At 59.4% G+C, this 56,073-nt stretch carries 58 protein-coding genes and 1 pseudogene (2 of these 59 running past the window's edge); 39 read left to right on the top strand and 20 right to left on the bottom strand.

The annotated features are described in order from the left end of the window. Positions 1-100: the 5' end (the start) of an IclR family transcriptional regulator gene (locus tag DTW90_RS17355; RefSeq protein ID WP_188079963.1), read on the bottom strand. It extends 764 nt beyond the left edge of the window; the window shows 100 of its 864 coding nt (coding positions 1-100); the start codon lies at positions 98-100; its stop codon lies beyond the left edge, outside the window. Positions 101-356: 256 nt separating this feature from the next. Here DTW90_RS17355 and DTW90_RS17350 point away from each other — a divergent pair, with 256 nt between their 5' ends. Together DTW90_RS17350 and DTW90_RS17345 are read left to right on the top strand one after the other, a co-directional pair. Further along, positions 357-791 (top strand): VOC family protein, encoded by a 435-nt coding sequence (locus DTW90_RS17350; RefSeq protein ID WP_132522919.1) that lies wholly within the window; start codon positions 357-359, stop codon positions 789-791. A 3-nt stretch (positions 792-794) separates the two neighbouring features. After that, positions 795-1,238 carry a VOC family protein gene (locus tag DTW90_RS17345; protein ID WP_149339764.1) on the top strand — a complete coding sequence of 148 codons (444 nt, stop codon included), beginning with the start codon at positions 795-797 and terminating at the stop codon, positions 1,236-1,238. Positions 1,239-1,321: 83 nt separating this feature from the next. On the opposite strand, the gene DTW90_RS17340 is transcribed toward DTW90_RS17345, so the two are convergent. The 6 genes from DTW90_RS17340 to DTW90_RS17315 all read right to left on the bottom strand — a co-directional run bounded on the left by DTW90_RS17340 (position 1,322) and on the right by DTW90_RS17315 (position 7,688). Continuing rightward, positions 1,322-2,569: an ABC transporter substrate-binding protein gene (locus tag DTW90_RS17340; RefSeq protein WP_149339762.1), complete on the bottom strand. Its 1,248-nt coding sequence runs from the start codon at positions 2,567-2,569 to the stop codon at positions 1,322-1,324. Positions 2,570-2,610: 41 nt separating this feature from the next. Beyond that, on the bottom strand, positions 2,611-3,714 hold the full coding sequence (locus DTW90_RS17335) for an ABC transporter ATP-binding protein (RefSeq protein WP_149339760.1): 1,104 nt from the start codon (positions 3,712-3,714) through the stop codon (positions 2,611-2,613). A 4-nt stretch (positions 3,715-3,718) separates the two neighbouring features. Then, positions 3,719-4,627 (bottom strand): carbohydrate ABC transporter permease, encoded by a 909-nt coding sequence (locus tag DTW90_RS17330; RefSeq protein ID WP_132522927.1) that lies wholly within the window; start codon positions 4,625-4,627, stop codon positions 3,719-3,721. Beyond that, the gene (locus tag DTW90_RS17325) at positions 4,624-5,499 is read right to left on the bottom strand and encodes a sugar ABC transporter permease (RefSeq protein ID WP_132522929.1); all 876 of its coding nucleotides are present in this window, start codon (positions 5,497-5,499) and stop codon (positions 4,624-4,626) included. The genes DTW90_RS17330 and DTW90_RS17325 overlap by 4 nt, the downstream gene beginning before the upstream one ends. Before the next feature lie 185 nt (positions 5,500-5,684). Continuing rightward, on the bottom strand, positions 5,685-6,881 hold the full coding sequence (locus tag DTW90_RS17320; RefSeq protein ID WP_149339758.1) for a mandelate racemase/muconate lactonizing enzyme family protein: 1,197 nt from the start codon (positions 6,879-6,881) through the stop codon (positions 5,685-5,687). 24 nt (positions 6,882-6,905) lie between these two features. Then, complete coding sequence (locus DTW90_RS17315; protein WP_149339756.1) at positions 6,906-7,688, bottom strand: IclR family transcriptional regulator; 783 nt, start codon at positions 7,686-7,688, stop codon at positions 6,906-6,908. A gap of 165 nt (positions 7,689-7,853) precedes the next feature. On the opposite strand from DTW90_RS17315, the gene DTW90_RS17310 reads away from it, so the two are divergent. From DTW90_RS17310 to DTW90_RS17225, 18 genes are all read left to right on the top strand, one after another. Then, positions 7,854-8,549 (top strand): dimethylmenaquinone methyltransferase, encoded by a 696-nt coding sequence (locus tag DTW90_RS17310; RefSeq protein ID WP_132522935.1) that lies wholly within the window; start codon positions 7,854-7,856, stop codon positions 8,547-8,549. A 27-nt stretch (positions 8,550-8,576) separates the two neighbouring features. Then, positions 8,577-9,746, top strand: coding sequence for a mandelate racemase/muconate lactonizing enzyme family protein (locus DTW90_RS17305; RefSeq protein ID WP_149339754.1), 1,170 nt, complete (start codon positions 8,577-8,579; stop codon positions 9,744-9,746). Between the two features lie 207 nt (positions 9,747-9,953). Then, positions 9,954-11,165, top strand: coding sequence for a sugar ABC transporter substrate-binding protein (locus tag DTW90_RS17300; RefSeq protein ID WP_149339752.1), 1,212 nt, complete (start codon positions 9,954-9,956; stop codon positions 11,163-11,165). A gap of 54 nt (positions 11,166-11,219) precedes the next feature. Then, positions 11,220-12,077: a sugar ABC transporter permease gene (locus tag DTW90_RS17295; RefSeq protein ID WP_132522941.1), complete on the top strand. Its 858-nt coding sequence runs from the start codon at positions 11,220-11,222 to the stop codon at positions 12,075-12,077. Beyond that, positions 12,074-12,907, top strand: a complete 834-nt coding sequence (locus tag DTW90_RS17290) for a carbohydrate ABC transporter permease (RefSeq protein WP_132522943.1) — start codon at positions 12,074-12,076, stop codon at positions 12,905-12,907. The genes DTW90_RS17295 and DTW90_RS17290 overlap by 4 nt, the downstream gene beginning before the upstream one ends. Positions 12,908-12,926: 19 nt before the next feature. Then, complete coding sequence (locus DTW90_RS17285) at positions 12,927-13,727, top strand: aldo/keto reductase (protein WP_281407578.1); 801 nt, start codon at positions 12,927-12,929, stop codon at positions 13,725-13,727. 120 nt (positions 13,728-13,847) lie between these two features. Beyond that, positions 13,848-14,138, top strand: coding sequence for a hypothetical protein (locus DTW90_RS17280; protein WP_188079962.1), 291 nt, complete (start codon positions 13,848-13,850; stop codon positions 14,136-14,138). 343 nt (positions 14,139-14,481) lie between these two features. Beyond that, entirely contained in the window at positions 14,482-15,207 is a 726-nt protein-coding gene (locus DTW90_RS17275; protein WP_207910540.1) for a GntR family transcriptional regulator, read from the top strand. Positions 15,208-15,230: 23 nt separating this feature from the next. Then, positions 15,231-16,067 (top strand): transporter substrate-binding domain-containing protein, encoded by an 837-nt coding sequence (locus DTW90_RS17270; RefSeq protein WP_207910541.1) that lies wholly within the window; start codon positions 15,231-15,233, stop codon positions 16,065-16,067. A 94-nt stretch (positions 16,068-16,161) separates the two neighbouring features. Then, positions 16,162-16,827, top strand: a complete 666-nt coding sequence (locus DTW90_RS17265; RefSeq protein ID WP_132522949.1) for an amino acid ABC transporter permease — start codon at positions 16,162-16,164, stop codon at positions 16,825-16,827. Next, complete coding sequence (locus DTW90_RS17260) at positions 16,824-17,483, top strand: amino acid ABC transporter permease (protein WP_132522951.1); 660 nt, start codon at positions 16,824-16,826, stop codon at positions 17,481-17,483. Before DTW90_RS17265 ends, DTW90_RS17260 begins: the two co-directional genes overlap by 4 nt. Next, on the top strand, positions 17,480-18,262 hold the full coding sequence (locus DTW90_RS17255; RefSeq protein WP_132522953.1) for an amino acid ABC transporter ATP-binding protein: 783 nt from the start codon (positions 17,480-17,482) through the stop codon (positions 18,260-18,262). The genes DTW90_RS17260 and DTW90_RS17255 overlap by 4 nt, the downstream gene beginning before the upstream one ends. A 47-nt stretch (positions 18,263-18,309) precedes the next feature. After that, positions 18,310-19,506, top strand: a complete 1,197-nt coding sequence (gene uxuA / locus DTW90_RS17250; protein ID WP_132522955.1) for a mannonate dehydratase — start codon at positions 18,310-18,312, stop codon at positions 19,504-19,506. Positions 19,507-19,508: 2 nt separating this feature from the next. After that, positions 19,509-20,930 carry a mannitol dehydrogenase family protein gene (locus tag DTW90_RS17245; protein ID WP_149339748.1) on the top strand — a complete coding sequence of 474 codons (1,422 nt, stop codon included), beginning with the start codon at positions 19,509-19,511 and terminating at the stop codon, positions 20,928-20,930. A 46-nt stretch (positions 20,931-20,976) separates the two neighbouring features. After that, positions 20,977-21,831 carry a sugar phosphate isomerase/epimerase family protein gene (locus DTW90_RS17240; RefSeq protein ID WP_149339746.1) on the top strand — a complete coding sequence of 285 codons (855 nt, stop codon included), beginning with the start codon at positions 20,977-20,979 and terminating at the stop codon, positions 21,829-21,831. 139 nt (positions 21,832-21,970) lie between these two features. Beyond that, positions 21,971-22,807, top strand: coding sequence for an EamA family transporter (locus DTW90_RS17235; protein ID WP_132522961.1), 837 nt, complete (start codon positions 21,971-21,973; stop codon positions 22,805-22,807). Positions 22,808-23,174: 367 nt separating this feature from the next. Beyond that, the gene (locus DTW90_RS17230) at positions 23,175-24,620 is read left to right on the top strand and encodes an MFS transporter (RefSeq protein WP_210251415.1); all 1,446 of its coding nucleotides are present in this window, start codon (positions 23,175-23,177) and stop codon (positions 24,618-24,620) included. Next, positions 24,617-25,450 carry an SMP-30/gluconolactonase/LRE family protein gene (locus tag DTW90_RS17225; protein ID WP_149339744.1) on the top strand — a complete coding sequence of 278 codons (834 nt, stop codon included), beginning with the start codon at positions 24,617-24,619 and terminating at the stop codon, positions 25,448-25,450. The genes DTW90_RS17230 and DTW90_RS17225 overlap by 4 nt, the downstream gene beginning before the upstream one ends. Positions 25,451-25,459: 9 nt before the next feature. Here DTW90_RS17225 and DTW90_RS17220 read toward each other — a convergent pair whose 3' ends face one another. After that, positions 25,460-26,152 (bottom strand): GntR family transcriptional regulator, encoded by a 693-nt coding sequence (locus DTW90_RS17220; protein WP_149339742.1) that lies wholly within the window; start codon positions 26,150-26,152, stop codon positions 25,460-25,462. 154 nt (positions 26,153-26,306) lie between these two features. Here DTW90_RS17220 and araD point away from each other — a divergent pair, with 154 nt between their 5' ends. Both araD and DTW90_RS17210 read left to right on the top strand, forming a co-directional pair. Beyond that, positions 26,307-28,043, top strand: coding sequence for an L-arabinonate dehydratase (gene araD / locus DTW90_RS17215; RefSeq protein WP_165927822.1), 1,737 nt, complete (start codon positions 26,307-26,309; stop codon positions 28,041-28,043). 17 nt (positions 28,044-28,060) lie between these two features. Next, positions 28,061-28,786: a ribonuclease activity regulator RraA gene (locus tag DTW90_RS17210; protein ID WP_149339740.1), complete on the top strand. Its 726-nt coding sequence runs from the start codon at positions 28,061-28,063 to the stop codon at positions 28,784-28,786. Between the two features lie 68 nt (positions 28,787-28,854). Here DTW90_RS17210 and DTW90_RS37145 read toward each other — a convergent pair whose 3' ends face one another. After that, the gene (locus DTW90_RS37145; protein ID WP_188079972.1) at positions 28,855-29,010 is read right to left on the bottom strand and encodes a hypothetical protein; all 156 of its coding nucleotides are present in this window, start codon (positions 29,008-29,010) and stop codon (positions 28,855-28,857) included. Here DTW90_RS37145 and DTW90_RS38150 point away from each other — a divergent pair. Together DTW90_RS38150 and DTW90_RS38040 are read left to right on the top strand one after the other, a co-directional pair. Beyond that, a complete protein-coding gene (locus DTW90_RS38150; protein ID WP_207910544.1) occupies positions 28,955-29,092 on the top strand; it encodes an NAD(P)-dependent oxidoreductase in 138 nt (45 codons plus the stop codon). The two genes, DTW90_RS37145 and DTW90_RS38150, sit on opposite strands and share 56 nt — an antisense overlap. A 140-nt stretch (positions 29,093-29,232) precedes the next feature. Then, a complete protein-coding gene (locus DTW90_RS38040; protein ID WP_281407574.1) occupies positions 29,233-29,550 on the top strand; it encodes an NAD(P)-dependent oxidoreductase in 318 nt (105 codons plus the stop codon). Between the two features lie 98 nt (positions 29,551-29,648). Here the strand turns inward: DTW90_RS38040 and DTW90_RS17200 are convergent, their stop codons facing one another. Beyond that, complete coding sequence (locus DTW90_RS17200) at positions 29,649-29,936, bottom strand: DUF2934 domain-containing protein (protein ID WP_132523327.1); 288 nt, start codon at positions 29,934-29,936, stop codon at positions 29,649-29,651. Between the two features lie 120 nt (positions 29,937-30,056). Between DTW90_RS17200 and DTW90_RS37610 the strand changes: the two genes are divergently transcribed. Continuing rightward, on the top strand, positions 30,057-30,311 hold the full coding sequence (locus DTW90_RS37610; RefSeq protein ID WP_348642641.1) for a DUF6074 family protein: 255 nt from the start codon (positions 30,057-30,059) through the stop codon (positions 30,309-30,311). 93 nt (positions 30,312-30,404) lie between these two features. Here the strand turns inward: DTW90_RS37610 and DTW90_RS17190 are convergent, their stop codons facing one another. The 5 genes from DTW90_RS17190 to repA form a co-directional block, all read right to left on the bottom strand. Then, positions 30,405-32,063 carry a phosphoethanolamine--lipid A transferase gene (locus tag DTW90_RS17190; RefSeq protein ID WP_188079961.1) on the bottom strand — a complete coding sequence of 553 codons (1,659 nt, stop codon included), beginning with the start codon at positions 32,061-32,063 and terminating at the stop codon, positions 30,405-30,407. Positions 32,064-32,344: 281 nt separating this feature from the next. Next, positions 32,345-33,106, bottom strand: coding sequence for a phosphatase PAP2 family protein (locus DTW90_RS17185; protein ID WP_149339738.1), 762 nt, complete (start codon positions 33,104-33,106; stop codon positions 32,345-32,347). A gap of 325 nt (positions 33,107-33,431) precedes the next feature. After that, positions 33,432-34,793 (bottom strand): plasmid replication protein RepC, encoded by a 1,362-nt coding sequence (gene repC, locus DTW90_RS17180; protein ID WP_149339902.1) that lies wholly within the window; start codon positions 34,791-34,793, stop codon positions 33,432-33,434. Between the two features lie 152 nt (positions 34,794-34,945). Further along, positions 34,946-35,941, bottom strand: a complete 996-nt coding sequence (gene repB, locus DTW90_RS17175) for a plasmid partitioning protein RepB (RefSeq protein ID WP_149339736.1) — start codon at positions 35,939-35,941, stop codon at positions 34,946-34,948. After that, complete coding sequence (gene repA / locus DTW90_RS17170; protein WP_132522975.1) at positions 35,938-37,137, bottom strand: plasmid partitioning protein RepA; 1,200 nt, start codon at positions 37,135-37,137, stop codon at positions 35,938-35,940. Before repA ends, repB begins: the two co-directional genes overlap by 4 nt. Positions 37,138-37,340: 203 nt before the next feature. Here repA and cobF point away from each other — a divergent pair, with 203 nt between their 5' ends. The 5 genes from cobF (at position 37,341) to DTW90_RS17145 (ending at position 41,726) form a co-directional block, all read left to right on the top strand. Beyond that, positions 37,341-38,111, top strand: coding sequence for a precorrin-6A synthase (deacetylating) (cobF, locus tag DTW90_RS17165; RefSeq protein ID WP_132522977.1), 771 nt, complete (start codon positions 37,341-37,343; stop codon positions 38,109-38,111). A gap of 69 nt (positions 38,112-38,180) precedes the next feature. Beyond that, positions 38,181-39,596 carry a precorrin-3B synthase gene (cobG, locus tag DTW90_RS17160; protein WP_245512680.1) on the top strand — a complete coding sequence of 472 codons (1,416 nt, stop codon included), beginning with the start codon at positions 38,181-38,183 and terminating at the stop codon, positions 39,594-39,596. A 2-nt stretch (positions 39,597-39,598) separates the two neighbouring features. Continuing rightward, the gene (locus DTW90_RS17155) at positions 39,599-40,231 is read left to right on the top strand and encodes a precorrin-8X methylmutase (protein ID WP_132522979.1); all 633 of its coding nucleotides are present in this window, start codon (positions 39,599-39,601) and stop codon (positions 40,229-40,231) included. Next, a complete protein-coding gene (locus tag DTW90_RS17150) occupies positions 40,228-40,965 on the top strand; it encodes a precorrin-2 C(20)-methyltransferase (protein WP_149339734.1) in 738 nt (245 codons plus the stop codon). The genes DTW90_RS17155 and DTW90_RS17150 overlap by 4 nt, the downstream gene beginning before the upstream one ends. Then, positions 40,962-41,726 carry a precorrin-3B C(17)-methyltransferase gene (locus DTW90_RS17145; protein ID WP_132522983.1) on the top strand — a complete coding sequence of 255 codons (765 nt, stop codon included), beginning with the start codon at positions 40,962-40,964 and terminating at the stop codon, positions 41,724-41,726. Before DTW90_RS17150 ends, DTW90_RS17145 begins: the two co-directional genes overlap by 4 nt. Here the strand turns inward: DTW90_RS17145 and DTW90_RS17140 are convergent. Then, entirely contained in the window at positions 41,690-42,460 is a 771-nt protein-coding gene (locus DTW90_RS17140) for a cobalt-precorrin-6A reductase (protein WP_132522985.1), read from the bottom strand. The genes DTW90_RS17145 and DTW90_RS17140 overlap by 37 nt on opposite strands. Between DTW90_RS17140 and cbiE the strand changes: the two genes are divergently transcribed. Together cbiE and cobM are read left to right on the top strand one after the other, a co-directional pair. Further along, a complete protein-coding gene (gene cbiE / locus DTW90_RS17135; protein WP_246664962.1) occupies positions 42,459-43,685 on the top strand; it encodes a precorrin-6y C5,15-methyltransferase (decarboxylating) subunit CbiE in 1,227 nt (408 codons plus the stop codon). The two genes, DTW90_RS17140 and cbiE, sit on opposite strands and share 2 nt — an antisense overlap. A gap of 19 nt (positions 43,686-43,704) precedes the next feature. Then, positions 43,705-44,463, top strand: a complete 759-nt coding sequence (cobM, locus tag DTW90_RS17130; RefSeq protein ID WP_132522989.1) for a precorrin-4 C(11)-methyltransferase — start codon at positions 43,705-43,707, stop codon at positions 44,461-44,463. Positions 44,464-44,806: 343 nt separating this feature from the next. Here the strand turns inward: cobM and DTW90_RS17125 are convergent, their stop codons facing one another. Then, positions 44,807-45,619: a TIM barrel protein gene (locus DTW90_RS17125; RefSeq protein WP_149339730.1), complete on the bottom strand. Its 813-nt coding sequence runs from the start codon at positions 45,617-45,619 to the stop codon at positions 44,807-44,809. A 174-nt stretch (positions 45,620-45,793) separates the two neighbouring features. Continuing rightward, a complete protein-coding gene (locus DTW90_RS17120; protein WP_132522993.1) occupies positions 45,794-46,822 on the bottom strand; it encodes a LacI family DNA-binding transcriptional regulator in 1,029 nt (342 codons plus the stop codon). 150 nt (positions 46,823-46,972) lie between these two features. Here DTW90_RS17120 and DTW90_RS17115 point away from each other — a divergent pair, with 150 nt between their 5' ends. From DTW90_RS17115 to DTW90_RS17090, 6 genes and pseudogenes are all read left to right on the top strand, one after another. Then, positions 46,973-48,061, top strand: a complete 1,089-nt coding sequence (locus DTW90_RS17115; protein WP_132522995.1) for a fatty acid desaturase family protein — start codon at positions 46,973-46,975, stop codon at positions 48,059-48,061. Between the two features lie 33 nt (positions 48,062-48,094). Further along, positions 48,095-48,409, top strand: coding sequence for a MocE family 2Fe-2S type ferredoxin (locus DTW90_RS17110; protein WP_132522997.1), 315 nt, complete (start codon positions 48,095-48,097; stop codon positions 48,407-48,409). Between the two features lie 10 nt (positions 48,410-48,419). Next, positions 48,420-49,646 (top strand): FAD-dependent oxidoreductase, encoded by a 1,227-nt coding sequence (locus DTW90_RS17105; protein ID WP_132522999.1) that lies wholly within the window; start codon positions 48,420-48,422, stop codon positions 49,644-49,646. A gap of 29 nt (positions 49,647-49,675) precedes the next feature. Beyond that, positions 49,676-50,478: pseudogene (locus DTW90_RS17100) on the top strand (3-methyl-2-oxobutanoate hydroxymethyltransferase). Between the two features lie 218 nt (positions 50,479-50,696). After that, entirely contained in the window at positions 50,697-51,143 is a 447-nt protein-coding gene (locus tag DTW90_RS17095) for an SRPBCC family protein (RefSeq protein ID WP_132523001.1), read from the top strand. A gap of 123 nt (positions 51,144-51,266) precedes the next feature. Next, positions 51,267-52,313, top strand: a complete 1,047-nt coding sequence (locus tag DTW90_RS17090; RefSeq protein WP_132523003.1) for an adenylate/guanylate cyclase domain-containing protein — start codon at positions 51,267-51,269, stop codon at positions 52,311-52,313. A gap of 75 nt (positions 52,314-52,388) precedes the next feature. On the opposite strand, the gene DTW90_RS17085 is transcribed toward DTW90_RS17090, so the two are convergent. Then, positions 52,389-53,924: an MFS transporter gene (locus DTW90_RS17085; RefSeq protein WP_132523005.1), complete on the bottom strand. Its 1,536-nt coding sequence runs from the start codon at positions 53,922-53,924 to the stop codon at positions 52,389-52,391. A 180-nt stretch (positions 53,925-54,104) separates the two neighbouring features. On the opposite strand from DTW90_RS17085, the gene DTW90_RS17080 reads away from it, so the two are divergent. Then, the gene (locus tag DTW90_RS17080; RefSeq protein WP_132523007.1) at positions 54,105-55,070 is read left to right on the top strand and encodes a LysR family transcriptional regulator; all 966 of its coding nucleotides are present in this window, start codon (positions 54,105-54,107) and stop codon (positions 55,068-55,070) included. Between the two features lie 676 nt (positions 55,071-55,746). Here DTW90_RS17080 and DTW90_RS17075 read toward each other — a convergent pair. Further along, positions 55,747-56,073, bottom strand: the 3' portion of a protein-coding gene (locus DTW90_RS17075) for a glycerophosphodiester phosphodiesterase family protein (RefSeq protein ID WP_149339729.1). Its footprint extends 477 nt past the window's final position; only the last 327 of its 804 coding nucleotides appear in the window; the start codon falls outside the window, past its right edge; its stop codon occupies positions 55,747-55,749.

The raw sequence follows: 56,073 nt of genomic DNA, 5'->3' as shown, positions 1-56,073 counted from the left end.
CGCCCTCGGGCGTGCGTTCCAGAAGCGCGAAGACCTCCACCATCTGCTCGATGACAGGGATGCGATATTTCTGGGAGGCGTCTTCACTGATCTCGTTCATTCGGAACCCTGGTTGGCCTGATCGGGCGATGCTTTGCATTCAATAAGCAATGCTTTGTTTTCGCGCAATCGCGGCTCGTTTCGGTTGACTCCAGCATCAAAATTTCGATAAATTCATAAATGAACCTGTATCAGTTCAAATGTAAACAAGGCGACGAATTGTCCGATCTGATCGGTGGTCGCCTTGGCGCGGCGGAGGAGTGTCGCGTTTCCCGGGGAGCAGGGCCTACAGAGGAATTCAACGAGGAGGATGTGAAATGAAGAATGTGAAAGCGATCGGACATATTGCGGTCAGCGTAAAAGACATCGAGCGTTCGATGGATTTCTACGTCAACAAGCTCGGCTTCGAGGAGATGTTCAGGCTGGAGCGTGACGGCCGTCTCTGGATCGTCTATCTGCGCATCACCGATACGCAGTTCATCGAGCTCTTCCCCGACGGCGTTGGCGACAGCGCGCCGCCCTTTGCCAATGTCGGTTATAACCACCTCTGCCTCGAGGTCGATGATATCGATGCCGCGATTGCCGAAATTACGGCGCGCGGCGTGACGCTGACGGCGGAGAAGAAGCTTGGCGTCGACCACAATTACCAGGCCTGGATCGCCGATCCCGAGGGCAATCGCATCGAGCTCATGCAGCTCGGCGCAGATGCCATGCAGACGGCCGCGATCCGCCGGATCAAGGGACAGGCCTGAGCCATGGATCTGTTCAGACATCTCGGGCATATCGCCCTGCGCGTGAACGATCTTAACAAGTCGCTGGCCTTCTACCAGAAGCTCGGCTTTCGCGAGATGACGCGCCTGCTCAACGATCAGGGGGAGGCGTGGATCGTCTACCTCCGGATCAACGACGACCAATATCTGGAACTCTTCCCGAAGGGCGTGAAGCGGCCGGAGACCGGCCCGGATGTGATTGGCATCTTTCATATTTGCCTCACGGTCGAAGATATTGACAAAACGTTCGAGGAGCTTGCGAAGGTCGGCATTCATCCCAGCCAGCCGCGCCCGACGAAAATCGGCATCGATGGCAACCGGGGCGGCTGGATCGAAGACCCCGACGGCACCCAGATCGAGGTCATGGAAATGGCGCCGGACTGCATCCAGTTGAACGCGATCGAGAGACTCCGCGCAGAAACCGTCTGACTGGATGCGAACGGTTACTATGAACAAGGAGGCCGCCTCGATAGGGCGGCCTTCTGCTGATGACGGCCAGCAAGACTCTACGATCAGAAGATCTGATCGTAGGCATCCTGCATCGCATGGATGAAGTCGTCATCCGTGCGCTTCGGGTCGCTCCAGTACTTGTCGGCCTCTTCCCAGATCGTCCGGTACCAATCGGCATCCGCGGTGTTGAAGGGGTTAGAGACCTGCTTGTTTGGGTCCTTCAGCGTATCCAGCACCAGCTTGTTGCAGGCATCCAGATTGGTCGTATCGGCGTCGGTCCGAACAGGGCTTGCGCCCTTCTTCAACACGAAGTCCGCATTCAGCTTCGGATCGACATCGAGCCTGGCGAAGTCTTCCTGCGCCTTGGCGGTATCGGCATTGCCGGTGTTGAGGAAGCCCCAGGCATCGACAGTCACGACGACCGCCTTGGTGCCGGGAATGTTCATGCAATCGAAATCGGTGCCGAGCTTCTTGTTGGCCGCCAGGAATTCGCCCTTCATCCAGTCGCCGTGGATCTGCAGCAGCGCCTTGCCCGTGATGACGAGGTTGGTCGTGTCGTTCCACTGCCGATTCGGCGAGCCCGGATCGGTGTGGTCGGCGATCTGGCGGAAGCGTTTCAGCGCGGCCCGCATTTCCGGCGTGTCGATCACGCTCTTGTCAGGCTTTTCGCCGTAGAAGCGATCATAGATCTGCGGGCCATCCTCGGCCGCGATCAGCGCCTGCAGCAGATAGGCCTTCTGGAACTGGTCGCCGCCCTGGGCGATCGGGATGTAGCCGGCCGCCTTCACCTTGTCGAAGGCAGCGAAAAGATCGTCGAGCGACTTCCAGGATTTCGGATCGACGCCGACGGCGTCGGCGACATGCTTGTTGTAATAAATCATGCCATCGATATGCACCGTCGCCGGCGCCTTCATGATCTCGCCATCGACGGTGATGTTCTTCAAGACGGAGGGCGGAAAGTTCTTCGTGGCGCCGATGCTGTCGAACAGCTTGGTCAGCGGCACGCCGAGGTTCTGCTTGTTCAGATCGCGATAGATACCTGGGTCGGAATTCATGAAGATCGCGGGCGGATTGCCGCCGGTGATCATGTTCATCAGGCTGACATTGGCGCCGGAATCGTGGGCGATGGAGAGATCCTTCCATTGGTGCCCATCTTTCGCCCAGGCGTCGCGCAACACGCCGAGTGCTGCGATTTCCGACGGTTTCGACCAGGTATGATAGACGACGACTTCATCGGCGCGCGCGGTGCCGGCAAGCGCGGTGGCCGCGAGCAGCAGGGATGCCCCCGCCAGAGATTTCCATTTCCTCATGCGTCATTCCTCCCGTTGAAATTCTGGCATTTGGACTTCGGCTAAAGCCGCTGGCCCGTGGGCGCATCGAACACATTCAGCTTGTCTAGCGGCAGATAGACCGGCAGCGTTTGGCACCCGCGATAGCGGTTGGCATCACGACCATCGATGCGCACGGCGATGCCCTGGCCGGACATGGTCAGGAAAGCGAAGGCATCGGGGCCGGATTTCTCAAAATATTCGACCGGGCAATCGAAGCGGATGGTCTCGCCCGCATCGCCGCGCTCTTCGGTCAGCAATTCCTCGGCGCGGAAGCCGAGCTTCACCGAGCCGCCCTCGGCCGACTTGCCCTTCCACTTATAATGCCCAAGGCCAATCTCGACATTGCTCTTGTCGTCCACGGCGACAAGAGCGCTTCCATTTCTCTTGACCGTACAATCGAGCACGTTCATCGCCGGCGAGCCGACGAAATCGGCGACGAAGAGGTTGGCGGGCTCATTGTAGATCTCATCCGGCGTACCGAACTGCTGGATGACACCTTTGTTCATCACGGCAATCTTCGTCGCCATTGTCATCGCCTCGACCTGGTCGTGGGTTACGTAGACGACGGTGTTCTTCAGCTGGTTGTGCAGCTTCTTGATCTCTATGCGCATCTCGTTTCGCAGCTTGGCGTCGAGATTGGAGAGCGGCTCGTCGAATAGGCAGACGCCATATTGCTTGACGAGCGCGCGGCCGATCGCGACGCGTTGGCGCTGACCGCCGGAGAGCTGGGAAGGCTTGCGATCGAGCAGATGCTCGATCTGCAGAAGCTTCGCCGCCCAGGCGATGCGCTGGTCTGCTTCCGCCTTGGTGATGCCGCGCGAGGACAGGCCGAAATTCATGTTTCCGCGCACAGTCTTGGTCGGATAGAGCGCGTAAGACTGGAACACCATGGCAAGGCCACGGTCCTTCGGATCAAGATAGCTGACGTCGCGATCGCCGATCAGGATCTCGCCGCCATCGATTTCGAGCAGGCCGGCCAGCAGATTGAGCAGGGTCGTCTTGCCGCAGCCGGATGGCCCGAGCAGCACGAGAAAATCGCCGTCGCCGATGCTGAGGTTCAGGTTCTCGATGACGGTCAGCGCGCCGAACTTCTTGACGATATTGTTGAATGCGATCGATGGCATGCTTTCATCCCTTGATGGCGCCGGCCGTAATGCCCTGCACGAAGAACTTGCCGAGAACGAAATAGATGACGAGCGGCGGCAGCGCGGTCAAAAGCGCCGAGGCCATGTCGACGGCATAGTTCTTGGCGCCAGTCGTCGTGACCGTGATGTTGTTGAGCACGACCGTCATCGGTTGCGTGTCCTGCGCGCCGAAGGTCAGGCCTACGAGGAAGTCGTTCCAGATGCCTGTGATCATCAGGATCAGCACGACGATCATGATGTTGCCGGACATGGGCAGCACGATCTCGAAGAAGATGCGCCAGAAGGAACCGGAATCGATCATCGCCGCCGCAATGATCTGCGGCGGCATTCCGCGGAAATAATTTCGGAAGATCAGGGTCAAGAAGGGCAGCGACAGCACGCTATGAATGACCGCGATACCGAATGTCGTGCCGTAGATATGCAGCGTGCCCGCGATCTTGATCAGCGGATACATGATGATCTGGAAGGGCACGAAGGCGCAGATGAAGAGCACGAACAGGAAGCCGTTCGCCCATTTGACGTTCCAGAGCGCCAGCCCGTAGCCGGTGATGATCGACAACGAGATGGTCAGCACGAGGCTTGGCGCAAGAATATAGAGTGAATTGACGAAGCCGACGCGCACGCCGCTGCAGTTCATGCCCGAGCAGGCCTGCGTCCAGGCATAGACCCAGGCATCCACTGTCCATGGATGCGGCCATGAAAAGATCTGGCCTTCGCGGATCTGGTCCATTGTCTTGAAGGATGTGACGACGATGACGTAGAGCGGCACCGCGAAGAAGGCGGCCGCCATCAGCAGGAAAACGAAGATCACGACGCGATGCGGTCGGATGAGCGGGCGGCGGCGAGCCTTCGTCCGACTTGCGGAGTGCGATGTCACGGGAATGGCCGTCATGTCGCTTTCCTCTGCCGGATGGCCGTTATGATGACGAGCGGCAGGAACAGGACGAGCGTCGTCAGCAGCATGACGGTCGCGCCGGCCGAGGCGAAGCCGAGATTCTGCTTCTGCCAATAGGCGTCGATAACGAAATAAGCGGGCATGATCGAAGCGCCGCCGGGACCGGCATTGGTCATGGCGACGATGATGTCATAGGCCTTCACGACGCCGATGCAGAGCAGGATGATGCAGGTCAGGAAGGTGAGTTTCATCATCGGGATGATCACCTCGATATAGAGCCGCCAGAAGGGCACGCCATCGAGCCGTGCTGCCTGCCAGATCTCGGAATTGATGGATTTCAGCCCCGACAGCATCAGCGCCATGAAGAAGCCCGTCGATTGCCAGACGGCGGCGAGAATGACGCCGAACATGACCGTGTCCTGGCTGGCAAGCCAGTTGAACGAGGCGCTCTGCCAACCGATGGAGTGGAGCACGTTCTCAACGCCGAGGCCGGGATTGAACAGCCAGCGCCAGACGAGGCCTGTCACGATCAGCGAGACTGCCAGCGGATAGAGGAAGACCGTGCGGAAGATGCCCTCGCCATGCACTTCCTTGTCGATGAGCGCCGCAAGGATGAAGCCGACGACGATGGAGAGCAGGCTGCCGAGCGCGAAGATCACCAGGTTCTGCAGCGACAGGAGCCAGGAGGCATCGTGAAACAACCTCCAATATTGCTTCCAGCCGACCAATTCATAGTCCGGAAAGCGCCGGCTTGCCGTAAACGAAAGATAGACGGTCCAACCGATGGACCCAATGAAAAAGACAAGCGTCAGCAAGGCCGCGGGCGCAACGGCCAGATGCGGGGTGACGCGGCTCCATCGGATTCCCATGAGCCTCCTCCTTTGGCCGCAAGCGCTTCACTCCTCTGAAACACCGGCAACCAGTTTTCATATGAACTTCCTCTTGTTCATAACGGACCAACTATAGGAATCGAAAGCCGGCGATGTCAATCGGATTTCGGCCTCGTTTTCCGGTTGCGCCGGTTTGACGAGTGGCTACCGCCGAAGCATTCGCTTCAGTCGAAGAAACCGAGATCGTCGTCGGTGAGGTAGCGTTTCGCCTTCTCAGGGACGAGGTCGACGCCCATGCCTGGCCGCTCGATGATATCGACGAAGCCATTCTTCACGATCGTCTGCGGCAGGCCTTCGACGATGTCGTACCACCAGTCGGGATCGCCGGTCGTGTATTCGAAGGCGATGAAATTGTTCGGCAGCGTGGCGCAGACCTGGATCAGCGCGCCGAGACCAAGGAGACCGTTCGCCGTGCCATGCGGCGCCATCAGGATCGAATGCAGGTCGGCATATTCCGCGATCCATTTCAACTCGGCGATCCCGCCGACATCGGCCGGATCCGGGCCAACGATATTGACCGCATGGGTCTCGATCAGCTCCTTGAAATTCTGCCGCAGATAGATCTGTTCGCCGGTGTGGATCGGTATGGTGCTGACGCGCGTCAGTTCGCGATAGACGCCGGCATTGACCCAGGGCGTATAGTCGCCGGTCAGCAGATCCTCGAGCCACATCAGATGATGGGGCTCAAGGATCCGCGCCAGGCGAATGGCATCGGGCAGCATCCAACCGGGGCCGCAATCGAGAGCGAGCCCGATGGCATCGCCGGCCACCTCCTTCATCGCCGCCACGCAGTCCACGAGATGTCGCAGGCCCTTTTCGGTGATCGGACCGCGATCGAGTGCGCCATGGAAAGGGCTGCTCGATGGCTCGCCGTAGTAGAAGCCCGGCACCTCGCGCTTCATCGAGGAATGAAAGCCGATCGGCTGCTTGATGATGGAAAAGCCCTCCGGCAGGGCCATCATCTTCTTCAGGTCGTCGGCATAATCCTCCGGCCGATGGCCGGCCATCGGGAAGCGGATCGCGCCGTTATAGACGCGAATGCGATCGCGCACCTTGCCGCCCAGCAGCTTGTAGACCGGCACGCCGGCGACTTTGCCTGCCACATCCCAGAGCGCCATTTCGATGACGCTGACGGCGGAACCCCAGGGCTTGAAGCCGCCGCGCTGGCGGATCTTCAGCATGACGCGCTCGACATCGGTAGGATCTTCGCCGATCAGCGCATCGCGGAATGCAAGGATATGGCTCTTCAGATAGGGTTTCCAGGTTTCCGCCTGGCCATAGCCGGAAATACCCTCGTCGGTGACGACACGCACGATCGGGCTCTTGCCGATGACGGCGCATTTCAGATCAACGATCTTCATTCCTCGTCCTCCCTGAAACCTGTTCTAGATCGGCATCGCCTCGCTGATGGCACGGGCGGTATCGATCGCCGCGATGCGGATCTCCTCCATGCGCGCGGGCTTCGCCCCCGCCAGGAACGGCACGCTAACGGCAGCGACCATCCGTCCCGAGCGATCGAAGACGGGTGCGGCGAAGGCATGGATGCTCGGCGCATTCTCACCGCGATCCTGCGCCCAGCCGGCGCGTTTGATGCGGCCAAGTTCCGCCGCCAGCTTCCTGGGATCGGTGATCGACTTGGCGGTATAGGCGATCAGCGGCTTGGCAAGCCAGATGGCCAGTTCGTCGGCGGAGAGATGCGCCAGCAGCAGCTTGCTCGCCGCTCCGGCATGGATCGGCATCCGCTGGCCGGGCGCGACGGTCAGCGCATATTCGCGCCGGCCCTGCGAGACCGCGATGACGAGAATGCCTTCGTGATCGATGACCGAAAGCTTCGTACCTTCGCCGAGATCGGCCGAGAGCTTATCGAGAAAGGGCTGCGCGAGGCTCGCAAGGTCGATATCGCTGACGCCGGCAACGACATGGGCGGCGAGTGCCAGAAGCCGGCGGCCGAGATGATAGGCGCCAGCATCGTCCCGGCGCACCATGTCATGCTCATGTAGCGTGTTGAGGATGCGGTAGACGGTCGTGCGCGGCAGCGAGAGCTGCGCCGTCAGCTCGCGGATCGTCGCGCCGTTCGGCCGGCGCTCGATCTGGCCGAGCACGTCCATCATCCGCTCGATAACAGGGATCGTGTGCTTGGCCGCACCGGTTTCGCTCGCGTCGTCCATTGCGCATCATTGCCGCAGGCAAGCTCCGGATGGAGATTGACAAGGTTCTCGCCATCCCATTACCATGCAATCTTGAACAGAGGAAGTTCAAATATGGATTGACCGATGGAGGTCGGGTAATCCGGGAGCGTGCCTTGCGGCGCGTTCCGCCTGAGGAGGCAAGCCATGGACGAGCATGCGCGGGAGATCGCCGGCAAGGCCGAGCGGTTCAAGAAACTCTATACGGCCGCTGTCTACGACATCATGGACGAGATGGGTCTGCCCAATCAGTGCATGGATCTCGGCATCAGAGGGCTCGACCGCTCGATGCGGATTGCCGGCCCGGCTTTTACGGTCGCTGTCACAGCCGATATGCGTACGGACGCCGAATATGATCTCGAAGAGGTCAAGACCTTCACCTTCTTTCGTCGCATGTATCCCGGCTGCGTGGTGCTGATATCGGCAGCGGGCGAGCGAAACGCCGGCCATTGGGGCGAGTTGATGAGCACGGCCTCCAAGGCACGCGGGGCGACCGGCGTCGTGGTCGATGGCGGCATTCGCGATGGCAATATCCTGATAGGCATGGAGGACTGGCCGGTCTTTACCCGTTATCTTTCGCCGATCGAGTCCCGCGGCCGCACGCGCATCAGCGGTGTCGAGGTTCCGATCGCCGTGACGGGCACGCTGACAGCGCAGATCCGCATCAATCCCGGCGACTGGCTGTTCGGCGACATGGATGGCGTCGTCGTCATTCCCGCCGACAAGGTGGACACCGTCCTTGCCAAGGCGGAGGAGATGACGACGATCGAGAACCGCTCGCGCAACGAGATCCGCGCCGGCGGCGATGTCGCCGACATCTATGCGAAATATGGGCGGCTTTGAGCTCGGGATAGCCGGCTGGGAGGAAGCATGAAGATCACGGCACAGAAAGTCTTCGTCGCCAATGTCTCGCGCACCAACTTCGTCTTCGTGAAGTTCTATACGGACGAAGGTTATGAGGGCGTGGGCGAAGCGACGCTCGAATGGAAGACGCTGACGATCGTCTCCGCGCTGGAAGAGCTGGAGCGCGTCCTCATTGGCCGCGATCCCTTTGCCGTCGATGCGATCGTCGAGCAGCTGCACCGCGATTCCTATTGGCGCACGGGTGCTGTCTTCCGTACCGCGCTGGGGGCGATCGAGGCTGCGTTGCTCGACATCAAGGGCAAGGCGCTCGGCGTCCCCGTCTTCGAGCTTCTTGGCGGCAAGTATCGCGACCGTGTCGCCTGTTACGCCAATCACTGGTTCTTCGGCGCGGTCACCCCGGAGCAATATGCGGACAATGCCCGCAAGGCGGTCGCCATGGGTTATCGCGCGCTGAAATGGGATCCCTTCGATGTCGCCGATCTCGAAATGGATCGGAAGCAGCGGCGCCAGACGATCGATATCGTCGCGGCGGTGCGAGATGCGGTCGGCCCCGATGTCGACTTGATGCTCGACGTTCACGGCCGGCTGAACGTGCCGACGGCGATTGCCATGTGCCGTGAACTCGCCCCCTATGATCTGCGCTGGATCGAGGAGCCGACGCCGCCTGAAAGCATCGATGCGCTGGTCGACGTCCGCGCCGCAAGCCCGGTGCCGATCGCGGCCGGAGAGCGCTGGTTCGAGCCTGGGAAATTCCTGGAGGCGCTGAGCAAGAAGGCCGTCGATATCCTTCAGCCTGACGTCTCCCATGCCGGCGGGCTCGGTGAGACGAAGCGCATCTCGCATATGGCGCATCATCATCTGATCCCGGTCGCGCCGCACAATCCCGTCGGACCGGTCATGAACGCGATGACGCTGCACATGTCGGTGGCGATCCCGAATTTCTCCGTCTTCGAAACCGTTTCCGTCGATGTGCCCTGGCGCAAGGAACTGGTGCGCGAGACGCTGCAATTCGAGGATGGCGCGATCCTTGCGCCCACCGCGCCGGGGCTCGGCGTGGAACTCATCGAGGAGGCCTGCGCCCGCTATCCCTACGAGCCCTATAACGTGCCGCTTTTCGACGGCAGCATGAATACGAGCGGCGTTGCCGCGGGCGCTGCGACCTTCCCCCGCGATTGACACCACGGGGCACTGCGCCAAGTTCTATGAGAAATTGCATTATTCAAATGTGAATAAGACGATTGAAGCAGACGGAGATTGGATGTCGCGATCAACGGAGGTCGCATCCTCCGGGGCGGAAAGAGCAGCCGCTCGATCCCTGCGCAAGACAGTGGTGAATTGAGGAGACAGGCGCGGCGCTGAGACCGCGCGACGGAGGAGCAAGCGATGGAGGGTTTGAGGATAGCGGCTGCCACGGTCTCGGCATTTGCATTGATGGCTGGCAGCGCCTTTGCCGGCGAGGTGGTTTGGTGGACGCCCAATTGGGGCCAGGCGCGCGCCGAGAAATTGGCCGCCGATTTCCAGAAGGCCAATCCCGGCATCACCATCAAGATGGAAGTGACGACCTCGAACGGCCTGCCGCAGCGCATCCTGACGGCGCTGCAATCGGGCGCCGCTCCCGATGTCATTGAGGTGCAGCATCCCTGGGTACAAGGCTATGCCCAATCCGATCTCGTCCAGCCGCTCGACGACGTCATCCAGGACAAGGACGATTACAACAAGGCGTCGATCAACTACGACACCTATGATGGCAAACTCTACGGCATTCCCTATCGCATCGAATGCGTCGGCGTTCTCTATAATCTCGCCGACTTCACTGGCGCAGGCCTCGATCCCGCCAATCCGCCGCAGACCTGGGATCAATGGATGGATGCCGCCAAGAAGATGACGACGGGCGGCAAGTTCGGCATGGCGATCACCGGGGGCGGCGAGGTCGGCAACACGATCACGCGCCTGCTGCCGCTGATCTGGATGAACGGCGGCGACATCATCAGCGGCGATGGCAAGAGCGCCGTCGTCAATTCGCCGGAAGCAGTGGCCGCGGTCAAATTCTATACGGATTTCTACAAGAACAAGTATTCACCGGACTCGACCCTGCAGAATGACGGCATCGCTAACCGGCAGCTCTTCATTGCCGGCAAGGTCTCCATGTACCAGACCGGGCAATACGATATCGCGCCCATCATGCAGGCAAAGGCCGACCTGAAGCTCGGCGCGATGGCGACGCCTCATCCGGATGGCAAGCAGACGGCGGGCGTCATAGGCGGCTGGAGCTACGTTATCCCCAAGGATGCGAAGAACCCGGACGATGCCAAGAAATTCATCCAGTTTCTGAATACGTCGGACAATCAGGGCTTCTTCACCGACACTTTCCCCGCAAGGGCATCTTCGCTGAAGCTGCCGCGTTTCCAGGACCCGATGTTGAAACAATTCGCGGCGATGCTGCCCTATGGCCGCCCGGCGCCGAATACGCCGCACTGGGTGGAGATCTCGCAGGCCGTTTTCGATGGCGTGCAGCGGATCCTTTCGGGCGATCAGGACCCCAAGGCGGCGATGGACCAGGCAAACGAGGAGATCCAGGCCCTGCTCGACAGCTGAGCCGGCATCGAACGGCGCCCGTATCCGCAGCCATCTGACAGGAAAGGTCGATCCATGGGTCGCCAGTCAACCGGTCTTCTGTTCGTTCTTCCTGCGATGATCGTGCTGGCGATGCTGATCGCCTATCCCATTGCCTATACCGTCTTCCTCAGCGCGACCGATGCGCATGGGGCGCTGACGACGCGCAATTTCGTCAATGTGCTGCGCCCGCCGGTAACGCGGCAGGCCTTCGTCAATCTCATCTATTTCGTCGGCGGCTCGATCGTCTTTCAGGTCACGCTCGGAACGGCGGCAGCGATTCTGCTCAACCAGCATTTCACCGGCCGGGCGCTGCTGCGCTCCATCACGCTGATCCCCTGGGTCGTCCCCGGCATCGTCGCCGCGACCACCTGGGCATGGATGTTCCACACCGAGTTCGGCATCATCAACTATATGATGACCGGCGCGGGCATCCTTCCCGCTCCGATCAGCTGGCTCACCAATGGCAACACGGTCATGCCCGTCCTGATCGCCATCAATGTCTGGAAGCTCTTCCCCTTCGTCGCGATCATGGTGCTGGCCGGGCTACAGGCGATTCCGAAGGAACTCTATGAAGCCGCGAAGGTCGATGGGGCCGGGTTCTGGGAGGAAGTCTGGTACGTGACGCTGCCGCAGGTGCGCTCCGTCATCGTCGCGGTGACCTTGCTTCTCGTCATCTGGGGGCTGAATTCCATCACGCTGATCTATGCGATCACCAAGGGCGGCCCGGCCAACAAGACGCTGATCACCCCGATCCAGATTTTTCGCCTCGCCTTCGAAAGCTTCCAGTTCAACCAGGCGGCAGCGCTTTCGGTAATCTTCTTCGTGGTCGCCGGGATATTGGTGGCGATCTATCTGAAAGTGTCCTCGGCCACTCCGGGAGAGGCGCGATGAGACGAAGAAGCGGCCTCGGCTCCCTGGCGATCGCGCTCTCGTCCATCGTGCTGGCCTTGGTCTGCCTGTTTCCCTTCGCCTGGATGGCGCTGTCCTCGATCAAAACACTGCCCGAACTCTATACCGTGCCGCCGCACTGGCTGCCCTCGGTGCCGACGATCGGCAACTACGTCAACGTCATCTTCAACTCGAATATTCCGCGCTATTTCCTGAACAGCGTCATCATCTCGGTCGGTTCGACAGGGCTCGCCCTGATCCTGGCGATCTTCGCCTCCTATGGCTTCGCCCGCTTCGATTTCCGCGGCAAACGTCTGCTGCAGTCGCTTGTCCTGATCGGGCAATTGCTGCCGACCGCGGCGATCATCGTGCCGCTGTTCATCACGCTGCGCTATCTGCACCTGGTCAACACCTATTGGGGGCTGATCCTTGTCTACATGATCATCACCCTGCCGCTCAGCGTCTGGATGCTGACCAGCTATTTCAAGGCGCTTCCCGTCGAGCTTGAAGAAGCGGCGACGATCGACGGCGCCTCCCGGCTCGGCATTCTGTTCCGCATTACGCTGCCGTTGTCGACGCCGGGGCTCGTTGCCGTCATCGTCTATGCCTTCGTCACGACCTGGAACGAATTCATCTTCGCGCTGTGTTTCGCGACGGACTCCTCGGTCAAGACATTGCCGATCGGGCTTGCCGAATTCTCGACCGAGTTCAACACCGACTGGGGCAGTGTCATGGCGGCATCGATGGTCATGACCGTCCCGATCGCCCTGCTTTTCCTCTTCTTCCAGAACCTCTTCGTCGGCGGCTTGACGGCCGGCGCAACCAAGGGATGACCGCGATGACGAGTGACAAATCCATCCTCAGCTCGGCCTCGGCACTTATGGCCGCACCGGCAGCGAGGGCATCGCCGCCATGCTTGAGGCGATCGAGATCGGTTACCGCCATCTCGATACGGCGCAGACCTACAATACCGAGGCAAATGTCGGCGAGGTCATGCGCCGGTCCGGCCTGCCGAGACGTGATCTCTTCGTCACAACAAAGGTTGCGGACTACAATCTCGACAGGACAAAGTTCATGCCGTCGGTGAGAAAGAGCCTGGAGACGATCGGCGTCGATCAGGTGGACCTGCTGTTGATCCACTGGCCGTCCTTCGGCGGCGTGGTTCCGCTGGAAGAATATGTGACGGCTCTGGCCGAGGCGCAGCAGCAAGGTAACGCCCGCCTGATCGGCGTCTCCAATTTCCCGATCGCGCTTTTGGAAAAGACGCGAGCGCTGCTCGGCAACGATGCCATCGCCACCAACCAGGTCGAAATCCACCCCTATCTGCAGGCGCCGAACCTGCGCGACTATGCCCGCAAGATAGGCTTGCAGCTTACCGCTTATCAGCCGCTCGCCAAAGGCGAGATCTCCGGCGACGTGACATTGGAGCGGATCGCCGCCGCCCACGATTGCCCGGTATCGGCCGCCGCACTCGCCTTTCTCATGGCCGAAGGCCACATCGTCATCCCGGCATCCGGCAGCCCAGCAAATCTGCGCGGCAATTTCAAAGGACTGGAGGTCCGGCTCAGCGATCAGGAAATGACCGACATCCGCCGGCTCGATCGCGGCTACCGGCGGATCAATCCGGACAAATCGCCCGCCTGGGATGATTGATCTCCGGGGAGCCTCGATCTGCAGACACCCTCGCATCTTATGGGGAATTGTGCGTATCGATATTGACCGCACCGGCAATCCCAATGTTGAATGCCACCATCGTGCAAGGTGGGGTGTATGATGGATTGGAATAGACTTCTGATGGAGCATGCAGACAGAGCCAGACGCGCTGTCCAACTGGTGCCTCGTATATTGTCTCACCCGGGCCTTTCTTTCGATCAGTGCACACGCCTGCTGACTGAGATTGCCTCAATTCGCTCCAAGCTCGACATGATCCAGGCCAATATAGCGGCCGACGGAGCGCCATCGTCGTTTGCGCTCGTCACCGATCAGCTCGGCCACATTTGGAACGAGTTGTCCGAGGCGGCGGCACGGCGTCTGAAGGATTTTGACGAGCTAATCGCGGCATAGACCCAGCGACACTACTATTCATAGCGTCCGTTGCCGCGAAACCGAAGCGGCGGAATCTTGGGCTCAGCACGTCCGAGCGGATACTCGTCATTCGCTCAGATACTGGCGATATGTCCGATCCCATCGGTGCGTCTTATTTGTTTTCTCAGCAAGTCGCCAAACCTCCCCGGCCGCTTTCGCGCGTACCGTCCGGTCGTTCACTTACGCCGGGCTTGAGCCAATCAACCCTTCATATCCAGTCACGGTGCGGAATTGCGCAATGGCGCAACTATCCGGCATATCGCCCTATCGCTTGACAGCAAAAACCAACTTGCTTACTAGTATACAAGAGGAGATGACGTTAATGCCCAAGATCACCGACATCACGCTGCAGAGATCCGGTCCGGCCGCCCGCGAGATTTATTCCGCGCTGCGCCACCGCATCATGCTGGCGGAGCTTATGCCGGGCACAGCAATCTCCGAGGTTCAGCTGTCCGAACAGCTGGGCGTCAGCCGCACACCGGTACGCGAAGTCTTCCGGCGGCTTGCCGATGAAGGCCTCCTGAGGATCGTGCCGCAGGTGGGGACATTCGTTGCCCCAATCCAGCTGCGCGCCGTCTATGACAGTCAGTTCGTTCGCGAGACGCTGGAATGCCGGACGATCGTTCTGGCGACCGCGAACATGAATGTCCGCGCGGCCGACGAACTGCAGGATCTTCTGACACTGCAGAAGCGCGCAATACGCGACAATGACCTTGAGCGCTTCTTCGACGCCGACGACAGGATGCATACCTACCTGATCGGCCTTGGCGGCTATCCGGCGATCTGGGATCTCATCCAGGGCGTCAAGGCCCAGCTCGACCGCGTCCGTTATCTTTCGCTGGAAAGCGGCGACTGGCTCAACCGCATATTCGAGCAGCACGAAGTCATCGCAGCCCGCGTGATCGAGGCCGATGCGGCCGGCGCCGAGGCCGCGATGCGTGAGCATCTGCAATCCGTCTTCCTGACCATCGAGCGCTTGGCCGTAAACAAGCCCGAGCTCTTTGAAGGCCATCTCGGCCAACAGTCATCAGCCAAATCGACACCATAACCTTTGAATTGGGAGGAAAAATCTTGTTTGGTTCGAAATTGATATCGGCACTGACACTCGCTGTGTCCATCGTTGGCTTCGGGACAGCGGCTTTCTCAGCCGATGTGCCGGCACCGGGCGCCAGCCCTCGCATCGATGCCATCAAGAAGTCTGGCGTTCTGCGTGTCGGCGTGCTCGCCAACACGCCCTGGCTCGTTGAGAACACGACCGGCTCCGGCGAGCCTTGGGAAGGCCCTGCATGGCTGCTTGCTCAGGAATATGCAAAGGAGCTGGGCGTGAAGCTCCAGCCAATTCCGGTCAGCCATGAAACGAAGGTCCCTGTCCTTGCCTCGAACCAGGTCGACCTCAGCATTACGCCGCTTGCCGAAACGCCGGAACGCATGAAGGTCGTCGATTTCGTCCTCTATTCGAAGACCAGCATCTGCATCTTCGGTCGCAAGGACAACAAGAAGCTCGCGGACGCGGCTTCGATCGATGCGATCAACAGCCCTGATGTCACCGTCGCCTATTTCATCGGCGGCGCGGAGGAAGACTGGGTGAAGGAGCGTTTCCCCAAGGCCAAGCTGCGCGGCGTCACCTCTTCGAGCGCGCCTGCGCCGATCGAGGAAATCATGGCCAAGCGCGCCGACGTCGCCCCGATCAACCGCATCCAGTGGGTGTTGCTGAACAAGAAGGTACCGGGCCTGGCCGCGCTGCCCAAGGAAAACAATTGCCAGGATTCGTCTGAAAAGGCAGCACCCGTCGGTCTTGCGATCGACAAGGGCCAGCCGGCCTTCCTTGACTGGCTGAACGCCGTCGAAAAGGAAATGCAGCCGAAGCTCACCGCCGACGAGGCGCGCATCGTCGACACGATGAAGTAAGGACACCCGCGTCCGCGATCCAAAGGTCGCGGACGCTTCCCCCACCTCCGCAAGCATGTTCCCGCGCCAAAGCGCGGGCACGGAGAACTGCGTCATGGATTTCGACTTCTCGGCCGTTTGGGACAGCCGGCTATATCTCCTGGGCGGGCTTGGCCTGACGATCGCGCTCAGCCTGCTGACCGTCGCATTGAGCCTCGTCTTCGGCACGTTGGTCGGCCTCGGCCGCATCTACGGCCCGCGCTGGCTCGCCACTCCGCTCGTCTTCTACATCGACTCGATGCGCGCCGTTCCGGTCCTCGTCGTGCTCGTCTGGATCTATTTTGCATTGCCGCTCGTCACCGGCTTGAACCTGCCGCCCTTCTGGGCCGCGCTGGTGTCGCTGACGTTCCATATCTCCGCCTATGTCGCCGAGATCGTCCGCGCCGGTATCGGCTCGGTCCGCCCCGGCCAGACACAGGCCGGCCTGGTGCTCGGCATGTCTCAGGCCGAGGTCGTCGCCAAGATCATCCTGCCGCAGGCCTTCGTGCGCATGTTGCCGTCGATCGGCTCGATTATTTCGATCGCGATCAAGGACACGGCGATCGCCGCCGTCATCGCCGTTCCTGAATTGATGAAGCGCGCCGAAACGGTTTCCGGCCAGAGTTTTCGGCCGATGGAGGTCTTCACGGTCATCATGGTCGTCTATTTCCTGATCCTGTTCCCGACGACCCGGCTGATCGACCACCTCTACCAGAAAGTTTCCTACAGGGGGCGCTCATGACTCTCGATTGGAGTGTCGTCTGGCAATATTCCGGTGCGCTGGCGCAAGGGACTTTGGTCACGGTCCTGCTGACGGTTCTGACCATGCTGATCGCCATCCCTGGCGGTGTCGTCCTGGCGCTGATGCGGTTGTCCGGAAACGTCATCCTCCGCGGCTTGAGCGCGTGCTTCGTCGAATTCTTCAGAAATGTCCCGATCATTCTTCTGATCTATTGGACCTTCTACGTGCTGCCCGTCTTTACCGACGTGACGATCTCGGCCTTCGCAACCGCCTTGCTTGCCCTAGCGCTCAACGTTTCGGCCTACAACGCCGAGACGTTCCGCGGCGGCATAAACTCCATCCGCAAGGGGCAGATGGAGGCGGCGCTCGCGCTTGGCATGAGCCATACCGAAGCAATGTTGAAGATCGTCCTGCCGCAGGCGGCCAGGCGAGTCCTGCCAGTGCTTGCCAGCACCTGGGTGTCTCTCTTCAAGGATACGTCGCTGGTGTCTGTCATCGCGGTCGGCGATCTCGCCCATACGGCGCTTGAAATACGCTCGCAGACCTATCGCGTGCTGGAAGTACTGACCGCGATGGCGGCGATCTACTGGGTGCTCGGCTACCCGCAGGCAAAGCTGGTCGATGTCATCTACAGGAAATGGGGAGTGAAGGAATGACCTTGGCTACAGAACTTGAGAGCCGCAAGAACGCCGGCCAGACCCCGGTCGTGGAGTATCGCGCGATCCGCAAGCTCTACGGCGAATTCGTTGCGATCGGCTCCGTGACCGCGCGCGTCAACAAGGGGGAAGTCGTCTGCCTGATCGGCCCTTCGGGGTCGGGAAAATCGACGCTTCTGCGCACAACAAACGCTCTCGAAAGCATCAATGGCGGCGAGTTGTATTTCGACGGAAAGCCGCTTCCGACCGCCAAGGCCGACATACGCCGCGTGCGCCGGCGCATGGGAATGGTCTTCCAGAATTTCGAACTCTTCCCTCACAAGACGGTTCTTCAAAACATCACCGTCGGCCCGCTAACCGTTCTCAAGATCTCCGAAGAGGAGGCACGCCGTCGCGCCGTCGCCCTCCTGGAAAAGGTCGGCCTGTCCGATAAGGCGGACAAATACCCCGCCAACCTGTCAGGTGGCCAGCAGCAGCGCGTCGCAATCGCCCGCGCGCTTGCCATGGAACCCGAGGTCATGCTTTTCGACGAACCGACCTCGGCGCTCGATCCCGAGACGATCGGCGAAGTGTTGAACGTGATGAAGCGGCTGGCCGAGGAAGGCATGACGATGATCGTCGTCACCCACGAGATGACCTTTGCCCGGCGCGTGGCCGACTGGGTTATCGTTTTCGACAAGGGCAGCATCGTCGAACAGGGTCCACCGGCCCAGATATTCGATCACCCGCAGGCCGACCGGACGCGTGATTTCCTCAGCCACCTCGGCTGGAACGGCTAGCTGAAAGCACCGGTCGCACAGGAATTTTGAGATTTGGAGATATTGGAATGAGACATACGTGGCGATGGTTTGGACCTGTTGACAAGGTCAGTGTCAGAGACGCCGCGCAAGCCGGTGCGCAGGGCATCGTCAGCTCCCTGCATCACGTCCCGACTGGCACGGCCTGGCCCGAAGACGAGATCGCCAAGCGGCAGAAGGAAATCGAAGCCGGCGGGCTCACCTGGGAGATCGTCGAGAGCATTCCGATTTCCGAGGACATCAAGAGCGGCACCGGCGAGTTCAAGGCTCATATCGCTGCCTGGAAGGAAACGCTACGTCGCCTGCAAAAGGCCGGCATCGAAACAGTCTGCTACAATTTCATGCCCGTGCTCGACTGGACCCGCACGGATCTGCGCTGGACGACACGTCATGGCGCAAGGACGATGCGCTTCGACCTGGTCGATTTCGTCGCCTTCGATCTGCATGTCCTGAAACGGTCTGACGCTGCCCACGACTACGAGCCCGCCTTGGTGGAAAAGGCAACTGAGCGTTTCATGGCGATGAGCGATGACGAAAAGCTCGCCATTTCAAGGAATGTCGGGGCCGGTCTGCCTGGCTCGACCGATGTCTACTCGCTCGAGGAACTTCGCGCGCATCTGAAGCGCTATGCCGGTGTGGACGCCGGAGCACTGCATGCCCGGCTCGTCAACTTCCTGTCGGAAACAGCGCCTGTTGCCGAAGAACTCGGAATGCGGCTTTGTGCCCATGGCGACGACCCACCGTGGCCGCTACTTGGGCTGCCACGCATTCTCTCCAAGCTGGAAGACTACGAGGCCATGCTTTCGGCGGTCGATCTCAAGGCAAACGGCGTCACTTTCTGCACTGGCTCGCTCGGCGCCCGTTCGGCCAACGATTTGCCGTCGATGATCCGCAAACTCGCGCCACGCATCCACTTCCTTCATTTGCGCAACGTCCACCGCGAGGACGCAGGCACGCCATGCTCCTTCTTCGAGGACGAACACCTTGAAGGCGACACGGACATGGTGGCGGTCATCGCAGCCGTTCTCGAAGAAGAGAAGCGCCGCAAGGCGGAAGGCCGTGCTGATCATCAGATTCCGATGCGCCCGGATCACGGCCAGGAAATTCTCGACGACCTGACCCGTGGCGCGCAGCCGGGCTATCCTGCCATCGGCCGTCTGAAGGGGCTAGCCGAGCTTCGCGGCATCGAACGTGCCCTCACCCACTCATCCCACGGGATACAATAGCCTTGCAGAGACTTTCAAAACACGCCCTGCTTTCCGGCGCCATCAAGAAATCCGCCCTGGACCAGGCCAGGATCAAGCCCGGCATCCTGCATATCGGGATCGGTGCCTTTCACCGCGCCCACCAGGCGATCTATACCGAAGACGCAATGGCAAAATCAGGCGGCGATTGGGGCATCGTCGGGGTCAGCCTGCGTTCCCGCGAGATCGTCGACGACCTCGAAACCCAGGACATGCTCTATTCTGTCACGACGCGGGGGGCCGAGGGCGACAGCGTCCGCATCGTCGGATCGATCATTAGCGCCCATGCGGCATCCGTCGATCCTCAAGCCGTCCTCGACCATCTCGCAGACCCCCGTATCCGCATCGTCAGCCTGACTGTGACCGAAAAGGCCTATGGGCTCGATGCCGCGAGCGGCGGTCTTGATCCCAATCATCCAGCCATAGCGCACGATCTCCAGTCGCCGGAAAGTCCCGTGGGGGCGATCGGCTATGTCGTCGAGGGCCTCGCTCGCCGCCGAAGTGCCGGAGAAAAGCCCTTCACGGTGCTCTGCTGCGACAACCTTCCGTCGAACGGCGATGTCGTGAAGCGGCTCGTTCTGGACATGGCGAGGACCCGCGATGCAGCTCTTGCGGAATGGATCGAGCAGGAGGGCGCCTTCCCCAATACGATGGTCGACCGGATCGTTCCGGCCGCAACGCAGGAAACCCGGGATCGCGCCGCAGCACTGCTCGGCGCGGAGGACCGGCTGGCGCTGGAATCAGAAGAGTTTACCCAGTGGGTGATCGAGGATCACTTCGTGTCGGGACGACCCGATTGGGAGTCAGCGGGCGCGCTCTTCGTCAAGGACGTTGCGCCCTATGAGAAGATGAAGCTGCGTCTTCTCAACGGCGCGCATTCCCTGATTGCCTATCTCGGCCAGTTGCACGGCCTCGACTATGTCCGAGACGTGATGGCCGTGCCGGCTCACGCCGCGCGGGTGCGCCGTCACATGGAGGCCGCGGCGAAAACCCTTGATCCCGTTCCCGGCATCGAGATCAGCGGCTATATCGAGCAATTGCTTACGCGTTTCGCAAGCCCTGCAATCGCCCATCGGACAGCGCAGATTGCGATGGACGGGACCCAGAAAATGCCGCAGCGCATCTTTGCGCCGACCGTGGACATGCTTTCGGCTGGCGGCGAGATTACAAGTTTCGCCTTTGTGACGGCCCTCTGGCTGACCTTCATCTTGCGGCAGGACAGTCTCAACGACCCCCGCGCGGCCGAGCTGCTCGCGGCAGCCCAGGAGGCTGGAAATAAAGGCGATCCGCTTTTGCCTTTCCTCGATCTGCCGGGTCTCTTTCCCGCTGTGTTGAAGGACAATCCGTTGTGGCAATCCGCCGTGCGCGACGAGATGACAGCCATTGCGACCGAGTTGAACCGCTAGTTCCCATAGAAGCGCGGCGCGATCAGCGGGCATGAGAGGATTTTCCATGAAGAAGAGCATCCATTCCTATGCCTGGATCAAGGTTTGGACCCCCAAGGCAGCGGGAGATGTGGCGCCCAAGGCAGCAGCAAAGGGGTTCAACCACGTCGTCATCCCGATGCGCGATCATTCGACGATCCATCCAGCGGACATCGCACGAATTTTCGGGTCGCACGATCTGACGCCTGTCGCCACAGCCACCCAGATTGCCGATGCCGACATCTCCAGCCTCGATCCTGAGATCCGCAGGCGTGGCATGGACCGGCACCGGGCCTCGCTGAGGCTCGCCCGTGACATGGGTGCCTATCACATGGGAGGGATCATCTACGGCCTCTTTGGCAAGGCGGGGAACGCCGCGACCGATGAGAACCGTAAAGCCGCCGCCGAGGCGCTCGCCATCCTGGCAGCGGAAGCAAAGACCATGGGCGTGCGCCTCGCGATGGAAATCCTCAATCGCTACGAGACCAGCATGTTCAATACGGTGGCCGACGCCGTGGCCTTCCTGAAAATGAGCAGTTCGGACAATCTGTTCCTCCATCTCGACACGTTTCATATGAACATGGAAGAAACGGACATGATGGCGGCGCTGAAGCGCGCCCTGCCCTACCTGAAATATTTCGAACTGGACCAGAACGACCGCGGGCTTCTGGATCGCGGCGCGATCGATTTCGGGCCGATGCTGCGTTTCCTCAAGGAGAATGATTACAGCGAAATCATCGGCGCCGAAGCGTTTTCGAGCGCCGTCAGCGGACCGGATGTCGCACGGGGCGTCTCGGCCTGGCGCCCGCTGTTTTCGAACGGCGACGAGGTCGCCGATAGCGCCAACGCGGTGCTAAGACCGGTATTCGGGTCTTCCGCTTGAAGCCCTCCTCAATGGATCAGCCGGAATAATCCACCCTGCCTGGCAATGCGAGAGATAGGGGTCTTGACCGAGAAGAACGATTTATGACAGTTGTGTGACGCCATTCGCTCTCCGGCGCTCACCCCTAGGCTGTCCCATCTTGCCCCTCGACATTGTCCTTCTCGTTCTCTTCGGCGCACTGCTGCACGCGACCTGGAACGCCATCATCAAGGCCGGGACGGATAAGTCGCTGGACGCCAGCCTGATATCGGCCGGCGGAGCAATCACGGCGCTACCGTTCCTGCCGCTCCTGCCATTGCCCCAGCCGGCAGCCTGGTGGTTCATCGCAGCATCTGCCATCCTGCAATTTGCTTATTTTCAGCTGGTTGCCGGAGCCTACAGGGCAGGCGATATCGGCCTTGTCTATCCGTTGATGCGCGGTGGCGCGCCGCTTCTCATCGCGACGACCAGCGGCCTTATACTCGGAGAAACGCTGTCCTTCGCGGCATGGGCCGGCACGTTGACGATCTGTGCCGGGATTCTGACCCTCGCCTTTGAGGCACGGAATGGCAGCCGACACGCAATAATGCTGGCGCTGGTCAATGCCTGTGTGATCGCATCCTATACCTATGTCGACGGCGTCGGCGCCCGACTGTCGGGCAACGCCATCTCCTATACGCTGTGGATGTCGCTGCTGCCCCCAATCCTGCTGTTCGCCTGGGCGTTCTCGCGGCGCGGCACGCTCGCTGTCGCGCAACATGTCCGTCGCAACTGGTGGCGCGGTCTGATCGGCGGGGCCGGATCGATAGCCTCCTATGGCGCCGCACTCTGGGCAATGACGAGAGCGCCGGTCGCCACCGTCGCGGCATTGCGCGAGACGGCGATTGTCTTTGCGTTGATCATCTCGGTCACGGTCCTGAAGGAAAAAGCAACGCTGACGCGCTGCATTGCGGCCATCATCATCGCTCTCGGCGTATTGTTGTTGAAGATCGCCTAAAGCCGGGCGCCGTCTGCAACCGGCAAAGCAGGTCTACCGGGCCTGGTGATCGAAGAGCGCGATCACGATATCGAAAAGGTTCTTCAGGGGCTTGGATATCCAGCCGAAATTCGCTCTCGTACATTTTTGCGTGTCGGGATCGCCTGCACAAACATGCGACAATCCCAAACCGCCAACGCGAGAGATCGCCCGCAAAACCATGACAGTGGCTATGAAAATCAGATAGGCGGATTTTGCCTGTCTGAGACAAGCTAGGATCGTTGGCGAACATGGAGGTCAATGTCGTGCCGACGCTATTGATATATTGATGCATTAGTGCTTTAGTCACGCTCAACTAGCGTGGACACGCCGATGTTGGGAGGATTCTATGGAAAATAAAGGAACTGCGGCCGCCGAGCCGTCCGCCAATATGATGCGCAGGGTTGCGATTGCCTCGTGCATCGGCACCACAGTCGAATGGTACGATTTCTTTATCTATGCCACCGCTTCGGCGCTGGTCTTCAACAAGCTCTTCTTTCCGAGCTTCGATCCGCTGGTCGGATCGCTTGTCGCGCTGGCAACCTATGCCGCGGGATTCTTCGTTCGTCCGATCGGCGGCTTACTGTTCGGCTATCTCGGAGACCGCTACGGCCGCAAGAGCGCGTTGGTCACGACGCTTCTGATTGTCGGTATCGCCACCTTCATCATCGGCCTCATGCCGACCTATGACAATATCGGCATCGCCGCGCCGCTCATCCTGCTCTTCATCCGCATGCTGCACGGTTTCGGCATCGGCGGTGAGCAGGGCAACGCCATTCTCATCATGTGCGAGCATGCGCCACCGAAGAAGCGTGGCTTCTTCGGCTCCTGGGTGCAGATGGGCGCGCCCGCTGGCTTCATCCTGCCGCTCGGGATCTTCGCCGTCTTGACCAGCCTTCTTTCGCCAGAGGCCTTTCTCAGCTGGGGCTGGCGTATTCCCTTCCTGCTCAGCGTCGTGCTCGTCGGCGTAGGCCTCTATATCCTCCTGTCGCTGACGGAATCACCGCTCTTTCTCGAGATGCGCAAACGCCGCGCCGACGACGCGCATCCGCTGCTGGAGATCCTGTGCAAATATCCGCGTTTCCTCATCCTCGGCTGCGGAAGCAAGTTCGCGGAAAGCGTTGCCTTCACCAGCTTTGCAGTGCTGGTGACAGCCTATGCGACCAGCCGCGGTGTGTCTCGTCCCGTCATGACCTCGGCTTCTCTCGTCGCGATCGTGCTCGAACTGGTCAGCATGCCGCTCTTCGGCGCGCTCTCCGATCGCATCGGACGCAAGCCGGTCTATATATTCGGCGCGGCCATGGTGTTGCTGTCTGCCTTTCCGGCTTTCGCGCTGATCTATTACCGTATGGACAGCTACATCTGGGTTGGCCTTGCAGCCGCGCTCGCCCTTGGCCATAGCGCCATGTATGGGCCGCAGGCCGCCTATTATTCGGAGTTCTTCCCGACCCCGATCCGGGCGAGCGGCGTTTCCTTCATCCAGCAGATCGGCGCCTTGATCGGCTCGGTCGGCACGCTTGCGGCTGGCTGGCTCCTGGAAATCGCCAATGGTGCGCCCTGGGCCCTCGCAGCCTATATCGGCCTTGGCTGCATCATCACCATCGCCTGCACGGCGGCGTTGCCGGAAACCGCTCCGCGCCTGGGCAGGTGGAAGGATCTCATCGGCGAGTTATCCGGCGGTCCTGTCATTCGCGGCGAGGCCGGCCTGGGTACGAACGGCTTGAGTACGAACGGCATGGGTACGACCAACTTGGGTACGACCAACTTGGGTACGACCAACTTGGGTACGAAATGACGATCGCATTCGACGTTTTCTCCGACCGCTGGGCGCATCTCGGCGAGAGCCCGATCTGGTCGGAGAGCGGCAATTGCATCTGGTGGGTCGATACCGACGGATGCCGCCTCCTGCGAACCGATGCCGCAACGGGCCAGACGGAGGTCTGGGATGCGCCGGAGGCGGTCGGCTGCATCACATTGCGGGCGGACGGGATGCTGGTGGCGGGTCTCGCCACCGGCATTTTCCTGTTCGATCCCGTCTCCGGGCAATTCGAACTGGTCTGTTCGCCGGAAAGCCGCAACGATGTGCGGTTCAACGATGGCGCTCTCGACCCCGCCGGCCGGTTCTGGGCCGGCACGATACATCGTGAGATCACGGAGCCTGCCGGCGCAATCTTCTGCATCGAGCCGGATTTTGGCCATCGCCGGATCTTCGATCATTTCTGGACGCCGAACGGGATCGCCTTCGATCAGAAGCGAAACCGGATGTATTTTTCCGATTCCCATCCCACCGTTCAGACCATCTGGGTCTGCGACTATGACGTGACGACCGGCACCCCCTCCAATCGACGGGTCTTTGCGACGACGCATGCGCTGGAGGGGCGGCCGGACGGAGCATTCATCGACGAGGACGGCGTCTACTGGATCGCCGGCGTCGGCGGCGCACAGCTTCTGCGCTTTGCGCCATCAGGCGAGGCGCTCGAGCCGATTTCCTTTCCGGTCAGCCACCCGACCAAGATCGTCATGAACCGGAAGAACCCGCGCTCGGTCTTCGTCACCACGCGCCGGATGGCCGGTGACGATGAAACCCATCCTTCCGGGCATCTGCTGCGTGGCACCCTGCCCTGACCGGTACGGTCAGCGGCTGACATAATCGGGGTATTGCTCGCAGATAAGATCGATGATCGAGAGCGTGCCGGACAGGTGCTTGCGCATGGCGCCAACCGCCTTTTCGGGATCTCCGGAGCGCACGGCATCGATGATGGCGCGATGATCGGCAAGCACCGCCTCCATCTTGCCCGGCATCGGCAGGTTCAGCCGCCGCAGCCTGTCGAGATGCACGCTTTGTCGGCGCACCGTGGTCCAGAGGCCGAGAATGCCGACACGCTCGAACAGGGTGCGGTGAAAATCCTTGTCCAATAAATCGAAGACGTCATATCTTTCCGGAGCGAGTTCCTGCTCCTGTCGCAGGAGCACGCGCTGGAGGGCGGCTGCCGTCTCCTCGGGACTTTCCGATGTCAGCCGACGAATCGCTTCCAACTCGATCGAAAGGCGCAGGAAATGCGCCTGGACGGAGTGACCGATATCGATCTTGGCAACCACGGTGGCATATTGAGGATAAACCTCGACAAGCCCCTCCTCTTCGAGGCGAATCAGCGCATCGCGCACCGGCGTCTGGCTGACATTGAATTCGCTTTGCAGCGAAATGCGCGAGAGGATCGTAGACGGCGGCATATCCATCGAAAGGATGCGGGAACGCAGGATTTCCAGAATTTGCGGCGCGACTTGCCGCGTGCGGTCCAGGGGGAATTCCTTCCGGTTTACTTTCACGCGCAGCCATCCTTCAAAAACGTTGGCATCATTAAACATAATTTATGGCTTGATGCACTGATGCATTAGTGCTTTAGTTGATCATCAAAGCCCGCCGGATCGAAATCAAGGCGTGTTTTCGTTTCTCATCGTTCGAATACAGGGCCTGAACAGAATGAATGCCAGGAAGATACCGGCGCAATTGCGCAGCGCCAGATGGTTTGCGCCCGACGACCTCAGAAGCTCCGGCCACCGCTCGCGCACCATGCAGATGGGCTACGCGCCGGAAGAATGGACCGGCAAGCCGGTTATCGCCATTCTGAACACCTGGTCGGACGCCAATCCCTGCCATGCGCATTTCAAGCATCGCGTCGAGGATGTGAAGCGCGGCATCCTCCAGGCAGGCGGCTTCCCGCTGGAGCTGCCGGCGTTGTCGCTTTCGGAAAGCTACGTCAAACCGACGACCATGCTCTACCGCAACATGCTCGCCATGGAGGCGGAAGAGCTGTTGCGCTCGCATCCGGTCGATGGCGCCGTCCTGATGGGCGGCTGCGACAAGACCACGCCTGGTCTCGTGATGGGCGCGATCAGCATGGGATTGCCGATGATTTATCTGCCGGCCGGTCCGATGCTGCGCGGCAATTATCGCGGCGAATATCTGGGCTCCGGCTCAGACGCCTGGAAATTCTGGGACGAGCGCCGCGCCGGCACGATTTCTGCCACCGAATGGGTCGAAGTCGAGGCCGGCATCGCCCGCTCCTATGGCCATTGCATGACCATGGGCACGGCAAGCACGATGACGGCAATCGCCGAAGCGCTCGGCCTGACGCTGCCGGGCGCGAGTTCCATCCCTGCTGCCGATTCGAACCATATCCGCATGTCCTCTGCCGTCGGCCGCCGCGCCGTCGAGATGGTCTGGGAGGATCTCGTTCCCTCGAAGGTGGTGACGGCTGCCGCCGTCAATAACGCGGTCGCAGTCGCCATGGCGACGGGCTGTTCCACCAATGCCGTCGTTCACCTGATCGCCATGGCACGCCGCGCCGGCATCGAGCTAACGCTCGACGACCTCGACCACGCCGGGCGCACGACGCCGGTGCTTGCCAACATCCGCCCGACCGGAAAGACCTATCTGATGGAGGACTTCTACTATGCGGGCGGCTTGCGCGCCTTGATGGCGAAGCTTTCTTCCAGGCTCGATCTCTCCGCCCTTACCGTTTCCGGCGTCACGCTCGGGGAAACGCTGCAAGGGGCGAAGTGCTATAACGACGATGTCATCCGGTCGCTGGACAATCCGGTCTATCACGAGGGTTCGTTGGCGGTGCTCAAGGGCAATCTTGCGCCGACGGGTGCCGTTATCAAGCCTGCGGCCTGCGATCCGCGCTTTCACAAGCATCAGGGACCTGCGCTAGTCTTCGACAGCTATCCCGACATGAAGGCTGCCGTCGATGACGAGAACCTTGATATCACGCCGGACCATGTCATGGTGCTGCGCGGCGCCGGCCCGCAGGGCGGACCGGGAATGCCGGAATGGGGCATGCTGCCAATGCCGAAAGCCCTGCTGAAGAAGGGTTATCGCGACATGCTGCGCCTTTCGGACGCGCGGATGAGCGGGACGAGTTACGGTGCCTGCATCCTGCATGTCTCTCCCGAATCGCATGTCGGCGGCCCGCTGGCATTGCTTCGGAATGGCGATATCATCCGCCTCGATCTCGATGCCCGCCGCATCGACATGCTGGTCGATGAAGATGAGCTCGCGCGCCGGCGCACGGCCTGGACAAAGCCGGCTGAGAAGACGGGACGCGGCTATGGCTGGATGTTCGGTCGCCATGTCGGGCAGGCCGATACCGGCTGCGATTTCGATTTTCTGGAAACGACGTTCGGCGCTACGGCTGCCGAACCCGATATCTATTGACGGCAAAGGACAGGATCATGAGCGAATTTGTGCTGACACGTGAAACCCGCGAAAAACTGATGTGGGTAGCAACGCCGACGATCGCAACCACCCTCTTCAAGCGCGGATTGCGCAACCAGTTCATCCAGGATGTCCGGCCGCTGTCTGCCAAGGCGCAGAATATGGTCGGGCAGGCCTTCACGCTGCGCTATATTCCGGCGCGCGAAGACTTGAATACCCTCGACGTCTTCCGCAATCCCGAGCATCCGCAGCGCGCCGCCGTCGAGAAATGCCCAGCGGGCTTCGTGCTCGTGATGGACAGCCGCAAGGATGCGCGGGCTGCCTCGGCCGGCTCGATCCTCATCTCGCGGCTGCAGATGCGCGGTGTCGCCGGTGTCGTCACGGACGGCGGTTTCCGCGACAGTCCCGAAATCGCCAATCTCGAAATCCGTTCCTATCACAACCGGCCTTCCGCTCCGACGAACCTGACGCTTCATCAGGCGATAGAAATGAACGTGCCGATCGGCTGCGGCGATGTTGCTGTCTTTCCCGGTGACGTGATCGTCGGCGACAATGAAGGCGTCATCGTTATCCCGGCACATCTTGCCGACGAGATCGCGGCCGAGACCGTCGAGATGACGGCTTACGAAGACTTCGTCACCGAACAGGTTCTCGCTGGCGCAACGATCATCGGGCTTTATCCGGCCACGAGCGACGCGCCGCGTGCGAAATTCGCCGAGTGGCGGATGGGAAACGGTCGGTGAGGAAGGCTTGCCAAGTCAGATAGCCCGCGCGGCGTGGGCTATCTGCTCCTGTAGAACCGCGCGCAACCCTAGTGCTGCGAGATTTCGATCTCGTGCTGCAATGCCTTCAGAAAACCCTCTGCTATTCGTGACAGGGGTTCCGATGCGCGATAGATGGCGCGTGGGTAGATGGGGGCACGAGGCGTCAGCGGCCGCTGCACGGTTTCCGGAAAAACGGTAGGCATTATTGGCTTGGGGCGGATTGGAAAGAGCCTGGTCAAGCGTCTGAGTGGTTTCGAAGCCCGGATCCTCGTTCACCAGCCGTAGCCAGACGAAGTGTGCGGCAGGAATAACAACACCACCTATGTCGTTGTCGATACGCTCCTCCGGCAAAGCGACTATGTGACCCTGCATGCCCCCTCAGGTCGCAAACACGGTTTCTCATCGATAGGGAGAGGCTCGCGCGCATGAAATCAACCGCCATCCTCACTAACGCGGCCCGTGGCGGTCTCGTCGAGGACGCCGATCTTGTGAACGCGTTAAAGAGCGGAACGATCGCCGGAGCGGGACTGGACGTATTCATCAGTGAAAGCGACCCGACCTTCAAAGAGATTTCGAGCGAACTTATCGCTTTGCCCAACGTCATCGCAACACCACATGCTGCGGCCTCCTCCCGCGAGGGACCCGCCCGCGCCAACATGATCGCTGCGCAGTCGGTGGTTGCAGTACTGAACGGTCAATCCCCGCCACCGGCCTGCATCATGACCGACGGTCGATCGCGATAGGGCTGAGGCCAACCGAGGGCATCGTCAAGATGCTCACTGCGTCTGGCGGTCCTTCGGACGCCAATACGCGCTGCCGTCGACTTGGATCAAATCCGACTTCAGTGCAGCGATTTCTGTTTGGAAGAAGCGGGCTTTGTCGGTTTGGCAGTTGCGGTCGCAGCGGCGCTTTTCTTTGCAGGCTTTGCCGGCTCTTCCTTCGCTCGTGTCTTGCGCGCGCGGCCTGAGGCAGCTCCTGCATCCTTTGCCTTATGCTCGGATGCGTGCTCGGCAGCGACTTCTTCGAACGCTTTGAGCCAGTGGCGAAGATCCGCTCCATGTGGGCGGCCTTCCTGCTCCCATATCTGATAGGCTCTCTGTTTGATGCGTTCTTCCCTGTCGGATGACATTTTGCCTTCTCCCCTGTGTTGCTTCGGTGAAAGGTAGGGCGCCAATGACAGGGTCAAGGATAGCTTGTTAACTTTCGTCGAGAAGAATGGCGGCTGATTCGCATTCGGAGACCGCTGATTTTGTTGACATTTTTTCCACTTCACCGGCGCAGGCAGGAAGTCATCCGCTGCGCTGACGCGTTGGACGCTATTCATGGCGAGGCGGCCAACGCATTTTGGAAGGCCGAGATGCGCTCGCTCGCCGGCCTTCTCAAAGCGGCTGGAGCCGACGACGCCGAAATTTCCAGCCAGATCTTCGAATTTAACGCTGCCGTACAGGAGGAGCTTCAAAGCCGTTCGCTTGCCGCTCTGCACCTTGCGCCACAAGCAGGCTAGGTATCGCTACGGCAGTCTTGGCGCAGGCCGGCGCTCTTGTGATTGCTCCCAATTTGGCGGCCGAAAGACTTAGCTTTCGGCTGCCCCGCTCGTTCAACGCAGCGCCAATGTATTCGGCGGCCGGCGACATTTCGCAAAGACATCCAAATCGGAATCGTAGACCTTGGTTGCGATGTCCATAAGACCGAGAACGCTGTGGAAGATGTTATCGTGCGAATGGCCCTCGCCTGCACCCTTCGCGACACAGGCCATGTCGAATCCGGCTGATTTGGCAAGATCGTCAGCCACCCAGACGAGGAACGGCACATGCGTTTGCTGTGTCGGGGCGATCAGATACGGCGTCCCGTGGAGATAAATCCCGTTTTCGCCGAGTGACTCCCCGTGATCAGAGAAATAGACGACGGCTCCAGAGATAGACGCGGAGCGCTGCTTCAACTTGTCGATGACGGTTGAAACGACGTGATCGGTGTAGAGGATCGTGTTGTCATAGGCGTTGGTGATCTCTTCCGGCGAGCAGCTGCCGAAATCATTAGCGCGGCAATCCGGTGTAAAGTGCCTGAATTCTTCGGGATAGCGCTGATAGTAGGCCGGGCCATGACTGCCGAGCTGATGCAGCACAAGGACGCTGTCACCTTTGACATGGTCAAGCCAACTGTCGACCTTGTCCAACAAGATGCCATCAAGGCATTCGCCATCCTTGCAGAAGCGAGGATCGGCCGAGGTAGGCAGGTAAGTGTAGGATACGCGATCCGTCACGTGATAGCTGCCGGTATCATTGTCGAGCCAGGTGACATCGACCTTTCCGTGGGTCAGCACATCCAGCAGATTTTCGGTTTGCAGACCTTTCAGATGCGTATATTGCGCTCGCGTATAGACGGAAAACAGGCATGGGATTGAGGTTGCTGTTGCTGTGCCGCAGCTGGTTGTCTGGGGAAAGTAAACGACATTCTGTTTTGCGAGCTCCGGATTGGTCATCTTGTCGTAGCCGCCGAGCGAGAAATCCTGCGCACGAGCGGTCTCGCCGGCAACGATGATCGTCACACGGGGCTTGGCGTTGCCGGCTCGCCCCACCTTGTGCGCATCAGTGCCCAGAGGCTGGGCAGCGATGTCAGAGTCACGTTGCGAGTCGATCGTATAGCGAACCGCGCTGGCGACAGGCATAATCGGATTGAGGGTATCCATCAGGTCGCGATGGGCGCGACCGATGCCTGCGAAGGTCTTGTAGTAGCTGCTGCCCGCCACCAGGAAAACCGCCACACATGAACAAATGACCGCCGTGTTGTAGGCGAGCTTTTTCCAAACGGTTCGATGCTTGATCCGTACCCAAACAATCAGCAGAGCGGGGATCGCGCCCGTCAGCAGAACGTGGATGGCGAAGCGCGTCGTAATCAGGTGGCCGGCTTCAGCTCCTGTTGACACCGCCGCATTGCGGATCATTTCCTTGTCGATGACCACGCCGAACTGGTCGTTGAACCAGGAAGAGATGGATGCAACGAATATGAAGAAGATCAGTACCGGCTTTGTGAGATACTTCGCCGAAAACATTGTCAGAAGTGCCATGGTCGTTGCAGCAATCCCGACCACGAAGGCGCCAAAAGCAGCCTGTTCGGTGACGAAATAACCATAGGCCCTGACCCAGAAGGTCTGGTTTGTCACAAGAAGTATATAAAGTGTGACTATAAGGCAGAGTGTAACACTGCCGATTGCAGGCCGTGCGTATCGCGCGCGCGGGTGATTGGTTTGATTGCTCAATGCGATTTTCTCCAAGCCCTGCCTGGTCAGAGCAGAGCGCAACACCGCAGGCCGCGGGATCGAATATTCCGTCGGTCAGTTAAACGCACATCGCTAGTGCCCTTTCCTGACAGTAACCTGAATTGTGAATTTTTGAAACGCGACGTCCGCGTCCGCCATCGGTCATTCACTGACAAATTCGGGCGATCTTTAGGCGTCCGTCAGATTTGTCGGATTATAAATATGCGTTCGGAAAGGGCTTGGGCGCATCTCTTGTTGGTCGAAGGCTTGAAAGATCCGCTCTACTTCCGCCGCGGTGCTGGGCTAAAAGCGTCGAAGGCGGCCAGCACTCCTGCGAATATCACGAGCGATAAGAGCCAACCGAGAACCGCATCAGACAGATAATGTGCGCCTGTCATGACGCGCATCGCAGGCATCGCAACGGATATGATTGCAAGCGGGATTCCCAGCGGCAGACGCCAGCGCGGCGACAGCAAGAATACCAGGCAAAGGAGCCATCCGCCGGATGAGGCCTCTCCGGAAACAAAGGAGCAGTTCTGCAGACATTTGCCGGCAAACGATCCAGCCTGAACAAAATCGAGAGCGCCACCGAAGAGGTCGGTGTCGCGGGGACGTGGCCTGCCTGAAAATTCCTTGAGGAACAGATTGACGATCAGTCCACATCCAAGTGCAAGGGATGTCAAAGCGACGATACTCTGTTCAGCCTCCCGTGTCCGCCAGCGCGATCCTAAGCGCCGCCACGATACCAGCGGGATAGCGATTAGAACCGCGACCGCCACATATGGCAGGATGAGCGTGATCGAGCGCAGGGAAACGAACAGCAGGTTTCTGTCGTAGGCGAAAACGCCACAGGTATCGCCGATCTCTTTTGCCTTGTGACAGATCCCGTTGCTGAAGAAGTAGCGAGCAACCGCGATATCGATTGCCGGAGCTCTGTTGAAAATGAGCAGTAGCGCCCACCAGATCACGAACAGCGCGACAAAATAAAAGAGAGTTTGGCTGTATGGCAGCGCTCTCTTTGATGCGGAAGCGTATTCATGCATTTGTTAAAAGCCTGCTGCAACTGGACACAACCCGATCGCCGGAAAAGCGAGTCCAGCACACTGTGCTTTAGATTTGCTGCCTGACGGCAACCTGAAAAAATGGAGATGAAAACGAAGTTTTTGCAGTATCGTCGTTAGTTCGATCACGAGAAACATAATCCAAGGGAAGCCTCGTGGATCGGGAGGTGCAGAATACTGGGACGGTCCTGAGAGGTCCTCTGTCGCAGACGTCTTCGCCGGGGCAAAAGATCGGTGGCGGTGATCGTGGATGCGCATTGCTTTGGGCTTGATGTGTTCCTGTGGAGGAGGAGATTTGTCCACGTTTTCACCGCCTATGGTTCGGAAGGGCGCTGGATGTCCCTCGATGTGCAATCGTCGACCAAATTGCTGGTTGTTGTTCGGATTGGGCAATCCTGCAGCGCAGATCTTTAACGCTCACTGGCGTCGCGTCAGCATTTGGCGCCAGTGAGCGGTCAGGGATAGGAGAGGTGCGCTCTTTCTCGGCTTTGGCCCTCATGAGCGCGTTGAGCATCGGCGCCAGGGAAAATTCCCGCCGCTCGGCCTTTCGAGTGAGGTCGCACAGATAGCCTCCGGGCGAATTTATCTGATCGGCTCTCTCAAGCATGCATGCGATAATGACGGCGGTGCCTTTCGGACCAATCACTTCACAGGCTCGATGATAGGCGCTTTCGCCGATGGCGAAGATCTTCTGGACGACAGAGGAGGCTCTCAAGAGATCGTTCCAGGTCGTTATCGTGCCGGCTGGGCCGTAGAATGCGATCTCCGGGCACGCCTTCAGCACGACGTTCAGCGGAGCGTCATGCTGATTGGGTGTTACTAACGATGAGATGCTGGTTTTCTCGGTATCGCGATCGACGATGGCTTCAGATTCAATTTTAGAATTAATATCTGAATTCTGTATATGCCCGCCATTCTGGTGCTCAATGGCGACCACTTTCTCTGTTTTTGCGAATGTTTTAAGGCAGTTAACGATTGTTTGACGCAGATTGTCGAGTTCGGAGAGAACTCGCTCGATTTCCTGCTGTGAGGCGGAGCGAGGCAGGCATAGCGAAATGGAGTCGAACTGCGCTTGTACGTCAGCCCAGTCGCTGGGGACCTCGGCTTCTTCGGCGGCTTCGATAAGTTTTGCGATGTCGCGACGGCAAAGGGAAAGTTGCTCCTTCAGCCATCTGAGCTGCTGGCGTTCGGCGATGCATTCTGCTGCCAGACGCTCGATCTCCTCGCTACGGGCGAGCAGCGGCGCCAGGTTGAAACCGAAAGCCTCGCGTGCATCTCCAGCCCGGCCCTTGCGGGCATAGCGTTTGCCGTTTGGGCTGTCTTTGCGAATGATCAGACCAGCCTCGACAAGGGCTGCCAGATGCCGACGCAAGGTGGTGCCTGCCATGCCGTGTGTTCTCATCGAGAGCTGGGCATTAGATGGGAAAACCACGAGGCTGTTATCCTCACCAAGTTCGGTCTTCGGATAAAAGCTTAGGAGCGCATTGAGGACCGCAAGAGTACGATCGGAGACGCCCAGCGGGCCTCTGGCCTCATAGATGGTCCGGAACAGTTTCCACTTATCGATAGTCTTTCGCGAATCAATTTCGGTTGCCTCAAGCTGAGTTGACAGCATGGCAAGCGTCATTGACCGCCGCCCAAAGGGCGTCGTCACAGCGACAGATTGCATCATTTTTACCTTTTCCAAGGCAAAAGAAATCCGCTCACCGAAATCGGTGCCAAGACGCTTGACAGTGATTCGAGGAAGTGTAATTCTCAGATTGTCCAGATATGAGAAAGGCTTCCTTACGGCAACGTTTGGGGGCTTTTTTCTTTTGCGGCCTAGTCTCCTGCTTTCAGTTTGTCGGTCCGGTATGCTTGGTAAAGCTCATCCAAGCGGCTGGAAATGAAGTCGCCGAAGTCAGGCGCAGCGGCCGTCTTCAAGGCGAGTGTGAATGTGTTGGCCGAGGCCTTGATGGTCGCGCGGATCTGATCTCCGGTTTTAGGCTTCCACTCATATTCAGTGATATCAGTCGTGCGAAGTTTCCGCGTGAGTTCCGCGAAGACCATCTCGAAGCGCTGATCGGAATCGAGCTTCTGGAAACTCTCGGTCACCATGAGCTTCTGCAGCTTTGCCAGGGTATTGCCGGTGATGACCTGGGCAAGCGCCAGCCATTTGCGTCTCCCGATACCGGGCGCAATACCGACGGCCTTGATGATTTCGGCGGGCACAGCTTTCGCGACTGAGATGAGCTTGGAAAGTTCCGTCTTGTCAGTCGAGAGCGCCTTCATGATGACCGCGCGCTCAAAGCCACTATTTTCTAGGTTCACTGCAAAGACTGCACGCTCAACGTAGGAGAGGTTCCTTCGCGCCGAATTCTCGATGCCCTGCGCAATGACAACGTCTGTGTCGTCCAGCTTCCGGATAATGGCCTGGACTTTGCGACCCAACAGCTTGACTGCTTGCAGGCGCCGGTGGCCGTAGGCGATCTGGTACCTGCCCTCCACCGTCGGATGATTGCGAACAAGGATCGGCACCTCTTGCCCGTTCTCCGAAATGGATTGAACAAGCTCGTCTTCCATATCAAGCGGCGCATCGACCAGGCGATCGCGGATGAACGAGATGTCGACAAGATCGGGATCCAGTTCGACGACACGCTCGCCGGAGAGCAATGCTTCCTGCATTGCCCTCGTCTCTTCCTCCATTCGTCCCAGCGTCAGGGCCATGGAACGCACCGGCCCTGCGGGTCCGCGTACAGCCGCGTCTTCGTAGTTGGCCGCGGCCAACTCCTGTGCGGTGTCATCGAAGAGACCTTTCAGCCGATCACGTCTGCTCATGTTCTACCCCACGCTTTGTGAAGCCCCGCGAGGACCTCACCATTCGCTGCATTGACTGACTCGAGCGCCCGGTCATAGGTCGAGCGCCGTACCTGGCCTCTTTCGATTTCGTAAAGCGTCTGCTTGGTCAGGCCGGCGTCAGCGATTGCAGTCGATTTGAGGATTGTTGCCGTCAACACATCCTCGCCGAACAGACTGCGCAGCAGGGCAACGATCTGCGACTGCGGCGCATCGAACGGCTCATGCCTAGTCACGACATATTTAATGAAGTCGTGCCGGAGATCGCCGCCTGCATTGCGAACCACCGAGAGCAGATCAGCGGTCATCAAGAGGAACTGCGACATCGAGGCCACGTCCACCATCTGGGGATGAATGGTGATCAGAAGCGATGTCGCCGCGCAAACTGCACCGAGCGTCAGATAGCCAAGCTGAGGAGGGCAGTCGATGACGACGACGTCATAGTCCGACTCGACTTCGTTGATGGCCACTCCAACACGGTTGAAAAACATCTCGCCGCTCGAATGCCGGCGATCACTCAGGGCTCTTGGCGTCTCATGCTCGAACTCCATGAGCTCGAGATTGCCTGCCACAAGATCCAATCCATCAATGTAGGTCTTGCGGATGATCTCGCGCAGCGGCTTACGGTTCTCGTCATACCGGATGGCGCCATAAAGGGTGTCGCCTTCCGCAAGATCGAACTCCGGCTGCAGTCCGAGCATCGACGACAGCGACGCCTGCGGATCGAGATCCACGGCGAGCACACGATAACCGTTCAGAGCAAGATACTGAGCCAGGTAAAGAGTTGTCGTCGTCTTTGCAGAACCGCCCTTGAAATTGGTGACGGCGATGGTCTGCAGCTTTTCCCCCGGCCGCCGCCAGGGCAGATAGGCAAGCGCATCCTTGGGCTTCAACTTTGCCATATGCTGGCGAAGTTCATTGATCTGCGCCAGAGTGTAGGACCGGCGACCGGTGGCAGAAACGTCCGGAGAGGGGCCTTTGCCATCCAGAGAGAGCTGCCTCAGATAGCCGTCGGAGACACCAATCATCTGCGCGGCTTCTCCGGACGTGAACGTCCGAAGCGTCTTCTGAGATAAGGGCGGGAAAAGCTTGTCACGCAAAAGCTTCAGCTGCCGAGACAACTGATTTGCGTGTCGTTCAATTCGCACGTCCGTCGTGGATACGCTTAAGCTGTCCAAAACACTCGATCCTTTTTGATGCGCTTTTTTGTCAGCGTACTGTCAAAAAGCGTATCGAAAATGACACGATTCGGGATTGGCAGCAATATTAGCTATTAAGACGCGAAATTACGCACTCACCGAGCTCTGCTGCGGGACAGCAAGCCTCTTGAAATGCGCAAATGGTTTCTGCAAACAGAGCTCGGAAATGAGGATCTGAAAAAATGAAACAGCTTTACGTCATCGGTATTGGTACGGGTAATCCAGACCACATGACCGTGCAGGCAATCGCCGCGCTGAACAAGGCCGATGTCGTGTTTATCCCCAGGAAAGGCGAGGCCAAAAATGGGCTGGCACAGGTGCGCAGAGAGATCTGTGCTCGCTTCATAACAGGCGAGCAGACGGAGATCGTTGAATACGATCTGCCTGAACGACAGACCGTCGGGCGGGGATATAGCGGCAGCGTTGACGAGTGGCATGCCGATATATCTTTGCTTTATGAGGAATTTCTAAAAAATAGTTTGAGTGAAAACCAGTCTGGCGCGTTTCTGGTGTGGGGCGATCCTGGCCTCTACGACAGCACAATTCGCATTCTTGAGCGAGTGAGAGGGCGCGGCAATGTCGCCTTTGATTATGAGGTCATTCCCGGCATCACCAGCATTCAGGCGTTGACGGCCAGCCATCGAATTCCGCTCAATCTCGTCGGCAAGCCGGTTCAGATTACTACAGGGCGGCGTCTCTCCGAGAGCTTTCCAGGCCTTGTCGAAACGGCAGTGGTTATGCTCGATGGCGAAGAGGCCTTCAGCAAGATCGATGATCCGGATGCCTATATCTATTGGGGCGCCTATCTCGGCACGGAAGACGAGATCATCCTGTCGGGGAAAGTTGTCGATATTGCCGATCGCATTCGCGAGATGCGCCGAGAGGCTCGCGAGCGGCATGGGTGGATCATGGATATCTACCTCCTGCGCAAAGGCCGCGACTTCGAGGACTAGGCGCTTTCCCTCAAAATATTTGCCTGCGCGACAGGATCATGTAAGGACGTTCCGAGGAAGGATGTTCACATGGTCGTCAACGCCGGACCAATGACCGAAGAAGCCGAGCACAATGCAGATCAGCGTGATCCCGCTCGGCTTATCCCGTCGTCCGTCCAATCCCCCTCCTCTGTGCGCGGCGCCTGTCCTTCTTTGGCGGCACCGATGCATACAGGTGACGGATTGCTCGTGCGGTTCCGTCCATCAGACCCTGCGCTGAGTATCCAACAGATCCGGCAGCTGGCCGAAGCCGCGGCATGTCACGGCAACGGGTTGCTCGAGATCACGTCCCGGGGCAGCCTTCAAATTCGCGGGCTGCGTGAAGAGACCCTATCGGCGCTTGAGGCGGATATCGCCGCTGCCGGCATTGTCCCAGATTCAGGAATTGTAATTGAGATCCCATCTCTATCTGGGCTCGATCCGACAGAACTAAGCAGTGCGGGTGTGATGGCGGAGAACCTCAAAAGGGCAATCGCCGGCATGCCGTTGCCAGCTCTCGCACCAAAGCTTTCCATTGTCATTGATGGACGCGACCGGATCGGTCTTGGCTCGCTGCCGGCGGATATTCGCTTGACGGCGACGAGAAGGGAAGGTGGAGACCCCGAATGGATTGTTGCTGTCGGCGGCGCCAGTCGGATGGACCGCAGGCTTGCGATCCTCCCGAACGAAAGGGCGATTTCCGCGACGGTGGAAATTCTTCGGTTACTAGCGGAAATCGGTCCTCGCGCGCGTGGACGTGATCTTTCCATCGATCGGTTGCGGCCTTCGTTCCCTGATATTGAGATGATCGAGATGACGGATCCCGGCAGGGCAGTCGCCTCGCCGATCGGTCTGCACGACCTTGGTTCGGGCAATTTGGTTTTCGGTTTGCGGCTTCCATACGGGCAAATTCACTCTGCCGAGTTGATTGCCTTCTTGGACAGGGCGGAAGAGTGGGGCGTGTATGAGGTGCGACCGGCCCTCGAGCATTGCCTTATGCTTGTGGGAATGCGTCCGGAGGCGTTGGCCTCGGCAAAGTTGGCCGCGGCCAACTTTGGTTTTTCCATGTCCACCGACGACCCCAGAAATCATATTCATACCTGCGCAGGGACCAGGGGCTGTGCCTCGGCATTCTATGATACCAAGGCCTTCGCTGCCCGGCTCCTTACGGCATCAGGACTTTTGGATGGATCGACCAGCATCCATCTGTCCGGCTGTTCGAAAGGCTGTGCCCGCCCGGCTCGAGCCAGCCTGGCATTTGTCGGTGCGCCGATGGGCTACGGTCTTGTCGTAAATGGTTCTGCCTCCGACGCGCCCGTCGCATACATTCACGAAAACGATCTGAAATCGGCACTCGACGATCTTTCGCGTCTGGTGCTCAACGAGAAAGGTGCTGGCGAATCGGTTGATGCCTGCCTTACACGGCTTGGCAGCGACTATATCGCGAGTGCACTAAGACAGGGGTAGGAATGCCTGAATACGATTATATCCGGGAAGGCAACGCGATCTATGAGCGCTCCTTCGCGATCATTCGCGAGGAAGCCAATCTTTCGCGCTTTTCACCGGATGAGGCCGATATTGCCGTTCGGATGATCCATGCCTGCGGGTTGGTGGAAGCGGCAGCGCATTTTGCCTTTTCGCCGGACTTCGCGGCTGCTGGCCGAGACGCGTTGAATGAGGGTGCCCCCATATTCTGTGATGCGGAGATGGTGGCGCACGGCATCACTCGAGCCCGCCTTCCGGCTGCCAATGAAGTCATTTGCACATTGCGGGATCCGCGCACGCCTGAGCTTGCCGAAAGCATCGGCAATACCCGTTCCGCAGCCGCCATGGATCTCTGGCTGGATCGAATGGCCGGTTCCGTCATCGCGATCGGCAATGCTCCGACAGCCCTTTTCCGGCTTCTTGAAATGCTGCGGGATGGCGCGCCGAAGCCTGCGGCCATCATCGGCATGCCGGTCGGTTTCGTAGGTGCGGCGGAATCGAAAGATGCGCTGGCGGAAAACTCCTTTGGCGTGCCCTATGCGATTGTCAGAGGGCGACTTGGGGGAAGCGCCATTACGGCTGCGACCGTCAATGCACTGGCGAGGCCGGGACTATGAGGGTAAGCAATAACGGCCGATTGATCGGTGTCGGCACCGGCCCCGGTGATCCGGATCTTTTGACGGTCAAGGCCGTCAAGGCGTTGGAGGCAGCGGATGTTGTTGCTTATTTCGCCAAGCAGGGGCGTAGCGGCAACGGCCGTGCAGTCGTTGAGCATCTGCTTCGACCCGGCATCGTCCTCTTGCCGCTTTACTATCCTGTGACTACCGAAATTGAAAAAGACCAGGACGGTTATAAGACGCAGATAACAGCCTTCTACGATGAATCGGCCAACGCCGTCGCGCGGCATCTGGATGCCGGCCGAACGGTCGCGATCCTTAGTGAAGGCGATCCTCTTTTCTATGGCTCCTACATGCATCTGCATGTGCGGCTGGCGCATCGTTATCAGACCGACGTCATTCCCGGCATAACCGCGATGTCCGGTTGCTGGTCTCTGGCGGGCATGCCGATCGTGCAGGGAGATGACGTTCTGTCGGTATTGCCGGGAACGATGGCGGAGGTCGAACTGACGCGTCGTCTTGGCGATACCCAGGCTGCCGTCATCATGAAGGTGGGGCGGAATCTTCCGAAGATACGTCGCGCACTCGATGCGTCGGGTCGTCTCGATCAAGCGATTTACGTTGAACGTGGAACGATGCAGAACGGGGCGATGATCCGCCTTCGCGAAAGAGGTGACGACGAGGCGCCCTATTTCTCTCTCATCCTCGTTCCTGGCTGGGACGGTAGACCATGAGCGGCCGCCTCTATGTTATCGGCACCGGCCCCGGCAATCCCGAGCAAATGACGCCGGAGGCCTTGGCCGCGGTTTCGAACAGCACGGAATTTTTCGGCTACGGTCCTTATGTCGATCGCCTGTCACTCAGGCCGGATCAGCAACGCCGCATTTCCGATAATCGGGAGGAGCTCGATCGCGCAAGAGCCGCCCTGGATCGGGCGGCTTCTGAAGTGAATGTGTGTGTGGTATCGGGCGGCGATCCGGGTGTCTTTGCGATGGCCGCGGCGGTTTGCGAGGCGATCGACAACGGTCCTGCGGAGTGGCGGGATATCGATCTCGTCATCTTGCCAGGTATTACCGCCATGCTGGCCGTTGCCGCAAGAATCGGTGCGCCACTCGGCCATGATTTCTGCGCCATCTCGCTATCGGATAATCTGAAGCCTTGGGATGTGATCGAACGAAGGCTTCAATTGACGGCGAAGGCCGGCCTGGTGATCGCGCTTTACAATCCGATCAGCAAGGCCCGGCCCTGGCAGCTTGGCAAAGCCTTCGACATTCTCCGGGAGATCCTTCCTGCGCAGACGCCGGTGATCTTCGGCCGCGCCGCTGGCCGGCCGGACGAACGCATTGCTGTGACGCCGCTGGGGACAGCAGAGGCTGCCGATGCCGATATGGCAACATGCGTTATCATCGGCTCGGCAGAGACGCGTATCATCAGCCGCGACGGAAAACCCGACCTGGTCTATACGCCGCGCTTCACTGCCGGAGAAACGAAGTGAGCGATATGGGCAAGCGCCGTCTCGACCGTTTCGAACGTCAGCATGTCGGCGACTTGTGCGCGCTCGACCATGATGACGTCGATACCGAGACTACGCGCCGCCTCGATCTTCGCATAGGTGGCGCTTCCGCCGCTGTTCTTCGTGACGATGACATCGATGTCACGATCCTTCAGCAGATGCTGCTCTCTCTCAAGGGTGAATGGACCGGAGGAGAGGATGTAAGCCGCGTCGGGGACTTGCAGCGGCGGATCGACGGGATCGATGCTGCGTATCAGATAGCTATGCTGCGGGGCGCTGTTGAAATGATGGGCCTCCTGCCGCCCGATGGACAAAAACACTCGGCGCGGAGAGGAACCCAGGGCCAGAACCGCTTCCGGCATCGCGCTGACCAGATGCCAGCGATCGCCATCGACTGTGCGCCATGCCGGCCGCCGCAACGCGATTGCCGCAACATTCGCGGACTTCGCGGCAACGGCGGCGTTGGCCGATATCCTGTTGGCAAAGGGATGCGTGGCATCGACAAGCAGGTCGATAGCCTCCGTTTCCAAGTAGCTGGCAAGTCCGTCGCTGCCTCCGAAGCCACCGACGCGGACCGACCCCGGCTGGGTCAGTGGATCCATCGTGCGGCCGGCAAGGGAGAGAGTGGTATCGAGGTCTTCCCGTCCCACCAGCGCTTCAGCCAGCCGGCGGGCTTCGGTGGTGCCGCCCAGGATCAAAATGCGAGGCTTGGTCATGCCTGATCAGTCATCCGCTCAACGTTGGCTTACTGTTATCGGCATCGGCGAAGATGGTCCAGCCGGACTTGGAGATCATGCCAAGCGATTGATTGCGGAAGCGCCGCTCGTGTTCGGCGGGAAACGCCACGTCGAGCTTGCCGCATCCCTCATCCGCGGTGAAGTCCATACGTGGCTGAGCCCCATCGATCGGTCCATCGACATCATTCTTGCCAATAGAGGCAAGCCGGTTGTCGTGCTTGCTTCGGGGGATCCATTCTTTTTCGGCATCGGCGCGACCTTGTCGAGACGGGTGCCGGCGGCCGAGATGACTGTCATCCCGTCGCCCTCATCCTTCAGCCTGGCGGCGTCCCGTCTCGCCTGGCCATTGCAGGATGTGGCCATCGTTTCACTGCATGGACGGCCGATCGATCTTATCCGTCCTCATCTTTATCCAGGTCGAAAGATACTCGCGCTGACATCCGATGAGAACGGGCCAGCGGCGCTTGCAAAATTGCTGGCTGAGACAGGATTTGGCCGATCGCATCTGACCTTGCTGGAAGCATTGGGCGGTCCGCAGGAGCGGATTTCCGACCATGTTGCTAAAAGCTTCGATGGGACAGGCATCAATCCTTTGAATATCTGCGGCATCGAAGTTCTGGCGGAAGATGGGGCGCGCGTCCTGCCGCTGACATCAGGACTGGATGATGGTCTGTTCGAGCATGACGGTCAGATCACCAAACGCGAGATCAGGGCAATGACGCTGTCTGCGCTGGCACCTCGTCGAGGTGAATTGCTGTGGGATATCGGCGCCGGTTCCGGCTCGATCGGCATCGAGTGGATGCTGGCAGATCCAGCGATGCGAGCCATAGCCATCGAGGCGGCGGCCGAGCGCGTTGCCCGTATCGAGCGGAACAAGGTCGCGTTCGGTGTTCCGGGATTGGTTTTGGTCGAAGGCAAGGCACCCGACGCCTTGAACGGTTTGCCGGCTCCGGATGCGATTTTCATCGGCGGAGGCGGCAGCGAGACCGGTGTCGTCGATACTGCCATATCGGCGCTGAAAAGGGGCGGGCGTCTGGTCGCTAATGCAGTGACGACCGAAATGGAATTGATCCTGCTTGGCGAACATGGTCGCCGGGGAGGATCGCTGGTCCGGATCAATATCGCCCGGGCAGCACCTGTGGGAACAATGACAGGCTGGCGGCCGGCAATGCCGGTGACCCAATGGGTTTGGACCAAGCCGTAAGCGAAATTGAGGTTTAGAGATGACAGTGCATTTCATCGGCGCGGGGCCGGGAGCGGCTGATTTGATCACGGTGCGGGGCAGGGACCTGATCGGGAAATGCCCGGTCTGCTTGTTTGCCGGTTCGATCGTATCGCCGGAATTGCTCCAATATTGCCCACCCGGCGCGCGCATTGTCGACACGGCGCCGATGTCGCTGGACGGGATCGAAGCGGAATATCTGAAAGCTTTCGCAGCAGGGGAGGATGTTGCGCGTCTGCATTCCGGCGATCTCTCCGTCTGGAGTGCGGTCGCCGAGCAAATCAGGCGGTTGGATCGACACGGCATCGACTATACCCTGACGCCGGGCGTGCCGGCTTTTGCGGCAGCGGCGGCAGCGCTTGGTCGTGAACTGACCATCCCGGCTGTTGCCCAGAGCCTTGTGCTGACGCGGGTCTCCGGCCGAGCATCGCCCATGCCGAACAAGGAGACGCTGGAGCAATTCGGGGCGACGGGCGCCACGCTTGCAATCCATCTCGCCATTCATGCCCTTGGCGACGTGGTCAAGGACCTGACACCGCTCTACGGAGCTGATTGCCCTGTTGCGATTGTCGCAAAGGCATCCTGGGCTGACGAGCGGATCGTTCGAGGCACTTTGGCCGATATCGTGACCAAGGTCGAAGCGGACCCGATCGAGCGAACAGCAATCATCTTTGTTGGGCGATCACTGGCCGCAAGCGATTTTCGCGATAGCTCGCTCTACGACCCCGCCTATCAGCGGCGATTCAGGGGGCGGGAATAGGCGTCGATGAGTGCGCTCATTGTCCAAGCGTTTACGGGTTTATAAACCAAGCGTGGGTAAACTCCGAATTGGCCTTCAGGCTCCTCGCTCTGGCTTGTTTTTCGACATTCTGATAGTTTGAAAAAAGAATCAGTAGCGTTTTAGGCTTGAAAACGGCTGAAAATTCGACCCCGGCAAGTTTTTGATTTTCCATTAAAATTTTATCTATCTGGAACCTATGTCGCCGTTCCTTTCCGTCATGTCGACGGCGCATTTTCTGCCCAGTTCCCCTCTTGAACACTGCCGTAATCTGACCCGCAGCCCTGTCTCCAGGGGCTGCGCAAACCCGGCGGTCTCAACGCATTTAGAGGCGCGCAGTGAGGTAGTTCATGCTCGCTTTCAATGCGCTCGCAGGGTCTTTCAACGCATGCACATCCGGTGCAAAGGGCTCGAAGGAAAGCGGGCCGACATAGCCTGCTTCCAGCAACGCCCGGATCTGTCCGACATTGTCGAGTCGATCGCGCTCGTCAACCAATACTCGATGGGGATCACCCATGTCGGAGACGGAAACTGCGGGATCGCTGACGCCGGATATGTGCACCAGCCCGGTCAAATCGGCAAAGATCGGGGTTTCGCCAGCAAGATGATGATGAAAGGTGTCGTGCACCAGCCTGAATGTCGACTGCGCTCCCATCTGTTCGATTGCGTCGGCGGCTTCCGTCTTTGAACGCAGCGAACAGATCTCGAAACCAAGAGGTTCGACAAGGCCGATGATCCCGGCTGCATCCAACATTGGTTTCAAAGCCTTCAGTGCGGCGCGCAGGTTCGCCTGCCGGACGCCATCCTCGCGCCCCGTGCCGTCGTTCTTCGGTACAAGGACCAGTGCTTTTGCGCCGCAATCGCGCGCATAGCCGATCAGGTCCGCGGCCTCCTTGGCACGGGTTTCATTCCATTCGTTAAAGCGCTGCAGTGCGTTGATCGAGATGATCGTCACGCCGTGACGGGCGGCTGCCGCCCGGATTTCAGTCGCCGATGTTCCATCAAGGATCGCATTGCCATCGAGATCGTTACGGATCTCGACGGCATCGATACCCAACGACTTTGCAGTCGCGAAAAATGTTTCGATCGGCAGCGAGGGGGCGGACATATGATTGAGCGCGAAGCGAACGGACGTCATGGCTGGGGGTCTCCTCTCAGGGGCTTGTCTGTAGCGGTGGAGGCAGGTCAGCCCATCCGCCTTTTCAAAATGCCTATCGAGAATCCTCTCGCCGATCCACGGCCCGCATTGGTCGTTCGCTATCATCGTTGATAGAAATCGAGGCGCGATGAAAGAAATCCATCATCCGCCGAGTTAGATGTTTTCGGATACGAAGATATCGAAGGGAAGGAAGGATTGGCCTGGTACGACGGCTTCGCCCCGCTCGACGCTGCCGACCATGAGGCTCATCAGTTCCTTGCAAAGCGCCGGGAGTGGGGTCCCGATCACCATCGTGACGACGTCATCCGCCAATGCAGATTTGGATTCCGGGGTGAGTTCGTTGACGACGATGATCAGCTTGCCGGCAAGGTTCTCTTCTCGGATGGCGGAAATCGCGCCTTCCATTCCGCCGCCGCAAACGTAGAAGCCGACCAGATCCGGGTGCTTCTGCAGCAGATTGAGTGTTGCCTCATGGGTTATTTCGGCGGTGTCGAGATTGATCAAGGTTTCCAGAACCTCGAATTCCGGCGCATTCTCGCGAAAATAGGATCGGAAGCCGATCTCCCTGAGTTCGTGGCCATGAAAGCGGTGGCTGCCGACGAAGCAGGCGACCTTGCCCGGACGCCGCGCCGATTTGCTGATCAGCCACGCCGCCGTGCGCCCCACCTTACGATTGTTCACGCCGACATAAGCCTCGCGCACACCGGTCGCGAGGTCGGAGAGCAATGAAAAGACAGGAATTCCCTTGTCTTTCAGTTCTTCGACTGCGGCTGTGACTGCCGGATAGTCAGGCCCGACTAAGGCGACGGCCTGATTTCTTGCGGCAACGACTTTCAATTTCTCCACGATCGCCGTTGGCGTCGAGGCTGCGACGAATTCCACATGCGGCTGAATACGGGCATTGCTTACTGCCTGCGCGGCGATTTCTATCTCTCGCGCAAAAGATTGGTAAAAGGCTTGTGCGGGCTTCTGCAGGACGAAGCCTAGTCGATATTGCGGCAGGTCTTCGAATACGCGCTGCCTAAGCAGACCCACCGCATGATAGCCGATCGATTGCGCGGCATCGTAGACACGGCGGGCTGTTTCCTCACGGACCCGGTGGCGACCGTTGAGTACCCTGTCGATCGTCGCGACGCTAACGCCGGATGCCTTTGCAAGATCGGAAATGGTCGGTCGCCGCATGGTCGAATCCTGAGAGTTTCTATCAGAAATGAAACCAAGTTCTGATGTGTTTTGATAGATTATATCATTGCTGCATTGAGGCGAGGAGAAAGTCAACCTATCCTTCACGACATGGCAGAGGCGGAGCCGTCGTATCGGTGGAGGAGATTGATGACAGTGGAAGGGAACAAGCGCGACTATAGCCTGTTGGGAGCGAGCGGTCGGGCCGCAGTCGAATCCGGGCTTGCGGCAGCGGAGTGGTACCACACCGACGTCGCGCGCAAGGACATGAAGGCGCTGATGCAGCGGTCCGATGAAGCTGCCATTCGCGATACGGCAATCTGGCTTGGCAGCATGGTCGTGCTTGCGGGCCTTGGGATATATTTCTGGGGCTCGTGGATATGCATCCCCTTCTTCCTGGCCTACGGCGTGTTCTATGGCTCCGCCTCCGACAGCCGCTGGCATGAATGCGGTCACGGCACCGCTTTCAAGACGCGGTGGATGAACGATGCGGTCTATCAGATCGCCTGCTTCATGATCATGCGCAATCCCGTTACCTGGCGCTGGACCCATGCGCGCCACCACACGGATACGGTCATCGTCGGTCGCGATCCTGAAATCGCCGTCATGCGGCCACCGGATCTTTTCCGCCTAGTCCTCAATTTCTTCGGCATTCTCGATGCCGGCTATGCGATGATGGACGTGGTGCGCAACGCCTTTGGCAATGTCAGCGCTGCCGAGCGAAGCTTCATTCCTGAACAGGAACAGCCAAAGGTCGTCCGGTTCGCGCGCATCTGGTTCGCGATCTATCTCGTGACCATCGCGACCGCTCTCATGATGGGGTCTCTGCTCCCGCTGATTCTGATTGGCCTGCCGCGCCTTTACGGGGCGTGGCACCATGTTCTTACAGGCCTCCTGCAGCACGGGGGACTGGCCGACAACGTCATCGACCATCGCTTGAACAGCCGCACCGTTTATATGAATCCGGTCAGCCGCTTCATCTATTGGAACATGAACTATCACGTCGAGCATCACATGTTCCCGATGGTGCCGTACCACGCGCTGCCGAGGCTGCATGCGATGATCAAGCACGATCTGCCCGCTCCTAACCGGTCGATATGGTCCGGCTATCGCGAAATGATCCCTGCTTTTCTGCGCCAGCTTCGCGATGAGGATTATTTCCTCAAGCGCGAATTGCCGCCCACGGCCCGGCCTTACCGCGAGGAGTTCCACCAGGAACTGGCGCCAGCAGCGCAATAGACAGCAGCCAGACAATAAAATTGGGAGGACAAGATGAGCGGAAACTGGATTCAAGTCTGCGCGGCAGACGAGATCGACGAGGAGGATGTCATTCGCTTCGATCACGATGGACGCACCTTTGCGATCTATCGCAGCCCGGAGGACGATTATTTCGCGACCGATGGCCTCTGTACCCACGAGCAGGTTCACCTCGCCGATGGGCTTGTGATGGACGAGATCATCGAATGTCCCAAGCATAACGGGCGTTTCAACTATCGGACCGGCGAGGCCAAGGGCGCGCCGGTCTGCGTCAATCTCAAAACCTATCCCGTGAAGGTCGAAGCCGGTTCCGTTTTCATTTCTCTCTAGGGAGCGTGCGATGTCTCATTTCGTCATTGTCGGGGCCGGAGAATGTGGCGCACGCGCAGCCTTCGCTCTTAGAGAAAAAGGCTTCGACGGAGAGATCACGTTGCTCGGCACCGAACCGGTGGCGCCCTATGAGCGACCGCCTTTGTCCAAGGACGGACTTGCCCTCGCGCTAGAGCCAAAATCTGTCGCAACGCTGGAACGATATGACGAAGCCGGAATTGACCTGCTGACCGGCGTGACCGCGAGGACCCTTGACGCGATGGGCAAGACGATCGCGCTCTCCGATGGTCGGAATCTGGTTTACGACAAACTACTCCTGGCAACGGGCGCCAGGGCTCGGCCTTTTCCGGGCATGGAAGGCGCTGGCAAGCGCATTCGCTTGCTGCGAACGCATGCGGATGCTTGTGCTTTGTCCGAGATGTTGCGTCCGGGGCAGCATATGGCGGTCATCGGTGGTGGTTTCATCGGGCTGGAGTTCGCCGCGACTGCGCGGAAGCTTGGTGCAGATGTCACTGTCATCGAAGGTCTGCCGCGGGTGTTGATGCGTGGGGTGCCTGAGGCAATCGCCGAGGTCATTTCACAACGTCATGCGGACGGAGGTGTAGATCTGCGTTGCGGTCAAGCAATTGCATCGCTTCAGGAAGAGCCGGATAGGGCCCGCGTCCTTCTAAAGTCCGGCGAGATCATCACGGCGGATCTTGTTCTTGTCGGTATCGGCGCCATTCCCAATGCGGATCTCGCGGAGACGGCAGGCTTGAGGATAGAAAACGGCATTGCCGTCAATGAGCTTCTGGAAACATCGTCCGCCGATATCTACGCTGCCGGCGATTGCTGCTCTTTCCCGTTGGCGCTTTATGGGGGACGGCGTGTGCGGCTGGAATCCTGGCGCAATGCGCAGGAGCAGGGCGTGTTGGCCGCGGCCAACATGCTGGGAGAAAACCAAACCATCTCGGCCGTCCCTTGGTTCTGGTCGGACCAGTATGATCTGACGCTCCAGATCGCCGGCCTTGCCGATACTGCGGTGACCACATTGCGCCGAGACCTCGGCGATGGTGCCTTCCTTCTCTTCCATCTGGATGAGACCGGCCGCCTCGTCGCGGCAAGCGGCATCGGTCAGGGCAATGTCGTCGCACGCGATATTCGCCTGGCGGAAATGCTGATTGCAAAGCGCGCATGCCCATCGCCCGATGCGCTGATGGCGAGCACGGTGAAGCTGAAATCGCTTCTTGCCGCTTAATTCTATCCGATCATTCCAGAGGGACTCCGATGAAGAAGTCTAGCCGTCCAACCGTTTCCGATCTTCTTGACATGAAAGGTAAGCGACAACTGACCATGCTGCGTGTGACGACGCTTGACGAGGCCGATGCCGCCGAGCGCGCCGGCATCGACATGGTCTCCGTGCCGCCGGCTCTGCTCGGGCCTGAGTTTCGCGAGGCCGCGCCACATTGCTTTGCTGTCCCCGGGTCTCGAATATGGAGACTTCGTCACGGCCGAAGATTATCTGCGGGGTGCGTTCAAGGCTTTGAAAGCAGGTGGCGATGCGGTCTATTGCGCTGCCAGTCTGCAGACCATACGGCGCCTGCGAGACGAAGGTATTCCCGTCTGTGGTCACCTCGGGTTGATCCCGTCGAAGGCTACCTGGACCGGCGGTTTTCGTGCGGTCGGCAGAACGGTCGCCAGCACGCTGGAAGTGTGGCGGCAGACGAAGGCGTTGGAAGAGGCGGGCGCGTTTGCCGCCGAAATCGAAGTCGTTCCTGGTGATGTCGCTTCAGCCATAGCCTCACGTACCTCGATGCTGATGAATCTCGATGGGCGCCGGCAGCGGCTGTCATGCGCAATATCTCTTGGCCGAGGATGTGCTCGGCATCAACAGGGGACATTATCCCCGGCACGCGAAGGTCTACCGCAATTTGGCCGCGGAATACGACCGGCTGCAGCGGGAACGGATCGCAGCCTTCTCGGAATTCGCCGCGGACGTGAAATCCGGCGTCTACCCCGAGCGTCGGCATCTTGTCGGCATCGACGAGTCGGAGCTGAAGGCCTTTCTGCATCACTTGCACAAGGAATAGCTCTGGAATCCCGTAAAATTCTTCCGTGCGATGTGTGGAGAATGGGCCGTCGACGCGGGTGCACAAATTGACACTTATCGTGCGGGGGAGGGTGAAAGCGCCGCGATTCGACGGCGCCTTGATGCTCCGATCGATATTGTTACTCACGCAGTCGCCGTCAGTAGGCTAAGATTATCGTGCGAAACAATTCATTTGGACATCGAGACGAGGAGAGTTCGATGCAGGAAGTTATGGTTGTTCGTAAGGAGGCTCATATCCCCGCTCCGCCCTCGGCTGTGTTTGCACTGCTGACTGACCCGGAAAGGATTCTTCGCTGGATGGGCACTGAGGCACAAATCGAGCCGCAACCGGGAGGAATATATCTCGTCAATGTCACCGGCGCGCGGATTGCCCGGGGCTCGTTTCGAGAAGTCGTGCCCGTCCATCGCTTGGCCTACAGTTTCGGGTGGGATGGCAGCGACATCGTTCCTCCCGGATCCAGCCTCGTCGAGATTGATCTGATCGAAAAGCCGGATGGGACACTTCTTAGGCTCACCCATTCGGGCCTGCCGAATGCTGACCAATGTGCCGGCCACTCGGAGGGCTGGGCTCACTATATTGATCGACTTGCCACGGTCGCATCGGGTCGTGACCCGGGTCCCGACACATTTGCAGGCAGGAAGTGAGAAGGTTTTCTGTTTAGGCTTGCAAGCCGATCGTGGCGCAACAGCCTTGCCAAAGGTGCAGAAACGCTGATGCCAGGACGCTCGAATGGATGACAGCTGTTGGCTCGCATGCAATGATCAGGCATGCTTCTGCCAAATTCCATCGCCTGGTTAGTCGACGAAGCTGCGGCGTCGCCCAATGCCGAGAGTTTTCTGACGGAATTCAGTCAGCGCCTCTTGGCCGACGGCCTTTTGCTGACCGGAAGTGCTCTGACCATCTCGGTCCCACATCCGATCATTGCGCGCCGTACATTGCTCTGGCGGCCCGAAACCGGAGCCGTCGGCGAACGTCTGGGGTTTTTAGGCGGTGAAGCGCTGAGCAGCGGGCTTGCAGCACTCGGCCCGGTTGAGGAAATCGCCATCCCGATGCTTCAGGGTGCGATTTTGGCTTGGGCAGGCGCGCGGTCGTTCGAAGAAGATGAAAAAAGAAGGCTGCGCGAGGCAGCGCGCTTCGCCTCCGCGCCTCTTGCCGCCATCGCCGCAAAAGAGGCCAAAGCCGCCCTTCTCGAAACCTACCTTGGTCGCCGCAGCGCGGCGCGCGTGCAATCGGGCGATCTTAGCCGCGGCACTGGTGAGACTATTCAAGCAGCCTTACTCTGCGCCGACCTTCGCGACTTTACCGCCATGTCCGAAACCACGGAACCATTGTTGGTGATTGCAGCACTGGATGCGTGGTTCGAGCGGGTGGCCGGAGCGGTCCATGCTTTTGGCGGCGAGGTACTGAAATTCATCGGCGACGGCGTCCTCGCCATCTTTCCGGTCGTTACGACGCCTGGCGATGCTTGCGATGCGGCATTGAACGCTGTCACCGCGGCGCGGGCAGGGATGGCTCACCTCGACGCATCAAGGCAAGCCAACGGTCTCTCCCCCTTGCCGTTCGGAGTGGCGGTCCATTTCGGTGAGATACTGTGGGGGAACATAGGCGCGGCCGATCGGTTGGATTTCACCGCCATCGGATCTGCCGTTAACCTTGTCAGCCGGCTGGAGGGATTGTGCAAACAGCTTCAGCATACCGTTCTCGTCTCGGGGGATGCAGCGTCGAAAGCCGGCTTCCAACTGTCTTTTCTTGGAAGACACGAGCTACGCGGCATTCGAGATCGTTGCGACGTGTTTACCCTGCTCGATGGCTGAAGGCCGTTCCTTCTCGCGGCCCAAACCTCGTTGATTATCCGGCGTTACGCTGAGCGGAAGCGCCGCGAGCAATCTTTAGGACGCGGATTCGGCGGCCGCGGATTCCTCCGCCGACTCGCCGCTTCCGAGAAAGAGGAAGACCACGGTCGCTGTTACGACAGTGACGCCTGCCAGCCCCATCAGAAGCAATCCGAATGCGTTGCTGAATGCATGCGTCAGGCCAGCTTGGCCAAGCGAAGGCATGGACAACACTGCTCGGTCCAGGTTGCCCGTGGCGAGGAACTGTGCGGTTTCGCTGATGACAGACGGGCCGAAGGTGCCTGAGTCCGGCAGACCTGACGCCGACAGGGCCGAGAGGAGTGCAGATACGACTGCCAAAGCCAGACCTTCGCCGGCAACGCGCGTCGTGCTGAAGATGCCTGTCGCCATGCCCGCCCGCTCTTTCGGCACCACACTGACCGCGAGTCCGTCCATCAGCCCCCAGGGAAGGCTGATGCCCGTGCCGATCGTCAGCATCGGTAGCACGATCGACAGTTCGAACTGACCTGCGGGAAAATAGCTGAGCCAAAGCAGGCCTGCGGCCGAGATCAGCAGTCCGGTTCCGCAGATCGTCGAGACGGAGAGCCATTTGGTCAGCCATCCGGCGACAAGGGGCAGGATCAATAGAGGAGCGGACAGGGCAATCATCATCTGACCCGCCGTGACAGCGCTCATGCCCTCGATGCCAGTGAAGCGTATGGGAAGAAGGATCAGCAGGACGACAAAAGCATAGGCCGGAGCAGCCGCAAGCAGTTGCACGCCCACAAATCGGGGGTAGCGGAATAGTGAAAGATCGAGCATAGGCCGGGCCACCTTACCCTCGACGATGACGAATGCGGCCATCAGAAGGGCAGCGCCGACGAGCAGCCCGATTACTGCCGGGCTCGTCCATCCGCTTTCCGGAGCTTCCAGGACGGCATAGGTAAAGAACGTCAGGGCAAGAGTGAAGGTGATCGTTCCGGGCCAGTCGAGGCCTGCTGCGTCAGGGTCCCTGGATTCACGCAGGCACGAGATTGCGAGCAGGAGGGACGCTGTGGCCAGGGCGAAGACTAGATAGAAGATCGTGCGCCAGCCGAAAGCATCCGCCATCAGTCCCGATGCTATCGGGCCGAAGGCAAGTCCCACTCCAAAGCTTGTGCCGACGATACTGAAGGCGCGGACCCGGGAGGTTCCGTCGAATTCCTGCGCCAGCGAGGCCATTCCGGCGGAAAACGCGGCAGCCGCCGCGATGCCCTGACCGCCCCTGAGAAGATCGAACGAAACAATGCCGGAAGCGAAGGCGAGGGCAAACGAGAAGAGTGCGAATGCCGCGACGCCGGCAATGAACGTGCGCTTGCGGCCGTAACTGTCCGCAAGAGCTCCGGCAGCCATCAGCCCGCTTCCGAATGTCAACATGAACGCATTGGTCACCCAGTTGAGGGCGATTGGCGATCCGCCGAGGGAATGGGCGATGGAGGGCAGCGCAACCGCCGGGCCAGTGAATGTCAAAGGCATGGCAGCTGCGGCCATGCAGACGGCGAGAAGTATGAGGTTCTGCTGGGCAGAACCAGCGAGACTCTTGGTGTTCGTCATCATGAGTTTCCGATATCGAATGAAAGCTTGAAGGGCGGCAATATCCCTCGATTCCGATCCGACCGGGCAGCAATCGGTGAACCGATGGGATTGCGTTGCAAGATATATCAGCTACAATTTAGGGGAAAACGATAAGAATTCCGCATAATGCGGAATAAAACGCTCGAATTGGATGTGTGCATGGACAAGTTCAACGGGCTGATGCCCTTCGTCCGGACGGCTGAGCTTGGCAGTTTCGTTGCGGCGGGAAAGACTCTCGGCCTGTCGCCGTCGGCGGTCGGCAAGGCCGTTGCGAGGCTTGAGCAGCAGGTCGGGATCAGGTTGTTTCAGCGCTCGACGCGAACCCTGCGCCTGACCGAGGAGGGCAGGGTGTTTCTCGAACGATGCCGTCGAATCCTCGATGACCTCGATGACGCCTACGCAACGATGTTGCGATCCCAGGAGTGCCCGCGAGGTCGGCTGCGCGTCAGCACGCCGGTTGTCACATATCACCTGCTGTTGCCGATCCTTCCGAAATTCATGGAAATGTATCCCGAGATCGAGCTCGACCTCGACTTCAACGACCACCTTGTGGACTTGATCGAGGACGGTGTCGACGTTGCAATCCGCAGCGGCGAGCTGCCGGACTCCCGATTGACGGCGAGAACTCTCCGCCCAATCCGCATCCTGCTGTGCGCCTCGCCCGCATATCTCGCCCGTCATGGTACGCCGGCTAAGCTCCACGATCTCTGTGGTCACGGAGCGATCCGGTTCAGATTTCCGGATGGCGGCAGAATACAGGACTGGCCGATCACCGAGGATTTTGATCTTCGCATAAAGACGATCATGACCTGCAACAATATGGAGGCGATCCTCGGCGCAACGGTAAGCGGGCTCGGCATCGCAGCCATGCCGGATTTCCTGGTGAAGGAGCCGGTCGAGAAGGGAACGCTGCAAGTCATCCTGGCAGACCATGTCAATGGACCCGCTCAATTCAGCCTGCTCTGGCCGTCCAACAGAAACCTGTCGCCGAAGGTGCGCGTATTCGTAGACTATGTCGGGAAACATCTGTTTGCGGATCATTGCGAGCTTCCGCATGCCACAGAGGCGGCGGAAGCCCTTGGTTCGCTGAAGACGGAGACCTCTCGTCCTGTCGGCATCCGGTAATTTCTGAATTATTGCTTCCTTCAAATCCTGCCCTAAATCCCATCTGGAGATAACGAGCAGTGCTTGAGGTTACGAATGATCAGGGAGCATTTACACCCTTCAGACCTTCCGCTTTTTTCTGAGGATTTGGATCTTTGCCAGCAAATATTCGATATCGTGCGAGCGGAAGCGGAAATAGCGCCGGGCAGCCCCAAATCCGATCTATTAGCGTCGCACATCATCCATTTTTACAAGCAAGGAATTCGCAATGCTGCCCAGCTTCTCGCGATGGCCAGGACGGCCGTAATTAGCTAGTTGTTCCCGCCTTGAAAGTAGCTGACAGGTCGCAATGATCACGCTGGCGTCTCCTGCCGGCTGAACAACCATCGCGACGCATGGGCTTACCAGCGCCGCAAATGAGTTGTTGCCGCAGCCAATGGCCGGAAATACCGGATTGGGAACAAACACCGGCGACGGTGGTTGAATTCCAAGGTCGCGATCGTGTCAATCGGACGCGATAGGGATGGCGAACGCATCGGTTTTTCCGGTTTCTCGATGCGGGCAACGAAACGCCAGGCGAGCGCACAACCTGTCCGGTCGCGATCTCAACCGATTACCCGAGAAGGCCTCGCGCTCATCAAGAGCAACCGCCGACGGTCCAGGCACTTGATCGCCGGCGGAAGAGAGATTCAGTCGCTCATTTCGCGATAGCCGCTGCCCTGAGCGCCGCCAGGAAGCCGACGTCGTCGCCGGAAATGGTATCGATGACGCCGTCCGCGATATAACCTGACACCGGTGCAAGCAGATCGATGCCGAGCGCCTTGTGGCGGTCGTAGTAGGCGGGCCGCTGGAGATGGAAACGCACCGCAACGCCTGCCTTGTGCAAGGCAGCTCCATCTTCCGGCACGAACATCTGATGCTCCATCGAAACGGAATCGAGACGCGCTGCCTTTGCGACGCCAACGAAATCGGCGTGGCGTGCATGGGTAATGCCCTCGGTGCGAATGCCGGGCAGCGCATCCTT

This window comes from Neorhizobium sp. P12A (genome assembly GCF_008365395.1).
GTDB lineage: Bacteria > Pseudomonadota > Alphaproteobacteria > Rhizobiales > Rhizobiaceae > Rhizobium.
The sequence above is the reverse complement of the archived record's forward strand: the minus strand, read 5'-3'. Positions and strand labels throughout refer to the sequence as shown.

Coding starts and splice junctions, on each gene's coding strand:
- DTW90_RS17350 (WP_132522919.1), top strand. CDS start 357: ATGAAGAATGTGAAAGCGATCGGACATATTGCGGTCAGCGTAAAAGAC.
- DTW90_RS17345 (WP_149339764.1), top strand. CDS start 795: ATGGATCTGTTCAGACATCTCGGGCATATCGCCCTGCGCGTGAACGAT.
- DTW90_RS17340 (WP_149339762.1), bottom strand. CDS start 2,569: ATGAGGAAATGGAAATCTCTGGCGGGGGCATCCCTGCTGCTCGCGGCC.
- DTW90_RS17335 (WP_149339760.1), bottom strand. CDS start 3,714: ATGCCATCGATCGCATTCAACAATATCGTCAAGAAGTTCGGCGCGCTG.
- DTW90_RS17330 (WP_132522927.1), bottom strand. CDS start 4,627: ATGACGGCCATTCCCGTGACATCGCACTCCGCAAGTCGGACGAAGGCT.
- DTW90_RS17325 (WP_132522929.1), bottom strand. CDS start 5,499: ATGGGAATCCGATGGAGCCGCGTCACCCCGCATCTGGCCGTTGCGCCC.
- DTW90_RS17320 (WP_149339758.1), bottom strand. CDS start 6,881: ATGAAGATCGTTGATCTGAAATGCGCCGTCATCGGCAAGAGCCCGATC.
- DTW90_RS17315 (WP_149339756.1), bottom strand. CDS start 7,688: ATGGACGACGCGAGCGAAACCGGTGCGGCCAAGCACACGATCCCTGTT.
- DTW90_RS17310 (WP_132522935.1), top strand. CDS start 7,854: ATGGACGAGCATGCGCGGGAGATCGCCGGCAAGGCCGAGCGGTTCAAG.
- DTW90_RS17305 (WP_149339754.1), top strand. CDS start 8,577: ATGAAGATCACGGCACAGAAAGTCTTCGTCGCCAATGTCTCGCGCACC.
- DTW90_RS17300 (WP_149339752.1), top strand. CDS start 9,954: ATGGAGGGTTTGAGGATAGCGGCTGCCACGGTCTCGGCATTTGCATTG.
- DTW90_RS17295 (WP_132522941.1), top strand. CDS start 11,220: ATGGGTCGCCAGTCAACCGGTCTTCTGTTCGTTCTTCCTGCGATGATC.
- DTW90_RS17290 (WP_132522943.1), top strand. CDS start 12,074: ATGAGACGAAGAAGCGGCCTCGGCTCCCTGGCGATCGCGCTCTCGTCC.
- DTW90_RS17280 (WP_188079962.1), top strand. CDS start 13,848: ATGGATTGGAATAGACTTCTGATGGAGCATGCAGACAGAGCCAGACGC.
- DTW90_RS17275 (WP_207910540.1), top strand. CDS start 14,482: ATGCCCAAGATCACCGACATCACGCTGCAGAGATCCGGTCCGGCCGCC.
- DTW90_RS17265 (WP_132522949.1), top strand. CDS start 16,162: ATGGATTTCGACTTCTCGGCCGTTTGGGACAGCCGGCTATATCTCCTG.
- DTW90_RS17260 (WP_132522951.1), top strand. CDS start 16,824: ATGACTCTCGATTGGAGTGTCGTCTGGCAATATTCCGGTGCGCTGGCG.
- DTW90_RS17255 (WP_132522953.1), top strand. CDS start 17,480: ATGACCTTGGCTACAGAACTTGAGAGCCGCAAGAACGCCGGCCAGACC.
- uxuA (WP_132522955.1), top strand. CDS start 18,310: ATGAGACATACGTGGCGATGGTTTGGACCTGTTGACAAGGTCAGTGTC.
- DTW90_RS17240 (WP_149339746.1), top strand. CDS start 20,977: ATGAAGAAGAGCATCCATTCCTATGCCTGGATCAAGGTTTGGACCCCC.
- DTW90_RS17230 (WP_210251415.1), top strand. CDS start 23,175: ATGGAAAATAAAGGAACTGCGGCCGCCGAGCCGTCCGCCAATATGATG.
- DTW90_RS17225 (WP_149339744.1), top strand. CDS start 24,617: ATGACGATCGCATTCGACGTTTTCTCCGACCGCTGGGCGCATCTCGGC.
- araD (WP_165927822.1), top strand. CDS start 26,307: ATGAATGCCAGGAAGATACCGGCGCAATTGCGCAGCGCCAGATGGTTT.
- DTW90_RS17210 (WP_149339740.1), top strand. CDS start 28,061: ATGAGCGAATTTGTGCTGACACGTGAAACCCGCGAAAAACTGATGTGG.
- DTW90_RS38150 (WP_207910544.1), top strand. CDS start 28,955: ATGGGGGCACGAGGCGTCAGCGGCCGCTGCACGGTTTCCGGAAAAACG.
- DTW90_RS37145 (WP_188079972.1), bottom strand. CDS start 29,010: ATGCCTACCGTTTTTCCGGAAACCGTGCAGCGGCCGCTGACGCCTCGT.
- DTW90_RS38040 (WP_281407574.1), top strand. CDS start 29,233: ATGAAATCAACCGCCATCCTCACTAACGCGGCCCGTGGCGGTCTCGTC.
- DTW90_RS17200 (WP_132523327.1), bottom strand. CDS start 29,936: ATGTCATCCGACAGGGAAGAACGCATCAAACAGAGAGCCTATCAGATA.
- DTW90_RS17185 (WP_149339738.1), bottom strand. CDS start 33,106: ATGCATGAATACGCTTCCGCATCAAAGAGAGCGCTGCCATACAGCCAA.
- repC (WP_149339902.1), bottom strand. CDS start 34,793: ATGCAATCTGTCGCTGTGACGACGCCCTTTGGGCGGCGGTCAATGACG.
- repB (WP_149339736.1), bottom strand. CDS start 35,941: ATGAGCAGACGTGATCGGCTGAAAGGTCTCTTCGATGACACCGCACAG.
- cobF (WP_132522977.1), top strand. CDS start 37,341: ATGAAACAGCTTTACGTCATCGGTATTGGTACGGGTAATCCAGACCAC.
- cobG (WP_245512680.1), top strand. CDS start 38,181: ATGGTCGTCAACGCCGGACCAATGACCGAAGAAGCCGAGCACAATGCA.
- DTW90_RS17155 (WP_132522979.1), top strand. CDS start 39,599: ATGCCTGAATACGATTATATCCGGGAAGGCAACGCGATCTATGAGCGC.
- DTW90_RS17150 (WP_149339734.1), top strand. CDS start 40,228: ATGAGGGTAAGCAATAACGGCCGATTGATCGGTGTCGGCACCGGCCCC.
- DTW90_RS17145 (WP_132522983.1), top strand. CDS start 40,962: ATGAGCGGCCGCCTCTATGTTATCGGCACCGGCCCCGGCAATCCCGAG.
- cbiE (WP_246664962.1), top strand. CDS start 42,459: ATGCCTGATCAGTCATCCGCTCAACGTTGGCTTACTGTTATCGGCATC.
- DTW90_RS17140 (WP_132522985.1), bottom strand. CDS start 42,460: ATGACCAAGCCTCGCATTTTGATCCTGGGCGGCACCACCGAAGCCCGC.
- cobM (WP_132522989.1), top strand. CDS start 43,705: ATGACAGTGCATTTCATCGGCGCGGGGCCGGGAGCGGCTGATTTGATC.
- DTW90_RS17125 (WP_149339730.1), bottom strand. CDS start 45,619: ATGACGTCCGTTCGCTTCGCGCTCAATCATATGTCCGCCCCCTCGCTG.
- DTW90_RS17120 (WP_132522993.1), bottom strand. CDS start 46,822: ATGCGGCGACCGACCATTTCCGATCTTGCAAAGGCATCCGGCGTTAGC.
- DTW90_RS17115 (WP_132522995.1), top strand. CDS start 46,973: ATGACAGTGGAAGGGAACAAGCGCGACTATAGCCTGTTGGGAGCGAGC.
- DTW90_RS17110 (WP_132522997.1), top strand. CDS start 48,095: ATGAGCGGAAACTGGATTCAAGTCTGCGCGGCAGACGAGATCGACGAG.
- DTW90_RS17105 (WP_132522999.1), top strand. CDS start 48,420: ATGTCTCATTTCGTCATTGTCGGGGCCGGAGAATGTGGCGCACGCGCA.
- DTW90_RS17095 (WP_132523001.1), top strand. CDS start 50,697: ATGCAGGAAGTTATGGTTGTTCGTAAGGAGGCTCATATCCCCGCTCCG.
- DTW90_RS17090 (WP_132523003.1), top strand. CDS start 51,267: ATGCTTCTGCCAAATTCCATCGCCTGGTTAGTCGACGAAGCTGCGGCG.
- DTW90_RS17085 (WP_132523005.1), bottom strand. CDS start 53,924: ATGACGAACACCAAGAGTCTCGCTGGTTCTGCCCAGCAGAACCTCATA.
- DTW90_RS17080 (WP_132523007.1), top strand. CDS start 54,105: ATGGACAAGTTCAACGGGCTGATGCCCTTCGTCCGGACGGCTGAGCTT.